The sequence below is a fragment of the Rhodanobacter soli genome (genome assembly GCF_040548735.1).
Lineage (GTDB): Bacteria > Pseudomonadota > Gammaproteobacteria > Xanthomonadales > Rhodanobacteraceae > Rhodanobacter > Rhodanobacter soli_A.
Genome location: NZ_JBEPSD010000003.1, coordinates 1 through 57,671, shown reverse-complemented (window position 1 = coordinate 57,671; position 57,671 = coordinate 1). Strand labels below are relative to the sequence as shown.

At 63.7% G+C, this 57,671-nt stretch carries 41 protein-coding genes and 1 pseudogene; 21 read left to right on the top strand and 21 right to left on the bottom strand.

All coding sequences use genetic code 11. The features are described 5' to 3' along the window. Window positions 1-586 precede the first annotated feature (586 nt). The 5 genes from gcvH to ABIE04_RS14345 form a co-directional block, all read right to left on the bottom strand. Window positions 587-982 (bottom strand): glycine cleavage system protein GcvH, encoded by a 396-nt coding sequence (gene gcvH, locus ABIE04_RS14365; protein WP_214557795.1) that lies wholly within the window; start codon window positions 980-982, stop codon window positions 587-589. Window positions 983-1,082: 100 nt separating this feature from the next. Further along, a complete protein-coding gene (gcvT, locus tag ABIE04_RS14360; RefSeq protein ID WP_354551606.1) occupies window positions 1,083-2,183 on the bottom strand; it encodes a glycine cleavage system aminomethyltransferase GcvT in 1,101 nt (366 codons plus the stop codon). A gap of 88 nt (window positions 2,184-2,271) precedes the next feature. Further along, the gene (gene cysC / locus ABIE04_RS14355) at window positions 2,272-4,140 is read right to left on the bottom strand and encodes an adenylyl-sulfate kinase (RefSeq protein ID WP_354551604.1); all 1,869 of its coding nucleotides are present in this window, start codon (window positions 4,138-4,140) and stop codon (window positions 2,272-2,274) included. Next, a complete protein-coding gene (gene cysD, locus ABIE04_RS14350) occupies window positions 4,140-5,057 on the bottom strand; it encodes a sulfate adenylyltransferase subunit CysD (RefSeq protein ID WP_354551601.1) in 918 nt (305 codons plus the stop codon). Before cysD ends, cysC begins: the two co-directional genes overlap by 1 nt. 72 nt (window positions 5,058-5,129) lie before the next feature. Next, on the bottom strand, window positions 5,130-6,527 hold the full coding sequence (locus ABIE04_RS14345; protein WP_354551599.1) for an amidase: 1,398 nt from the start codon (window positions 6,525-6,527) through the stop codon (window positions 5,130-5,132). A gap of 170 nt (window positions 6,528-6,697) precedes the next feature. Between ABIE04_RS14345 and ABIE04_RS14340 the strand changes: the two genes are divergently transcribed. From ABIE04_RS14340 to ABIE04_RS14290, 11 genes are all read left to right on the top strand, one after another. Continuing rightward, complete coding sequence (locus ABIE04_RS14340) at window positions 6,698-8,299, top strand: electron transfer flavoprotein-ubiquinone oxidoreductase (RefSeq protein WP_354551596.1); 1,602 nt, start codon at window positions 6,698-6,700, stop codon at window positions 8,297-8,299. Between the two features lie 121 nt (window positions 8,300-8,420). Then, a complete protein-coding gene (locus ABIE04_RS14335; RefSeq protein WP_354551594.1) occupies window positions 8,421-10,400 on the top strand; it encodes a glycosyltransferase in 1,980 nt (659 codons plus the stop codon). Between the two features lie 50 nt (window positions 10,401-10,450). Further along, window positions 10,451-12,511, top strand: a complete 2,061-nt coding sequence (locus ABIE04_RS14330; protein ID WP_354551592.1) for a glycoside hydrolase family 99-like domain-containing protein — start codon at window positions 10,451-10,453, stop codon at window positions 12,509-12,511. Between the two features lie 110 nt (window positions 12,512-12,621). Beyond that, entirely contained in the window at window positions 12,622-13,383 is a 762-nt protein-coding gene (locus ABIE04_RS14325; protein WP_354551590.1) for an electron transfer flavoprotein subunit beta/FixA family protein, read from the top strand. A 106-nt stretch (window positions 13,384-13,489) separates the two neighbouring features. Then, complete coding sequence (locus ABIE04_RS14320) at window positions 13,490-14,434, top strand: electron transfer flavoprotein subunit alpha/FixB family protein (RefSeq protein WP_354551587.1); 945 nt, start codon at window positions 13,490-13,492, stop codon at window positions 14,432-14,434. Between the two features lie 342 nt (window positions 14,435-14,776). Beyond that, entirely contained in the window at window positions 14,777-15,448 is a 672-nt protein-coding gene (locus ABIE04_RS14315; protein WP_354551585.1) for a class I SAM-dependent methyltransferase, read from the top strand. 227 nt (window positions 15,449-15,675) lie between these two features. Beyond that, window positions 15,676-16,797, top strand: a complete 1,122-nt coding sequence (locus ABIE04_RS14310; RefSeq protein WP_354551582.1) for a glycosyltransferase family 4 protein — start codon at window positions 15,676-15,678, stop codon at window positions 16,795-16,797. Then, window positions 16,790-17,716: an NAD-dependent epimerase/dehydratase family protein gene (locus ABIE04_RS14305; RefSeq protein WP_354551580.1), complete on the top strand. Its 927-nt coding sequence runs from the start codon at window positions 16,790-16,792 to the stop codon at window positions 17,714-17,716. Before ABIE04_RS14310 ends, ABIE04_RS14305 begins: the two co-directional genes overlap by 8 nt. Before the next feature lie 240 nt (window positions 17,717-17,956). Then, a complete protein-coding gene (locus ABIE04_RS14300; RefSeq protein ID WP_354551577.1) occupies window positions 17,957-18,910 on the top strand; it encodes a lysylphosphatidylglycerol synthase domain-containing protein in 954 nt (317 codons plus the stop codon). 203 nt (window positions 18,911-19,113) lie between these two features. After that, window positions 19,114-20,079, top strand: a complete 966-nt coding sequence (locus ABIE04_RS14295; protein ID WP_354551575.1) for a glycosyltransferase family 2 protein — start codon at window positions 19,114-19,116, stop codon at window positions 20,077-20,079. Beyond that, a complete protein-coding gene (locus ABIE04_RS14290; RefSeq protein WP_354551572.1) occupies window positions 20,021-22,090 on the top strand; it encodes a hypothetical protein in 2,070 nt (689 codons plus the stop codon). Before ABIE04_RS14295 ends, ABIE04_RS14290 begins: the two co-directional genes overlap by 59 nt. Before the next feature lie 410 nt (window positions 22,091-22,500). On the opposite strand, the gene ABIE04_RS14285 is transcribed toward ABIE04_RS14290, so the two are convergent. Further along, window positions 22,501-22,650 (bottom strand): hypothetical protein, encoded by a 150-nt coding sequence (locus ABIE04_RS14285; RefSeq protein ID WP_354551570.1) that lies wholly within the window; start codon window positions 22,648-22,650, stop codon window positions 22,501-22,503. A 691-nt stretch (window positions 22,651-23,341) separates the two neighbouring features. Here ABIE04_RS14285 and ABIE04_RS14280 point away from each other — a divergent pair. The 3 genes from ABIE04_RS14280 (at window position 23,342) to ABIE04_RS14270 (ending at window position 25,534) form a co-directional block, all read left to right on the top strand. After that, window positions 23,342-24,304, top strand: coding sequence for a glycosyltransferase family 2 protein (locus ABIE04_RS14280; protein WP_354551566.1), 963 nt, complete (start codon window positions 23,342-23,344; stop codon window positions 24,302-24,304). A 130-nt stretch (window positions 24,305-24,434) separates the two neighbouring features. Then, the gene (locus tag ABIE04_RS14275) at window positions 24,435-24,785 is read left to right on the top strand and encodes a GtrA family protein (RefSeq protein ID WP_354551562.1); all 351 of its coding nucleotides are present in this window, start codon (window positions 24,435-24,437) and stop codon (window positions 24,783-24,785) included. Window positions 24,786-24,814: 29 nt separating this feature from the next. Beyond that, a complete protein-coding gene (locus tag ABIE04_RS14270) occupies window positions 24,815-25,534 on the top strand; it encodes a class I SAM-dependent methyltransferase (protein WP_354551558.1) in 720 nt (239 codons plus the stop codon). 112 nt (window positions 25,535-25,646) lie between these two features. Here the strand turns inward: ABIE04_RS14270 and ABIE04_RS14265 are convergent, their stop codons facing one another. From ABIE04_RS14265 to ABIE04_RS14210, 12 genes are all read right to left on the bottom strand, one after another. Beyond that, window positions 25,647-26,279, bottom strand: coding sequence for a class I SAM-dependent methyltransferase (locus ABIE04_RS14265; RefSeq protein ID WP_354551556.1), 633 nt, complete (start codon window positions 26,277-26,279; stop codon window positions 25,647-25,649). An 87-nt stretch (window positions 26,280-26,366) separates the two neighbouring features. Further along, entirely contained in the window at window positions 26,367-27,938 is a 1,572-nt protein-coding gene (locus ABIE04_RS14260) for a hypothetical protein (protein WP_354551553.1), read from the bottom strand. A gap of 669 nt (window positions 27,939-28,607) precedes the next feature. Next, entirely contained in the window at window positions 28,608-29,360 is a 753-nt protein-coding gene (locus tag ABIE04_RS14255; RefSeq protein ID WP_354551551.1) for a class I SAM-dependent methyltransferase, read from the bottom strand. 18 nt (window positions 29,361-29,378) lie between these two features. Beyond that, complete coding sequence (locus ABIE04_RS14250) at window positions 29,379-29,984, bottom strand: D-glycero-alpha-D-manno-heptose-1,7-bisphosphate 7-phosphatase (protein ID WP_354551548.1); 606 nt, start codon at window positions 29,982-29,984, stop codon at window positions 29,379-29,381. Between the two features lies 1 nt (window position 29,985). Next, entirely contained in the window at window positions 29,986-30,687 is a 702-nt protein-coding gene (locus ABIE04_RS14245) for a sugar phosphate nucleotidyltransferase (protein ID WP_354551546.1), read from the bottom strand. Further along, entirely contained in the window at window positions 30,674-31,273 is a 600-nt protein-coding gene (locus ABIE04_RS14240; protein ID WP_354551543.1) for a D-sedoheptulose-7-phosphate isomerase, read from the bottom strand. Before ABIE04_RS14240 ends, ABIE04_RS14245 begins: the two co-directional genes overlap by 14 nt. After that, the gene (locus tag ABIE04_RS14235) at window positions 31,258-32,286 is read right to left on the bottom strand and encodes a GHMP family kinase ATP-binding protein (RefSeq protein WP_354551541.1); all 1,029 of its coding nucleotides are present in this window, start codon (window positions 32,284-32,286) and stop codon (window positions 31,258-31,260) included. The genes ABIE04_RS14240 and ABIE04_RS14235 overlap by 16 nt, the downstream gene beginning before the upstream one ends. Next, window positions 32,283-35,621 (bottom strand): glycosyltransferase, encoded by a 3,339-nt coding sequence (locus ABIE04_RS14230; RefSeq protein ID WP_354551538.1) that lies wholly within the window; start codon window positions 35,619-35,621, stop codon window positions 32,283-32,285. Before ABIE04_RS14230 ends, ABIE04_RS14235 begins: the two co-directional genes overlap by 4 nt. Window positions 35,622-35,624: 3 nt before the next feature. Continuing rightward, complete coding sequence (locus ABIE04_RS14225; protein WP_354551536.1) at window positions 35,625-37,034, bottom strand: ABC transporter ATP-binding protein; 1,410 nt, start codon at window positions 37,032-37,034, stop codon at window positions 35,625-35,627. After that, a complete protein-coding gene (locus ABIE04_RS14220) occupies window positions 37,024-37,848 on the bottom strand; it encodes an ABC transporter permease (protein WP_354551534.1) in 825 nt (274 codons plus the stop codon). Before ABIE04_RS14220 ends, ABIE04_RS14225 begins: the two co-directional genes overlap by 11 nt. A gap of 118 nt (window positions 37,849-37,966) precedes the next feature. After that, window positions 37,967-39,100 (bottom strand): trans-sulfuration enzyme family protein, encoded by a 1,134-nt coding sequence (locus ABIE04_RS14215; RefSeq protein ID WP_436410391.1) that lies wholly within the window; start codon window positions 39,098-39,100, stop codon window positions 37,967-37,969. Between the two features lie 7 nt (window positions 39,101-39,107). Continuing rightward, window positions 39,108-39,272: a hypothetical protein gene (locus tag ABIE04_RS14210; protein WP_354551529.1), complete on the bottom strand. Its 165-nt coding sequence runs from the start codon at window positions 39,270-39,272 to the stop codon at window positions 39,108-39,110. Between the two features lie 134 nt (window positions 39,273-39,406). Here ABIE04_RS14210 and rfbB point away from each other — a divergent pair, with 134 nt between their 5' ends. The 5 genes from rfbB to ABIE04_RS14185 are packed head-to-tail and all read left to right on the top strand — an operon-like array spanning window position 39,407 to window position 44,277. Next, window positions 39,407-40,477 (top strand): dTDP-glucose 4,6-dehydratase, encoded by a 1,071-nt coding sequence (gene rfbB / locus ABIE04_RS14205; protein WP_354551527.1) that lies wholly within the window; start codon window positions 39,407-39,409, stop codon window positions 40,475-40,477. Next, complete coding sequence (gene rfbA, locus ABIE04_RS14200; RefSeq protein WP_354551525.1) at window positions 40,474-41,364, top strand: glucose-1-phosphate thymidylyltransferase RfbA; 891 nt, start codon at window positions 40,474-40,476, stop codon at window positions 41,362-41,364. The genes rfbB and rfbA overlap by 4 nt, the downstream gene beginning before the upstream one ends. Continuing rightward, window positions 41,361-41,918: a dTDP-4-dehydrorhamnose 3,5-epimerase gene (rfbC, locus tag ABIE04_RS14195; RefSeq protein ID WP_354551522.1), complete on the top strand. Its 558-nt coding sequence runs from the start codon at window positions 41,361-41,363 to the stop codon at window positions 41,916-41,918. Before rfbA ends, rfbC begins: the two co-directional genes overlap by 4 nt. After that, window positions 41,915-42,850 carry a dTDP-4-dehydrorhamnose reductase gene (gene rfbD, locus ABIE04_RS14190; protein ID WP_354551520.1) on the top strand — a complete coding sequence of 312 codons (936 nt, stop codon included), beginning with the start codon at window positions 41,915-41,917 and terminating at the stop codon, window positions 42,848-42,850. The genes rfbC and rfbD overlap by 4 nt, the downstream gene beginning before the upstream one ends. Window positions 42,851-42,864: 14 nt before the next feature. Next, a complete protein-coding gene (locus ABIE04_RS14185; protein ID WP_354551517.1) occupies window positions 42,865-44,277 on the top strand; it encodes a mannose-1-phosphate guanylyltransferase/mannose-6-phosphate isomerase in 1,413 nt (470 codons plus the stop codon). A 117-nt stretch (window positions 44,278-44,394) separates the two neighbouring features. On the opposite strand, the gene ABIE04_RS14180 is transcribed toward ABIE04_RS14185, so the two are convergent. Then, window positions 44,395-45,450, bottom strand: coding sequence for a helix-turn-helix domain-containing protein (locus tag ABIE04_RS14180; RefSeq protein WP_354551514.1), 1,056 nt, complete (start codon window positions 45,448-45,450; stop codon window positions 44,395-44,397). A gap of 481 nt (window positions 45,451-45,931) precedes the next feature. Between ABIE04_RS14180 and ABIE04_RS14175 the strand changes: the two genes are divergently transcribed. Together ABIE04_RS14175 and ABIE04_RS14170 are read left to right on the top strand one after the other, a co-directional pair. After that, window positions 45,932-55,501 (top strand): GLUG motif-containing protein, encoded by a 9,570-nt coding sequence (locus ABIE04_RS14175; protein ID WP_354551511.1) that lies wholly within the window; start codon window positions 45,932-45,934, stop codon window positions 55,499-55,501. Window positions 55,502-55,545: 44 nt separating this feature from the next. Then, window positions 55,546-57,222, top strand: a complete 1,677-nt coding sequence (locus ABIE04_RS14170; RefSeq protein WP_354551508.1) for a ShlB/FhaC/HecB family hemolysin secretion/activation protein — start codon at window positions 55,546-55,548, stop codon at window positions 57,220-57,222. 3 nt (window positions 57,223-57,225) lie between these two features. Here the strand turns inward: ABIE04_RS14170 and ABIE04_RS14165 are convergent, their stop codons facing one another. Together ABIE04_RS14165 and ABIE04_RS14160 are read right to left on the bottom strand one after the other, a co-directional pair. Then, window positions 57,226-57,351: a hypothetical protein gene (locus ABIE04_RS14165; RefSeq protein ID WP_354551506.1), complete on the bottom strand. Its 126-nt coding sequence runs from the start codon at window positions 57,349-57,351 to the stop codon at window positions 57,226-57,228. Between the two features lie 86 nt (window positions 57,352-57,437). Further along, window positions 57,438-57,671 (bottom strand): annotated as a pseudogene (locus ABIE04_RS14160) (glutamine--fructose-6-phosphate transaminase (isomerizing)); the annotation flags it as partial.

Below are 57,671 nucleotides of genomic sequence, written 5' to 3'. Positions count from 1 at the left end.
GCGACAAGGCTTCCGGGGTGACAATGGGTATAATCAATTGGACGTCCATACGTCCAAAGTTTATTTAGATAAAAAATATGGAATATCTTGAAACCCTTGCTGTACAACGTTTTCAAGGCACTTCGACAACGATAATTCATCAAGCGGCTGTTGCAAGGCGTCGCTCGATCAAGGTGCATTCCGAGCCACCGAACGGCTCCCGGCAGATGAACAGAACACGACTGAAATGACCTGAACCCCCACCCCGGCACAAACAAAAAAATCCGGCGCCCCTGCCCCGTCGGCACCCCGGCAACGGCACGAATGGGATGCGCCGCATTCCCGGACCCTCATCGCCGATGGCGATCGCGCGACGACATTTTGCACGCCATCACCTCGACGACGGCATGCATGCGCCGCGCAAACATCGAGATGATTTCATCGGGAGGAACAGGGCGGCGCTCGCTCCGGAGCACACGGTTCCTATCAGCGACGCCTGCGGAAAATTGGACGGCTGCATGCACGACGCAGCGACACGTCCCGTCCCCGGAAACGCTGCCGGCCGCACTGGGCGGCCGGCATAAATCTGACTGTGGTCAGCCGCGACTCAGTGGTCTTCGTTCTCGACCAGCTCTTCGTAGTCGTTCGCGTCGAGCAGTTCGTCGAGCTCGGCACGGTCGCTGGGACGCACCAGGAAGATCCAGCCTTCGCCGAAGGCGTCTTCGTTGATGGTCTCGGGCTTGTCGTTGAGCAGTTCGTTGACCTCGACGATCTCGCCGGAAACCGGCGAGTAGATGTCGGAAGCCGCCTTCACCGATTCCACCACGGCCGCACCGGCGCCCGCCTTCACGGCGGAGCCGACTTCCGGCAGTTCCACATAGACCAGGTCGCCGAGCTGACCCTGCGCGTGGTCGGAGATGCCCACCCGGACCAGACCATCGTCTTCGACGCGGGCCCACTCGTGGGACTTGAGGAATTTCAGATCGCCGGGAATCTCGCTCATGATCGGGGTCCAGTCGTTTGGTTGGGTGACAGGCGGTGATTCTAGCTACATCCGCCAAAGGGAAGAATGTGCCGCGGGGGCATGGGCGCGTGACGGCGGCTCAGATCCCTTCGCAGGGCTTGCCGTCGCGCACGAACGGGTATTTCACCAGGCGTACCGGCACCTCGCGGCCGCGGATGTCGACGCGCACGTCGCCGGGCTCGCCGACCGGAATGCGCGCGAACGCCACCGCCTTGTTGAGGGTCGGCGCAAAACTGCCGGAGAGGATTTCGCCCTCGCCGTTCGCGGTCAGCACCTTCTGGCCGTGGCGCAGCACGCCCTTGTCGTCCAGCACCAGGCCGACCATCGTGCGCGGCACGCCGGCGGCCTTCTGCTGTTCCAGCGCGGCGCGACCGATGAAGTCGCGGCCCTCGTCCAGCGCGATGGTCCAGCCCAGGTTCGCCTCCCACGGCGTGACGCTTTCGTCCATGTCCTGGCCATACAGGTTCATGCCAGCTTCCAGGCGCAGCGTGTCGCGCGCGCCGAGGCCGGCAGGCGCCACGCCTGCGGCAGCCAGCGCCTCCCACAGCGCGATGGCATGTTCGGCCGGCACGATGATCTCGAAACCGTCCTCGCCGGTGTAGCCGGTGCGCGCCACGAACAACGGCATGCCGTGCGGACCCTGCGCGGCGGCGGCACTGAACTTGCCGAGCTTCTCGATGCGCGGGCGGTCGACCTCATGCAGCAGGCCGAGCACCTTGGCGCGCGCATGCGGGCCCTGCACCGCGATCATCGCGAACTCGGGGCGCTCCTTCACCTGCACCTCGAACGTCTTCGCCTGGCGCTCGATCCAGGCCAGGTCCTTGGCGCGGGTGCCGGCATTGACGACCAGCCGGAAGAACTCCTCGCCGAGGTAGTACACGATCAGGTCGTCGATCACCCCGCCGCGCTCGTCCAGCATGCACGAGTACAGCGCCTTGCCGTGCACCTTCAGCTTGTCGATGTTGTTGGCCAGAAGATGGCGCAGGAATTCCCGGGCGCGCGCGCCGTGCAGGTCGACCACGGTCATGTGCGAAACGTCGAACATGCCGGCGTCGCGACGCACCGCGTGGTGTTCCTCGATCTGCGAACCGTAGTTGATCGGCATGTCCCAGCCGCCGAAGTCGACCATGCGCGCGCCGAGCGCACGATGGGTGGCGTTGAGTACGGTCTTCTCGGTCATCGCGGCGGCGCCTTGCGGGGGAAAGACCCGCATTATCGCCGCCGGCAGCTGGCAATCCAAGCCGTGCGCGGGCGACGACGCCGCGGAGTCACCCGTGGGCGTGGCCGTCGATCCCGGCCAGCACCCGTGCCACGACCTGTTCGGCCAGCTGTTCGGCGTGCTGTCCGGTACTCAGCAGGTGGATGTCCGGCGCCACGGGCCGCTCGTACGGCGCGTCGATGCCGGTGAAGTTGCGGATCGTGCCAGCGCGCGCCTTGCGATAGAGGCCCTTGGGATCGCGCCGCTCGCATTCCTCCAGCGGCGCGTCCACGAATACCTCCATGAATTCCGCCGCCGCGAACAACTCGCGCGCCGACTGCCGCTCGCTGCGGTACGGCGAAATCGCGCTGACCAGCACGATCAGGCCCGCGTCCACCATCAGGTGCGCCACCTCGGCGATGCGGCGGATGTTCTCGACGCGATCCTCCGGGGTGAAGCCGAGATCCTTGTTGATGCCGTGGCGTATGTTGTCGCCGTCGAGCAGGTAGGTGTGGCAGCCCAGCGCGTGCAGGCGGCGCTCGACCAGGTTCGCGATGGTGGACTTGCCGGCGCCGGACAGGCCGGTGAACCACAGGCACAGCGGCTGTTGCCCCTTGCTGGCGGCGCGCACGCCCTTGTCGATGTCGACGTGCTGCCAGTGCACGTTGGCCGACCGGCCCAGCGCGAAATCCAGCATGCCGCACGCCACCGTGGCGTTGCTCAGGCGATCGATCAGGATGAAGCCGCCGAGCGTGCGGTTGTCCGCATAGGCCTCGAACGCGACCTCGTCGTCCAGGCCCAGCGTGCAATAGCCCACTTCATTCAGCGCGAGCTGCCGCGCGGCGAGCTTCGCCTGGCTGTCGACGTCCACCTTGTACTTGATCGACATCACCCGCGCGTTGACCGTGCGCGTGCCGAGCTTCAGCCAATACGTGCGGTTCGGCAGCAGCGCTGCATCGCCCACCCACAGCAGATGGCAAGCGAACTGGTCGGCCACCGGCGCCGGGCGCCGTGCGTCGGCGATCACGTCGCCACGGCTCACGTCGATCTCGCGGTCCAGGCACAGCGTCACCGCCTGGCCGTCCGCGGCATGGGGCAGGTCGCCGTCGGCACTGACGATGCGGGCGACCCGCCCATGCTGACCGCCCGGCTGCACCACGATCTCGTCGCCGCAAGCCACGCGGCCACCGCAGACCGTGCCGGCGTAGCCGCGGAACGTCTGCTCGGGGCGGTTCACCCATTGCACCGGCATGCGGAAGTCGCTGGCGCGGAACGGCGTGACGTCGGTCGACTCCAGCAGCTCGAGCAGGCTGGCGCCGGTGTACCAGGGCATCCGCGGCGAACGCGAGCCCACGTTGTCGCCGCTCAACGCCACCACCGGCAGGCATTGCACTTCGCCGATGCCGAGGCCATGGGCCAGTCCGCGGTACTCCGCGGCGATCGCCTCGAAGATCGCCTGGTCGCAGTCGACCAGGTCCATCTTGTTCACCGCCAGCACCACCTGACGGATCCCCAGCAAGGCACATATATAGGTATGCCGGCGCGTCTGCGCCAGCACGCCCTTGCGCGCGTCGACCAGCACCACGGCCAGTTCGGCGTTGGAGGCGCCGGTGGCCATGTTGCGCGTGTACTGCTCGTGCCCCGGGCAATCGGCCACGATGAAGCTGCGCCGCGCGGTATGGAAGTAGCGGTAGGCCACGTCGATGGTGATGCCCTGCTGGCGCTCCGCGTCCAGTCCGTCGGTGAGCAGGGCGAAGTCGAGCACGTCGCTGCCGGCGCCATGCTGGCGGCGGCTGTCGCGGGCCAGCGCGGCCAGCTGGTCGTCCGGCAACATGCCGGCGTCGTACAGCAGGCGCCCGAGCAGGCTGCTCTTGCCGTCGTCCACGCTGCCGCAGGTGATGAAGCGCAGCAGCCCCAGTGCGGTGGTCGGCGCGGCCATCAGAAGTAGCCCTCCTGCTTCTTGCGCTCCATCGACGCGGCCGGGTCCTGGTCGATCACCCGGCCCTGCCGCTCCGAGCTGCGCGAGAGAGCCATCTCCTCGATCACCTTCGCCAGCGTATCAGCCGAGGATTCCACCGCGCCGGTCAGCGGATAGCAGCCCAGGGTGCGGAAACGCACCTCGCGCATCTGCACGCTCTCGCCTTCGCGCAACACGAAACGCTCGTCGTCGACCATGATCAGCGCGCCGTCGCGCTCGACCACCGGACGCGGCTTCGCAAAGTACAGCGGCACCACGTCGATGCCCTCGCGCTGGATGTACAGCCACACGTCCATCTCGGTCCAGTTGGACAGCGGGAACACCCGCACGCTCTCGCCCTTGCGGATATACGTGTTGAAGGTATGCCAGAACTCCGGCCGCTGGTTGCGCGGGTCCCAGCGATGCTGCGCGTTGCGGAAGGAGAAGATGCGCTCCTTCGCACGCGACTTCTCCTCGTCGCGCCGCGCGCCGCCGATCGCCGCGTCGAAGCCGTACTGGTCCAGCGCCTGCTTCAGCGCCTGGGTCTTCATCACGTCGGTATGCACGGTGGCGCCGTGGGTCAGCGGCGAAATGCCCTGGTGCACGCCCTCCTGGTTGATGTGCACCAGTACCTGCACGTCGCCGGCTGCCGCCACCCGGTCGCGGAACGCGATCATCTCGCGGAACTTCCACGTCGTGTCGACGTGCAGCAGCGGCATCGGCGGCCGCGCCGGATAGAACGCCTTGCGCAGCAGGTGCAGCAGCACCGAGGAATCCTTGCCGATCGAATACAGCATCACCGGGCGCTGGAAGCCGGCCAGCACCTCGCGAAAGATGTGGATGCTTTCGGCCTCGAGTTCGTCGAGATGCGTTTGCGATTGCGCGAATGCGACCGTCATGCCATCGGAGACTTGAAAGAAATTTGTGGCGACAAGCCAGCGTCGCGTTCAACCCGGCATGTTACGCGATCCTCAGGCGATCACCGGATACGTCGGCTCGACATCTAGCGTCGCCGCACACACCGAGGCCAGCTCCAGCAGGCGCAGGTCCGAGCCGCGCGCACCCACCAGTTGCAGGCCCACCGGCAGGCCGTTCGGCAGCGTGCCCATCGGCAGGCTCACCGCGGGGCAACCGGCCAGGCTGGCGAAGCTGGTGAGGTCGGCCTGCGAGTCCGGCACCGGACCATCCAGCGGGAACGCGCCCTGCGGCGTGGTCGGCAGCACCAGCACGTCGACCTGGGAGAACAGCCGGCGCATCTTCAGCGTGGCCGCGTCGAGCACGCGGTCAGCCACCGCGTAGTCGGCCGCGCCCTTGCCTGCGGCGTAGCCGAGCAGGCGGCGGAAGCGCTCCGATACCGGATGCTCGGTATTCGCCAGGTCCGCGGCGAAGGTGCCGAGCATTTCCGCTTCCATCAAGAGCAGGCCGGCGCGGCGGGTGCGCGCGAAATCCCAGTCGGCGAAGTCGACCGTGCGGCGGTCGCCCAGCGCATGCGGCAACTTCGCCATGGCCGCCTCGAACACCTCGATCACTTGCGGCTGCACGCCGACCGCGGCCAAGTCCGGCAGCAGGCCCGCGCGCAGGTTGCCCGGTTCCCAGTCCGGCAGCGCGAACGCGACCCGGCGCCGGCGCGAGCGCGCATCGTCGGCGTCGTAGCCGGCCAGCACCTGCAGCAGCACGGTGAGGTCGTCCGCGCTGCGCGCCAGCAGGCCGACCGCGTCGAGCCGGCGCGCCGCCGGCACCAGGCCGCGCGCGGAGATCTCGCCGTGCGTGGGCTTCAGCGCATACACGCCGCAATAGCTGGCCGGGATGCGGATCGATCCGAGGCTGTCCGAACCCACCGCGGCCACCGCCAGGCCCGCGGCCACCGCGGCCGCCGCGCCGCCGGAGGAACCGCCGGCGGTGTAGCCATGCCGGTGCGGATTGTGGGTGGCGCCGAAGTGCGGGTTGTCGGTGACGGCGCCCAGCGCACCTTCGTCCATATTGGTCTTGCCAAGCAGGATCGCGCCTGACGCACGCAGCCGCGCCACCACGTGCGCGTCCTCCTGCACCGGCTTGCCGCGCCCCGGCAAACCGGCCCGGGTCGGCCAGCCGGCGATGTCGAAGTTATCCTTCAGGGCCAGCGGGATGCCGTCCAGCCGCCCGATCACGCCGTCGCGGCGGCGCCGGTCGGCCAGTTGCGCCTGGTCCTGCAGCAGGCCGGAGCGCTGGTCGACATAGGCATGCAGCGCGGGATCGATCCGCTCGATCGCCTGCTGGTAGGCGTCGGCCAGCGCCTGCGGCTGTACGCGGCCCACCGCCAGCCAGTGCAGCAACTGGCACAGCGAGGCGCGGCGCAGGTCGAGGTCGGTGATCGGCGGCATCGAATTCATGAACACTCCTTCCTGTATGCCCCGATTATCGCCGTGTCCGGTAAAGCGATTGCAAGCGGTGGCGCAGCACGCGTTGCTGCACGACGCCCGAAAACGGACAATGGCGGTCTGACCCATACCCTTACGCACGGCAGCCGCCTGCGCCTCCACCCAGCATCAGGGAGTCCGCCATGAGCGAACGCGAAACCATGGAATACGACGTTGTCGTCGTCGGCGCCGGTCCCGCCGGCCTGTCGTTCGCGATCCGCCTGAAGCAGCTGAAGCCGGAAGTGAGCGTGTGCGTGATCGAGAAGGCCTCGACCATCGGCGCGCAGATCCTGTCCGGCGCGGTGATCGAGCCGCAGCCGCTGGACGCCCTGCTGCCGGGCTGGCGCGACAACCCTCCGCCTATCTGCGTGCCTGCCGGCGAGGACGAGTTCTGGCTGCTCAGCAAGACTGGCGGGCACAAGATGATGGTGCCGCCGGGCATGAAGAACCACGGCAACTTCATCGTCTCGCTGGGCGCGATGTGCGCGTGGCTGGCGCCGCAGGCCGAGGCGCTTGGCGTCGACGTGTTCCCCGGTTTCGCCGCCGCCGACAACATCTACAACGAAGACGGTTCGGTCGCCGGCGTGCGCATCGGCGACATGGGCGTGGCGAAGGACGGCACGCACAAGCCTGGCTATGCCGAAGGCATCGACATCAGGGCCAAGGTCACCGTGCTGGCCGAAGGCGCGCGCGGCAGCCTCACCAAGCAGCTGGTCAAGCGCTTCCAGCTGGACCAGCACAGCGACCCACAGGGCTACTCGATCGGCATCAAGGAACTGTGGCAGCTGCCGGCCGGCCGCGTCACTCCGGGCAAGATCGTGCACAGCTTCGGCTGGCCGGCCGACACACATACTTATGGCGGCAGCTTCCTCTACCACCTGGACAAGGACCGCGTGGCGCTCGGCTACGTCAGCGGGCTCGACTACAGCGACCCGAACTACCAGCCGTGGGAAGCGTTCCAGCAGTGGAAGAACCACCCGATGATGAAGCCGCTGCTGGAAGGCGGCACGATCCTCTCGGCCGGCGCGCGCGCGATCGTCACCGGCGGCTACCAGTCGTTGCCCCAATGCGAGATGCCCGGCGCGCTGCTGATCGGCGACACCGCCGGTCTGCTCAACGTGCCGAAGGTGAAAGGCACCCACCAGGCGATCAAGAGCGGCATGCTCGCCGCCGAACACCTGATTGCGAACGCGCTGAACCCGACCGGCTTCGACGCGAAACTGCGCGGCTCGGACGTGATGGCCGAGCTGAAGAAGGTGCGCAACATCAAACCCGCGTTCAAGAAGGGCCTGTGGTTCGGCATGCTGAATGCCGCCTGGGAAACCGTCACCGCCGGACTGTCGCCGTGGACGCTGAAGAACAAGGCCGACTGGTCCAGCCTGCACAAGCTGGGCGCGCAGGAAGAGCCGAAGCGCGACTATGTACAGCGCACGCTGCCGCCGCGCGACCGCCTGGCCGGCGTCTACTTCGCCGCCACCGAGCACGACGAGGACCAGCCGATCCACCTGCACGTGGCCGACACGAACATCTGCATCGACCAGTGCACCACCGAATACGGCAACCCGTGCACCCGCTTCTGCCCGGCCAGCGTCTACGAGATGGTGGAGGATGCAGGAGGTCGCCGCCTACAGATCAACGCGGCCAACTGCGTGCACTGCAAGACCTGCGACATCAAGGACCCGTACGAGATCATCACCTGGGTCACGCCGGAAGGCGGCTCCGGGCCGAATTATCAGAACCTCTGATGCGGCCGAGGGCAGTCCGCTGATCGGCAACCTGCACTGGCGACTCAAGCGCCTGGGCTACCTGTGGCAGCGCACGCGCGGCAGCATCGCGCTGCGCGGCTGGCGCGGCACGCTGGCGCGCATGCGGCAGGAGTTCCAGTCACGTCCTGAACTCGATGAGGCACTGGCGCTGCTGCCGCTGGACGAACCGTTCGCGCCGTTCGCGCTGCCGGTCAGCGATCAGCCGCAGGTGTCGGTGATCATTCCGGTTCACGGCGAGCTCGCCTACACCCTCGCCTGTCTGCGCTCGCTGGCGCGGCACGGTGCGCAGGCGCCGTTCGAGGTGATCGTGGTGGACGACGCGTCGCCGGACGCCAGCGCCGCCACGCTGGCGCAGGTCGGCGGCCTGCATCTGCTGCGCAACACGGCCAATCTCGGCTTCATCGGCAGCTGCAACGCCGGCGCCGAGGCGGCACGCGGCGAATTCCTGCTGTTCCTCAACAACGACACCCAGGTCACGTCCGGCTGGCTGGACGCGCTGCTGCGCTGCTTCGCCGAGCGCGCCGATTGCGGCATCGCCGGCAGCCGGCTGGTCTACCCGGACGGGCGCCTGCAGGAAGCGGGCGGACTGGTGTTTGCCGACGGCAGCTGCTGGACCACCGGCCGCTTCGAACCGCGCGACCTGCCGCTGTTTCGCTGCCGCCGCGAGGTCGACTACGTCTCCGGCGCCTCGCTACTGATCCGCCGCGACGTGTTCGTCCGCGCCGGCGGCTTCGACGCACGCTACGCGCCGGCCTACTACGAGGACGCCGACCTGGCCTTCGCGGTGCGCCGGTTCGGCCTGCGCGTGTACTACGAGCCGACCAGCACGGTGATCCACTGCGAGGGCATCAGCGCCGGCACCGACCTCGATCGCGGCATGAAGCGCCACCAGCGGCCCAACCGGGCGAAGTTCATCGGCAAATGGACGGCTGCACTCGCCGCCCAGCCGCCCGCCGGCACGCCGCTCGAACGCGCGATCCACTGGCGCCGGCGCGGCCGCGTGCTGGTGGTGGATGCCATGACGCCGGAACCTTCGCGCGACTCCGGCTCGCTGCGCCTGTGCGCGATCCTGCGCCTGCTCGACGAGCAGGGCTGGAGCACCGCCTTCCTGCCCGACGACGGCCGCGCCAGCCCGGCGGAGATCGACGCGCTCGGCGCACTGGGCTGCGAAGTGCTGAGCAAGCCATGGGTGGCGGACCTGCCGCGCTGGCTGCGCGAGCACGGCAACGAACTGCACGCGGTGATCCTGTGCCGGCACACCGTCGCCGGCCAGTACGCGGGGCTGGTGCGCCGCCATGCGCCACAGGCGAAGCTGATCTTCGACACGGTGGACCTGCACTTCCTGCGCGAACGGCGCGCGGCCGAACTCGGCGGCAGCGCCATCATGGCCCGCCAGGCCGAAGCCGCACGCCGCAGCGAGCTGGCCCTGATCGAACAGGCCGACGTCAGCCTCGTGGTCAGTCCGCACGAACAATCGCTGCTGGCGCGGCTGTTACCGCAGGCGCGGGTGGAACTGCTGTCCAACATCCACGAGGTGCACGGTTGCCGGCAGCCGTATGCGGGGCGCGGCGGCCTGGTCTTCATCGGCGGCTACGGCCACCCGCCGAACAGCAACGCGGTCCGCTGGATCGCCGAGGAGATCCTGCCGAAGCTGCGCGAGGCGCTGCCCGACATCCGCGTGCACGTGCTCGGCGACATGCCGGACACGGCGCGACACGAACTGGCCACGCCGGGCCTCGAATTCCACGGCCGCGTGGCCGAGCTGGCGCCGTGGCTGGACCACTGCCTCGCCACCTTGGCGCCGCTGCGTTTCGGTGCCGGCGTGAAGGGCAAGATCAACATGTCGATGAGCCACGGCGTGCCGGTGATCGCCACCACCATCGCGGTGGAGGGCATGCAGCTCGCCGATGGCGTGAACGTGCTGGTGGCCGACGACGCAGCCGCCTTCGTCGAGGCGGTGCGGCGGCTGCAGTGCGACGAAACGCTCTGGCAGCAGCTCTCCGTGCGCGGCCTCGACAACGTGCAGCAGCATTTCTCCGCCGCCGCCGCTGCGGCCGCCCTGCATCGCGTGCTGGATTGACCACGCGCACGCCAGCGCCGATGCTTCGGCATCGCCACCGATAGGCCGCCATGTCCGCTCGCGACTTCGCCAAACGCTGTCTGTTCACCGTGCTGCGCACCGGCTTCCGGCTGACCCCGATGCCGGGCACCACGCGGGACCGGCTGCGCCAGCGTTTCCTGGACCGGCACGCGGACCTGCTGCCGCAGGGGCCGCGCGGCCAGTCGGCCGCGGCATCGCAAGCCGAGCACCGGCCACGCAGCCAGGCCGCCGGACGCGCCATCGGTTTCGTGCCCCGGCGCAGCGGCACGCTGCCGACGCCGCTGCCCGCCACCGTGGTGGCGTTCTACCTGCCGCAGTTCCACCCGATTCCGGAGAACGACGCGTGGTGGGGCGAGGGTTTCACCGAGTGGCACAACGTGACGCGCGCGCTGCCGCAGTTCGAAGGACACCTGCAGCCGCGCCTGCCCGGCGAGCTGGGCTTCTACGACCTGCGCCTGGCGGATGCGATGCGCAAGCAGATGCAACTGGCCCGCGACTACGGCGTCGGCGCCTTCTGCAGCTACTTCTATTGGTTCGCCGGCAAGACCCTGCTGGAAACGCCGCTGCAGCAATGGCTGGCCGATCCCTCGCTGGACCTGCCGCTGTGCCTGTGCTGGGCCAACGAGAACTGGTCGCGGCGCTGGGACGGCCGCGCGGACGACATCCTGATCGGCCAGCAGCACAGCCCCGCCGACGACCTCGCCTTCATCGAACACGTCGCGCGCTATCTCGCCGACCCGCGCTACCTGCGCGTCGGCGGCAAGCCGCTGCTGCTGGTCTACCGCCCCGGCCTGCTGCCGGACCCGAAGGCGACCGCCGTGCGCTGGCGCGAGTGGTGCCGCGCCAACGGCATCGGCGAGATCCAGCTTGCCTACGTGCAGAGTTTCGACCGGGTCGATCCGCGCACGATCGGCTTTGACGCCGCGGTGGAATTCCCGCCGAACAACACCACGCCCGCGCCGATCACCGCGCGGCAGCACCTGCTCAACCCGGACTACCGCGGCGACGTGCACGACTGGCGCGAGCTGGCGCGGCAGTCGATGGCGCAGCCCGAGTCCGCCTATCCGCGCTATCCCGGCGTCAATCCGGGCTGGGACAACGAACCCCGGCGCAGTGGTGCTGGCCGCGTGTTCGCGCACGCCTCGCCGCGCGGCTATCGCGACTGGTTGCGGCATGCCATCAGCGTCGCGCGACAACGCTTTCCGGCGCAGCCGCTGGTCTTCGTCAACGCGTGGAACGAATGGGCCGAAGGCGCCGTGCTGGAGCCGGACAGCCGGCTCGGCCACGCCTGGCTGGAAGCCACCCGCACCGCACTGCAGCCGGCGCCGATAGCCGATGCGCGCCCCTGCGCGGTGATCCATGTCTGGTATCCCGAGCTGCTGGACGAACTGGTGGTGGCGCTGCGCACCAGCGGCATCGACTGGCGCATCGTGATCACCACCTCCCGCGAGCGCGAACAGGCCGTGCGCGAACGGATGGCGCAGCTCGGCCTCGACGCCGAGATCGACGTATTCGAGAACCGCGGCCGCGACATCCTGCCGTTCCTGCACGTGGCCAACCGCCTGCTCGACGAAGGCGTGACGACCGTGCTGAAACTGCACGGCAAGCGCTCCACCCATCGCCAGGACGGCGAGACCTGGCGCCGCGAATTGCTCGACAAGCTGCTCGCGCCCGAACGCGCCTGCCGTATCGCGGCAGCCTTCCGCGACGACGCCACGCTGGGCCTCGTGCACGCCGAAGGCCATTTGCAGCCACTGGACTATTACTGGGGTGCCAATCAGGCCAACGTCGACTACCTCACCCGCCGCCTCGGCATCGCCGCGCCGCAGGTGGAACACGACAGCTTCATCGCCGGCAGCATGTTCTGGCTGCGCCCGGCGGCCCTACGCCTGCTGCTGGACGCCCATCTGGAAGTGACGGAGTTCGAGGCCGAAGCGGGCCAGCTCGACGGTACCCTGGCCCACGCCGTCGAACGCGTGTTCAGCCTGGCCGCCAGCGGCGGCGGCTTCGGCACGGTCAGCGCGGCCGGCCTGCTCGGCCTCGCCGAAGCCGCCCCCGGGACGTATCCATACGCGCGGCGCAGCGGCTGATCCCCCTCGCGGCGTCGCCGAACCGCTCATTTCGTACGATTGTTCGATGCCGGGTAGAATGGCGGTTTCGCACCCCCGTACGGGGCGGCCAACGAGGTAGGAATTCGCAGATGAAGATTCTGGTCGGCTACAAGCGCGTCGTGGACTACAACGTGCGCATCCAGGTCAAGCCCGACGGCACCGGCGTGGTCACCGACGGCGTCAAGCTGTCCGCCAATCCTTTCGACGACATCGCGCTGGAAGAGGCATTGCGCCTGCGCGAGAAAGGCGTCGCCGAGGAAGTGATCGTGGTCGGCATCGGTCCGGCCGACCTCACCGCGCACCTGCGCAACGGCCTGGCGATGGGCGCGAACCGCGCCATCCATGTGGTCACCAGCGACGCCGTGCAGCCGCTGACCGCCGCCCGCGTGTTCCTCAAGCTGATCGAGAAGGAACAGCCGGGGCTGGTCATCCTGGGCAAGCAGGCGATCGACGACGACGCCAACCAGACCGGCCAGATGCTCGCCGCGCTGTGGGACCGCCCGCAAGCCACCTTCGCCAGCAAGGTCGACATCACGCTGGATAACGGCGGCGCCGGCAAGGCCACGGTGACCCGCGAGGTCGACGCCGGCCTGGAAGTGATCGAAGCGGAACTGCCGGCCGTGATCACCACCGACCTGCGCCTCAACGAGCCGCGCTTCATCAAGCTGCCCGACATCATGAAGGCGAAGTCCAAGCCGATCGACACGATCGAGTTCGGCTCGCTCGGCGTCGAGGCGCACGACCACCTGAAGACCACGCATTACGCCGCGCCGGCCAAGCGCAGCAAGGGCGTGATGGTGAAGGACGCGGCCGAGCTGGTCGCCGCATTGAGGCAGAAGGGCCTGCTGTAACCACCACATTCCTGCAGGAGCCCACCCGGTGGGCAACGCTTTTCGACACGCCACCCAAGAGCATCGCCCACAGGGTGGGCTCCTACGCAAAGCTTCGGAGACACACATGAGCAAGATCCTGGTCATCGCCGAACACCTCGGTGGCAAACTCAACTCCTCCACCGCGCGCGCCGTAAGCGCTGCCGCTGCGGTGAAGGGCGAAGCGATCGACGTACTGGTACTGGCTGACAATGTCGACGCGATCGCCGCCGAGGCGGCAAAGATCGACGGCGTAAGTCGCGTACTCACCGTCACCCGTCCCGAGAATGCACATCCGCTGGCCGCCGTGCTCGCCCCGCAGATCGCCAAGGCCGCCGCCGGCTACAGCCACGTGTTCGTGCCGTCCACCACGTTCGGCAAGGACGTCGCCCCGCGCGTCGCCGCCCTGCTCGGCGTAGCCCAGGTCAGCGACGTGATGAGCGTCGAGGCCACGCACACCTTCAAGCGCCCGATCTACGCCGGCAACGCGATCATCACGGTCGAAGCCGATGCCGCCCACACCGTCGTCGCCACGATCCGCTCGGCCTCCTGGCCGGCCGCCGCCACCGGCGCCAACAGCGCGCCGGTGGAAGCGCTGGCCGTCGACGCAGCCCTGCCCGCGCATACCCGCTTCGTCGAGCTGAAGCAGGGCAGCAGCGATCGCCCCGACCTGCAGAGCGCCAGCAAGGTCGTCTCCGGCGGCCGTGGCGTCGGCTCGAAGGAGAACTTCGATATCATCTTCAAGTTCGCGGACAAGATCGGCGCCGCCGTCGGCGCCTCGCGCGCCGCCGTGGACGCCGGCTACGTGCCCAGCGACCTGCAGGTCGGCCAGACCGGCAAGATCATCGCCCCCGAGCTGTACATGGCCATCGGCATCTCCGGCGCCATCCAGCACCTCACCGGCATCAAGGACGCCGGTACCATCGTGGCGATCAACAAGGACGGCGAGGCGCCGATCTTCGAGATTGCGGACCTTGGCCTGGTGGGAGATCTGTTCAAGATCATTCCGGAGCTTGAGACGGCACTGAGCTGAGCGGTGTCATGAGCCCCTTCCCAGGCGTTGGGGACCGAAACTCACGGCCAGCAGCCTGGGCCTCCTGCATTACGCCATCTGCATTGCAGGTCTTATCCGAACCGGCGAGGAAATCCCTCGATCCGGGCGGTTCGTTTACCATGGATGACCAGTTCGCATAGGGATAGGAAATTCAGTGAAACCAGAAGGCCTCATATTGCGGAAATCGGGGTTGACGCAAATTGCGTCGGATCTGCGCGGAGCAGATGTCAAGCAAATCTGCCCAGAGGCAATACGGCAATGGGCGTGATACGCGATTGTGCCCGACTGCTCCGACGCACACCCATACATCCGCAGTGGCTATTGGGTCGACGCCAAATCCCCGAAGGTCTCAAAAACGCAACAGGGGTTATTCTCGACGTCGGTGCGGCCGACCGATGGATCGCCGCCCATCTGCCCGAAACAGCGAGTTATGTCGCGCTGGATTACCCGGCAACCGGCAATGAGTTTTACAGCGCAAGACCGGATATTTTCGCCGATGCCTGCCATCTCCCTGTCGCCGATGCTTGCGTCGATGGCGTCGTCTGTCTCGAGGTGATTGAGCACGTTCCGGATCCTGCCCTGGCGGTCAAGGAGATAGCACGCGTACTGAAGCCTGGCGGTCGTGCCTGGATTTCCATGCCATTCCTCTACCCCCTGCACAACGAACCCTTCGACTTCCAGCGCTATACCGAATTCGGTCTGCGCAGGGACATGGCGCGCGCCAAACTGGAAGTCACGGATCTGCATCGATCCGGCCATGCGGTACGTGCAGCCGGCCTGGTTATGTGCCTGGCAATCGCCGGTGGGGTCGATACGAGGCGCGGAGCTCTGAAGATGCTTCTGCTACCGGTGGCCTTGGTCGCGATTTTTACCACCAACGTGACCACCTGGCTCCTGTCATTGGCCTGGCCTAACTGGGACAACATTTCCACCGGGCACCATCTGGAGGTGCGCAAGCCATGTGAACCGGCCGTAACCCCGGACCGCGCATAGTCCAACTGCGGCGGCTTGCAGCCGCAGCCAAATTGCCCTTCGAAAAACCATGCAGTGGCCGGCACAATGCCGCCCTGTCTGCCTGTCAGACACGAAGGCCGTTTCATACCTCACACCACACGTAACTCGAGCCATATGGATTCCGCGTTGGACACAAATCAGATGTCGCTCATGCTCAATCGATTTCCTCGCTCCGCTGATGCTCGAACCGGCAGCGGGCCGAAGTAATGCGCGTATTCCTGGTCAGCACCATGTACCCACGCGATGCTGCCGGTTGGCGTGGCGTGTTCATCAGAAACATGGTTTACGCGCTGGCGCGCGCACCTTCCATCGAACTGGCCGTGTGGGCACCACCCGGCGAACTTCCCGAGGGAGTCATCAAGGCCTCCACTCCAGCAGAAGCGCAGTGGCTCGGGAAGCTCGTCGACCTCGGCGGCATCTCGCACATGATGCGGAGCGGCGGCATCCGGGCACTGCTTGCACCGATCAAGCTGCTGCTCCTGCTCGCAGCAGCCTATCGGAGGCATCCGGACACGGACATCTACCACGTCAACTGGCTGCAGTCTGCTCTGCCCCTGCCACGCGACGGCAAACCTGCCCTCATAACCGTGCTGGGCAATGACCTGAGGCTGCTAAGGTTGCCATTCATGCGTTTCCTGCTTCGCAGGATGACGCAAGGGCGCAAGGTGGCCATCTGTCCGAACGCCGAGTGGATGCGCGATCCCCTGCAACATGCATTCGGCGACGTCGCCGAGATCTGTCCTGTTTCATTCGGCATCGATCCGGTCTGGTACGCCATAGGCCGCACACAAGTGGCCAATCATCCGAAGCGCTGGATCGTGGTTGCGCGTCTTACCACGGACAAGCTCGGGCCGCTGTTCGACTGGTCATACCCGCTCTTCAGGGACGGTTCGCGTGAATTGCACTTGTTCGGACCCATGGAGCAGGACATCGATGTACCCGATTGGGTGCACTACCATGGCCCCGCCGCGCCGGCGCAATTGGCCGAAGAGTGGTTTCCTCACGCCTGCGGACTGGTAACGTTGAGCCGCCACGCCGAGGGACGGCCACAGGTGATGCTGGAAGCTATGGCTGCCGGCCTACCGATCATTGCCTCCCGCATGCCGGCGCACGCCACCGTCGTTGTCGACGGCGAGACAGGCCTGCTGTGCGACTCCGAGGAAACCTATGGCAAAGCACTGGGTATGCTGGAGGACGAAGCCACCAATCGTCGTTTCGGGGAAGCTGCGCGCCATCGTGTGACCGAGGAGCTCGGTACGTGGGACGACTGCGCAAATCGTTATCGGCGTATCTACACGCGGCTACTTGAGGGAAGGAAAGATGACTGAGGCGATACTCATTCTAGGCGGAGGCGGTTTTGTCGGGCGCAGCCTGACACGAACCTTGGCCTTGAAGGGCACGCCGGTCATCACCGTCAACCGCAGCACGCCGGGATTCGAGCATCCCCTGGTTGAATCGGTAGTCGGCGAATTCCGGGAACCGGAAGCCTTCGCCCCTTTGCTCACGCGTAGCCATACTGTCGTGCACCTCGCTTCCACATCAACGCCGGGCACGTCGGCAGCGCGACCGTTGCAGGAGGTGAACACCAATCTTTACATCACCGCATCCTTGCTTCAGGCGCTCCAGGATCACCCTGACGTGGAGCTTTTGTACATGTCCTCCGGAGGTTCGTTATACGCAGACGCCTCCGGCTTGCCATCCGACGAAAGCGCGCGTGTCCACCCCCGCTCGTATCACGGCGCAGCCAAGCTCGCTTCGGAACACCTCATCTCAGCCTGGTGCGACCAGTTCGACGGCAGGGCCACCATCCTGCGCCCCTCGAACATCTATGGCCCGGGCCAGCCCGAACGCCCCGGCTTCGGCGTTATTCCGGCCGCCTTTGGCAAAATTCTGCGCAACGAGACACTCCATGTATGGGGTGATGGATCTGTCCGCCGCGACTATGTCTACATCGACGACCTGATCCGACTCTGCACCATGATTCTCGGTACCCCCATGCCCAAAGGCACGAGGATATTCAATGCCTGCAGCGGCACCAGCATCAGCCTCAACGAGCTCTTCGATGTCATGGAAGCGGCTACGGGCAGGCCATTGCATCGCAGCTACGATGCCAGCAGGGCTGTAGACGCATCGTGCATCGCCATGGACGCTACACACGCGGCAAAAGTCTACAGCTGGCGCCATCAGACGTCCCTGAAAGAAGGCCTAATACAGACATGGGACTGGATCAGCTGTGCCATGTCCTGACATGGAACACACCGGAAGCGAATACTTCCTCGTGAACGCCCCGCACGGGAACAACCTTCCGTGTCATCCGTGCCGTCGCTCGGGTGAGCAGCCGCCACCCTTGCCAAGCTCACACCGGAAATGGGGCAAGCGGCCGCACGCTGCCGGTCGCAATCCTGCCACACCAGCAGCGATTTTCATTAGCGCAAGTTCATCCTCATCGGCGCGATACAAGGAATCTGCAAGGAGCACATGCCAGGCATGAAGCGAATACTGAAAGGCCTCGGCCTGGTGCTGGCACTCGTGGCCGGCGGCTATTTCGTGATCTATGCGCATCGCGCCTTGGCTGGCAAGGATTTATCCGCGCTGCTCGACAATAGGGTACTTGTTGCCACGGCTAGCCTTACTCTGCTCTACACCCTGTCCATTCTGACAACGGCTGTCGCCTGGGCCAGGCTGTTGCGAGCCATGCGCCAGCCTGCCGGACTCGCACGCCTGCTGCCTATCCTGGCCACCACTCAGTTCGGCAAATACCTCCCGGGCAATGTAGCCCAGCACATCGGACGCATCGCATTGGCGCGTGGCATGGGCGTGCAGATGTCGCCAGCACTACTTTCCGTAGCCTACGAACTCCTGCTGGCGCTGGTCGCCAGCGCGCACATTGGCGCACTCACCTTACTGTGGGCGCCTCCAGCTGAATTGCTGCAGTTGCAAATAACCCAATACCGGGTGCCGCTACTGATTGTGGTAACCGTAGGTGCACTGAGCGCATTGCTGCTGGCGCCCCGCATTGCCATTTGGCTGACCCGTTTGCGAAACCCCGTCCGTGAAGGAGTCATAGCCGCGCCGGCAAGACTGCACCTCGATCCGGCAACGGTCGGTAGCTGCTACGCACTGTATGCGAGCAGCTTCGTCATGATCGGCTACGGCCTCTGGCTAGTTGCGGGCTCATTGACGCCCGCAGGCGTATTGATGCCTGGCCCGGTATTCTTCATTGGCGCATTCGCCAGCAGCTGGATCCTGGGCTTTGTCGCCCCCGGCGCGCCGGCCGGCCTGGGTATCCGAGAAGCCATGTTGAGCGCCTGGCTCAGCGGAGTGCTTCCCCCCGTGGAAGTGGTCCTGCTTGTTGTCGCATTGCGCATAGCCACCACCTTGGGTGATCTGATCAACTTTATCTGGGGGAGCGTGTTCATGTTTCGGCAGCGGGATGGCTGATCCGGAAAGGCTCGCTCGTTTGGCGCTTACAAGTAGAAATGGCGCCCGAGCAACCCCGAAGAGCCGATGCCTTCGATCACGCGGCACACAGTCTGGAGGCCTCCGGAGTCAAACGGCCCGAATGTTATCGTGCCGCACGGCTCCAACAATCCGAGATGTGACCGAGCTCCGACACGTATGCGAACCTTGCTCCAAGGACGACTATGAAACTCATCATCCAGATTCCATGCCTCAACGAATCCGAAACCCTGGCCATCGCCCTGGCAGAGCTGCCACGCGAGGTCGCAGGTTTCGACTCCGTCGAATGGCTGATCATCGACGATGGCTCAACCGACAACACGGCAGAAGTCGCCCGCCAGAACGGTGTCCATCACGTGGTGCGCCACCCGGTGAACCGCGGCCTCGCGGTGGGTTTCATGTCCGGCCTCGACGCCTGCCTGAGGCTCGGCGCAGATGTCATCGTCAATACCGATGCGGACAACCAGTACTGCGGTGCGGACATTCCCAAACTGACGGCACCGATCCTGGCCCTGCAGGCCGACATCGTCATTGGCGCCCGTCCGATCGACCAGACCGAGCACTTCTCCTGGATCAAGAAGAAGCTTCAACGCCTTGGCAGCTGGGCGGTGCGCATGGCCAGCAAGACTGACGTTGCGGATGCCCCGAGCGGCTTCCGTGCCATGTCGCGCGAAGCAGCCATGCGCCTGAACGTGTTCAACGCCTATACCTACACACTGGAGACCATCATCCAGGCCGGCCAGAGCAACCTGAGCATCCTCTCGGTGCCAATCCGTACCAATGGTGACCTGCGGCCGTCACGCCTCGTGAAAAGCATAGGCAGCTACGTCAAGCGCTCGCTCATCACGATCCTGCGCGTCTTCGTGATATATCGCCCACTGGCGCTTTTCTTCTACTCGGGATTGGTCTTTCTTCTCGCCGGGACAATCGCTGGCGGCCGGTTTCTCTACTTTTATCTCGAGGATGGCGGAGAGGGCCACATTCAGTCGGTCATTTTTGCATCCCTGTGCATCACGCTCGGCATGCTCTTCAACATGATGGGGCTGATCGGCGACCTGATAGCGACCAACCGCAAACTGCTGGAACGAATCGATGTCCGTCTCCAGCATCTGGAATTCGGAAGCCGCCGCCGGAACCACGACGATGATTGAAATGGTTGATGGCATGAACATGCGCCCCGACCCCGCGCGCTCATCGAAAGCACTCTCTCTCGTTCCTTCCGTTTTTTTCGGGTTGTTGCTATCCCTGCTTTTCCTCGGCACGGTTCAGGTAGCGGTTCACTCGGCGCCTTCTTTCGATGGCGCCATGAATCTGGAAGTCGCCAGTTCCATCGCCCAGGGCGAAGGCTATCGCCGCCTGTACGCGCAGCGCGATGTTTTCCCCCACGAGATACAAACGGGCGCGCCATACATCCTGCCTGCCGCCGCGGTCTTCAAGATCTGGGGGGTGGCAATTCCGCAGGCGCAGGTAGTGAACGTCGCCTACTTCGCCCTGCTGCTGGCAACCACCTTTCTTCTGGTAAGGCAGAGAGGAAGCCGCACACTTGCACTCTTCGCGGCCTGCACCGCTGCCATCGTTCCGGGAATACTGAGATTCGGTTTCGGTGGCTACGGCGAAATACCGGCAATTGCCCTGGTTTTTGCCGCTACTGCCACCTTCTACAGCGAACGAGGCAGGCACCCCCTGGCCACCGCGTTCATGGCGGGAATACTTCTCGCGCTGGCGGTGATCACCAAGACAGTCATGCTCATCGGGGCGGGTGCCCTCTGCCTTTGCATCATCCTGGAGCTGGCCTTTCCTGCAGATGGCCGGCGCATGCCACATATCAAGAGGATGGGCTCATTTGTGGCCGGCGGTATGCTCGCCATGATTGCAATGGAGTCGTGGCGAGCAGTCGCGCTGGGTGGCGCCGACGCCTGGGCAAACTGGTGGGCAGAGGAGACGTCGGGGATCTTCAAGCAGGCTGGCGTTCGTACTGGGCTCGCTGATACAACGACGGGTCTGCTCGCAAAGCTTGGCTTGCATCTGCAGTATCTGAGCCAGAATTACCAGCTTGCCGTATGGGCCACCGCCCTCTGGCTTGTACTGCTCTGCTTCGCCGGAGTCGCAATGCTTTTGCGCTCACCCGAGCGAGAAGGCAAATGGAGCACGCTGACCATCCTGATTACCGCCATCGTCTACACGGCGTGGTGGCTGCTCGTTACGCCCACGGCCAAAGCATGGCACCGACGCATCATTGACGGCATGATCTGCGCCGACGTCGGAATGATCATGTTCATCGCAGCCTGGCTTGGCGACTTGCGCAATCGCACATGCAGCAGCGTGACCAGGATTTCGATGACCTTCATCACATGCATGGTTCTCGCCCTGCCGCTGACATGGCTGGTGAAGGGATCCCGGGCACTCATCCACGCCCGCTCAAACCCCGACAACAATCACGCGCTACTGCGCGTGGCCGAAGAGGTGCGAGCGCTGCCGAAGAACGCCTACATCTTCGGCGTCGGCTGGTATTCCGCCCCGGTCATCTCCCTCCTCGCGGAACGGCCCATCCAGGATTTCAATGACATTCCCGTGTCGCGCATGGAAACCGGACGGCCGGTCTATTTCGTGCAGGCTCCGAGTGATTCTTCGGACTATCTTGAGCGTGTCCGATCGAGCTATCAGCTATCCGGCGCACCATGGGGTAGCTATGCCCTGCTGAAGGCCACCTCGTTGACACCTTCGCCGCTCGTACCTCAGCACGATATCGTTCGTCGCCACATCAATGCCGCCGACAACTACAGCTATATGCGTGGATTCAATGAATCCGAGGGCAGCAATGGTCGCTGGCTCAGCGACGACAACCTCATTCTCCTGACACCCGAGGCCGGCGATCACTTCGAACTGATTGTCTATACGCTCTCGCAAACCTCCTACATGCACAACAGTGCCCCGAAAATCACAGTCAGCTTCAATGGCTGCGCTGCACCGGCCCAGGACAGCAAACCCGGCGACGTCTCGAAACTGAACTTTCCGATTCCGGAGAGCTGCGGCCTCGCGCCAGGCCAACCCGTCAATATTCGTATCGAAGTCGACAATCTTGTCGACGCGGCCACGACGCGCGACCAGCGCGCACTCGCTGTCCTTGGAAAAGAGCTTGGATTCGTGGGGCCACAGCCTTGAGGCCGAAGCCATCGTTGCCAAAAAACGGCCAGACGTCCAAGCAGCCGGGTAGCGCCCAATTCTTCATTCCGCGACTCTCGCCAGCAAGCAACGTCAGATGCCGGTACCCTGTTGCTTTTTGCAGTCAAGCTCCCGCTGGAGATTCAACGCCCACTCCGTCCGCGCCATGAATTCCGAATAGTAGAAATACGCCCGGGCAGACTCGAAGGCAGCTTGGCACATGAGCTCGGACTCGCATAGCAGGGCATCGTTGTGCGGCGACGGGGATAGATGCGGTGCTCGCGAAGCTCTTGCCCAGCAATGCCGTTACGCGAAATCCGCGCGGCTCGAAAACATGTGCGGCATCGCGCCAGGAATACGAGACAATGTGCCACGGTGCAACGGATCGAGATACACGTGATCCTCATTGATCACATAGTCCGGCATGCCGTGTTGAACAGCCACAAACTGTCGGGCAGGCTGACCTTGGCCAGCCCATCCACCAGCTTGCCCAACATTCGCGGCGTGAGGTGCTCAATGACTTCAATGCACACGCCCGCATCGTAGGCTTCTTCCAGCATGCCTACATCGCCCTCCACGTAGTTCGGATGGGGTGTTCGCTCCGCCGGGGAAGCAGTGCGACGCCGTAAAACAAGTCCGGTCGCCCTGGATATTGCTTCGCCAGTTCGTCAAGCAGATAGCCGGGGCCGGTACCCACATCGAGAAAGCGTTTCACTGGTCGCTGGCAATAAAGCAACGCCTCGCCGACTCGGGTCAGCGATTCACCCTTGGCACACATACGCGCCGAGCACAGCTCTTCGTTCCAATAGGCTTCATCGTACAGGCGCGTACTTAAATGACGTTGTCGATATCAACCAGCACATTGGTGGCTATGTGCAATGACCTGCAAGAACCACACTGCGCATAGTCATAACCGTCAATACCGTTTCCTGCCCTGTAAACGCGATACGAGCAGTCCCGGGAAAAACCTCAGCGCGCCCACGGAAGCAGCACCCGCCGCTGGTGCCGCACTCGATTTCACCGACGGCATGATCATCCAATGCTCTCGAGTGGCGAGAGACAGCCCTTCCGACTGTCGTTGCCACGCTCACTGATACCACCGTAGTCAAAAGTTCAAGCGGTCGAATGGACATCAATCTTGGCGACGACTACATCGAGTACATCACAGACAAGTATTATGGCGTCGACCGGTGCAGCGGCATCAAATGATTCCTCACCTACCTGGGCAAACAGCACATGAACGGCTCCACGATGAGCGACAATCTCGCAAACCCAACCAGCGATGTACCCGTGCCGGACGTCTCCATCGTGGTACCCGTATATGGTGGCAGCGCAGCATTACCGGAATTGTGCCGCCGACTCGATCAGGCCCTGCAATCGGCCGGGCTCAATCATGAGGTAATCCTGGTCGACGACCGTGGGCAACCTGATACCTGGGGCGTGATCTGTGCGATCGCTGCACGGTACCCGCGAGTGCGCGGATTGCGCCTTGGCCGGAATTTTGGCCAGCACGCCGCCACCATTTGTGGCATCGCTCATGCCCACGGGGAGTGGATCGTCACGATGGATGATGATCTCGAACATCCACCCGAATCTGTCCCCACCCTGCTTGCGGCCGGTGACGAGGACCACCCGCTAGTTTACGGCACCTTCGAGAAACGCACCCATGCCGCCTATCGAAACCTGAGCTCGGAACTGATGCGACGCATGCTCAAGCGCGCATTTCCCGACCTCAACGAGGACTATTGTTCGTTCCGCGCCATCCACGCACCACTGGCCAAGCAGCTTGACCGTTTCGGGTTCGACCGCCCTTACATCGACGGCATGCTGTCCTGGTTGACCTCGTCGACGCGCAGCGTCAGCGTGCCACACCAGCAGCGGCAGCACGGCGAAAGCACTTACACTATGCGTAAGCTGCTCTCACACGCAGCCAACATTTTCGTCACTTTCTCCTACCTTCCATTGCGGATCGCCACGTTTGGTGGGGCAGCGTTGGCCGCCATCAGCTTTCTCTATCTGCTTTACGTGGTCTACGGCCGATTGAGCGGCAGCATCACCAATCCAGGCTACGCGTCGCTCATGTCCGTGGTGCTGTTTGCTTGCGGCATCCAGTTGCTGATACTCGGCGTGGTCGGCGAATACGTAGGCCGACTGATGGGTGCCACGTTCCGGCGTCCGGTCTACGTGGTGGACTGTGACACAGGCAGTCAATAGTCGAAGACTCTGAACCCCATTACCTCCAATCCTTCATCCAACGCCATCCGCTGAAATGCTCCACGACTCTTTGAAGGTAACCTTGTCCAATCTCCGTCGCCTTTCCTCAAATCGTGCATGGGCAGGCGAGATGCTGCGCTTCCTAGTCGGAGGGATATTGAATGTCGCCGTTGGCTATGGCAGCTATCTGATACTGCTGCACTGGTTCAGCTACGAGGTGGCATACGCCATCGCGTATTTACTGGGCATCATCGTGTCGTATGTATTCGGCGCGCTCTACGTGTTCCGCCAGCCCATGCGTTGGCGCTCAGCACTGCGTTACCCACTGGTATATCTTTTACAGTTCCTGCTGGGCTTGATCCTGCTCAGGATTCTGGTCGAGCTGGTACACATGCCCCAGCAGTTTGCGCCACTGGCCGTCGCCGTGCTCACCATACCGGCAACATTCCTAGCGTCGCGAACCATCATTCGTATGAATTAAGCATTACTCGATATCTCGACGGAATCACGATGAACAAGTCAGTCAAACCCGAGTTCGACCAGTATGCCGAGGGATACACTGATCTTCATCGTGCCAGCATACGAGTCAGCGGCGAGGATCCCACTTTTTTTGCGGCGTACAAAACTACGTACATGGCCGCATGGCTCGGGGATGGCGTCGACGCCGGATCGTTTTCAATTCTCGATTTCGGCTGTGGCGTCGGCAATACCATTGATCACCTGCGCCGGGCGTTTCCTGCAGCGTCGCTGCACGGTGCCGATCTATCGGGCGAAAGTATCCGACTTGCCACCGAATCCCATGCCCATCAGGCAACATTCCGCACCATCGAAAACGCTCGCCTCCCGTACGAGGACAAGAGCTTCGACACCGTCATGGCGGCTTGTGTTTTTCACCACATACCACCTGCCGAGCGTACACACTGGATGAGCGAAATCAGGCGGGTATTGAAACCAGGCGGTCACGTTTTCGTCTTCGAGCACAACATGCTCAATCCACTGACCCTGAAAACGGTTCGGGATTGTCCCTTCGATGAAGACGCGATACTGCTACCGCGTTCGGAATTGCTCGATCTAGCCCGGCATGCGGAATTCGATAGCATCTGTTGCCGGTACATCGTGTTCTTCCCGCGCCCACTCTCCTTCCTGCGTCCACTCGAACCGGCCATGGGCTGGATACCGTTTGGCGCACAATATGTCGTTCACGGCACCGCCAGCCGGATTTGCGCCTGATAAGTGCGTGCATGCGCTCGATAAACGCGACAACCTCGACGGCGACGAACGCCGACGGATTTACCCGGTGTTCGTGTATTGACGAGCCGCCCATCGTGCAATATGCGGCCAGTTAGAGCTTCGCCTCGATGACAATCAACGTGTAGGGAATCCGCAGCAGTCCTGTCAAAATATAGCTTTCTGATTTCTCGAACACTTTTGCAACCAGGGCTTTCCATTCCGGCTCGGTACGGACGTTCTTCCCGCGATCCTGCTTGAGCATCCAGTGAGCCAGCGGAGCTTGGCTGATCAAAAAGCAGGCTTCCAGACAGACCAACCTGCCACTGGGCGCCATTGACGCACGCGCAAGTTTCAGCGCAATCAAGGCCTCGTTGTCATCGAGATGATGCAGCAATCCGTTGATGAGGACCAAATCAGCCCCCTGCATCTGCGCGGGGAGATGGTCAACATAGTCTTCGGCTACTCCTACCAGGAACATCTTGTCTGGATCGCCCGCGAATTTAACACGCGCACTCGAAATGTACTCGTCGCTGATGTCGAAGCCTACATACTTCACGCCGGCCGGAAGTAGATGCACGATGCTGCCCGGACCGCAGCCGATATCCACAACTTTTTGACCTACCCGGGCTTGCCAGAAACGCTCGCTGACCCATCTTCGCGCCTTCGTGGCGCCGACAAGGCCCTGAAAAACGTTGTAGGCCCAGGGAAACGTGAAAATGTGCTTGATGCCACGATCGTCTTGCACGGAAGTTCCTCCTGCATCTGGGTCGTTGCCTCGGACACTCTCCTTCAACTGGTGCCCATGCGTTCGATCTGGATGCGGGCCACGCATTCAATCGCTTTTCTTTTTACCATCATCACCGGCCTTGTACCCCGATAATGCCGGCTCAGCAGCCACAGGCATCAACGCCGGCAGATACCGATGCCGCCACTGCACCTTCGGCGAGAACACGTTGAGCTGGTTTTGACTCAGTAGCTGAGTGAGTTCCCGGCGCTTCACGAGTGGCCAGTGACACACGGGCAATTCCGCTGCACAGGCTCGCGGGTGTCCGGGGTCTTTGGTGAGATCGTCGATCTGGTGCGCCATGTTGGCGTAGTAGGCCACCAGATACGGTCGCGCGCGCCATTCGTTCCTCGATATGAGAACTTGTCCGACAAGCAGCACTGCACATCCGGCTGCTGGCAACCACATGCCGATAAACTGCCGTTGGGCAGAGGGTCGAGACATCACACTGATCGAACCCGCCCACATGAGCAGTAACGCGATCAGATGTCCGCCATACAGCAAAACGTAACGCGGCTGAGTCAGATAACCGTTACCGGCAGTTGTCACACGACCCAGAATGATACCGGCCACCCAACCGTATGAAACCAACATCAGGCATACCGCGACGAAAACTGCACGATTGTATTTGCCGCGAAAAGCCGTCCGCCAGAACCACAGATGCGCCGCGAACAGCAGCACGCCGATCGCCACCTGCATCGCCGGCCAGGTCTCGACATGGATGAATCGAGTCGGGCTTCGATAGAACACCGGTAGCGTCAGCGGCATGATCACCCACATCCACCATCCCTTGTCGCGGAAATGTCCGACCAGCAGCCCCAACCGGGATGACAACGGCGTTTCAGCCATTCCGCCGACAATCGGCACGTAGGCGTAGCCGATCCTCACCAGCACCGTGCATGCGGCAATCACCGCCAAAACCTTCCATGCCGACGGGTGCCGCTGTGCCGGATCGCGGAGTTGCATCAGCGACATGGCTGCGACAACCGCGATGGCGGCGATCAATGCGCTGTCGTCACTGGTGATACCCAGCAACAACGTGACAAGCACCAGTGCCGTGTAACGCCGCGTACGATGAGCGTGCCATACGGTGAGTACGAACAGCAGGATAATCAGGTTGGTGACGTTTTCGAGCGCCACCAGCGGCCATGTCCAGATAGCCGCGTCCGCATTCAATGTAAACAGCACCGCGCAAATCGCAGCCCATGCGAGATAGCGAAAAACATCACTGTGATCATTGCATCGCTCTGCCGCAATGACCATGTGGAAAATCAGCGCGCAGGCGGCAGCAGCGCACACGCCGACCACAGCTCCGAACGCTAGATCCAGATCCAGGTAGCGCCATTCGAAAAGCAGCACCAGCTTGAACAGCGGCTGGGAATGATCTGCCCCCATTCGCCGAACAAAAAAGTCGCCTAAGCCAAGGTCGCCGTTGATCGCCTTGCGCAGAAATACATCCAAGAAGTACCACGAGTCGTCGCGAATAACCGGAGAGGAGGCGCGCAGTACAAAATAGAGTGCGTTAAGCAGAAGCAGGGCCACCACCAGCCACGCCAGGGCACGAGCGACATTCTGGGTTGATGGCAACACTGTCAAACGACTTTTCTGCGTCAAGATCACTAGACATGCCGCCTATTGTTGCCAATGCGTTAACTACTAAGTGATAAATTGACGAATACCAAAGGGCTCTCAGGAAACCCTCGAACCATTCCGGAAACCTCGCACCGCCCTGACCGATTCGGGATGATGCTCTAGCCCGCATGCTGCAGATACAGTGCAATCGCGCACAAACCAACAGGAGCAGCCTGGAACCATATGCCGGGACACTTATTCGGAGTAGTCACCCCCTACACCGAACCACCTGTTGGCAGTCATCGTGAGCGGTTCAGACGAGGCACCGACATTATGCCATACCACGATACGGACAAATGCCGGGAGCCAGCCAGACCTATGCGGTCATCTAACGACAAATTTGACGTCACCAGCTCTGCAACAAGATTTTCTCGTCACGTTTGGCACCGGCATCGCCGCTACAGTGCCCAGATGATTTACCTGAAGCTGCGTCAGGCTAATCTGGTGGTCAACCATAAGCGGGGAACCGGCTCTATGTCTTGGCCAAGCCGCACCTTCGGGCTGGATTGTCAAGGAAGCCGGTCATATGGGTGCACCACGGGCTCAAATATCGTCGATGCTGACAAGGACGAATGCATGTTCGTGTCCTGCGAGCGAGTGCTGAACTGGCGCAACCTCTGGCTGTACCAAGACCTCCAAGATTATTCCGCTCGTCGATTACTTCTCCGGAAGAGCCGCCTCTGGTGCATGAGCAGTCACAAACTGGCACCACCCGGTTCGCAGCCAGTAGGCAAACTGTAGTGACACCACATCTCCGGTTTCGCGATAGTGCGCAAGCAAGTCATTTTCGAAGACAGGCATGCGAATGATGGCTTGCGCATCCACGATCAGCCCTGCGCTTTCGAGATGGTGAAGCATGTCCGCCCTGCTTGGCAGATCCTTGTGCGTTCGATCATCACGGAAATTCGCGGTGATGGACGCGAAGCCCACTTTCGAAAGCTCCTGGATAGTTGGGCAGAACTGCGAATCGTGCGCCGGCCATTCAATATAGACTTGCCCACCCGGCTCGAGGCGTGAAGCACACCAGTTTACGTATGCACCTCGATCTTTTATATGTTCAATGAAGTGAGATGAATAGATCGCATCGAACTTCTTTCCGCCCAATTCCGGTAAGCGTTGATCCCAGTCCCCCAGCTCGTACCCATCATATTTGTCGAAACTCGCCCCTTTTTCGAGCGAGTATGCGAACAGCTTTATATCCAGTCGCTTCGGAGCCGGCCAATGCCTGAACACTTCAAGCCCACCATCACCGGCGCCTACATCGAGCATGGTCGCATCTGCAGGAAGGGTTTTAAGGAAAATTGCGCGCGGGTGTTGCGCATGATAACGCTCTAGTACCTCCCCGACGGGATGAACCGGTTCTATCTTCTGAGCAAACCACTGCGTTATGGACTCGTATTCGTTGCTCACTGATACAGTCTCCATGGCTCAAGTGCCGCGTTCCATCGTTGAATTTGCTGCCCGACCTAGGTGCTCGATGACTCGGGCGAGCGGCTCAGGCTTGCTGGAATCGACCAAGAACCCTCTCAGGACTCCCGCTCCCGATGCAGCGAGCAAATCACTTTCCTTGTCACCCACCATCATAGAATCCCCCAATGCCAGATTAAAAAGATCGCTGGCGACCGTGAACATCCCGGAGGCCGGTTTACGACAACCACACTCTATACGTAAAGCCCCCAGTCCAGCTTCGGGGTGGTGCGGACAATAAATCGTGGCGAGAATCACCGCGCCACGCACTGCAAATTCTTCATGCATCCAGCGCGTGTAATCGAGAAACTCTGACTCGCTGTAGTAGCCACGGGCTATGCCTGCCTGATTGGTGACCACGACCAGCGCGTACCCTGCGTCGCGTGCAGTCGCGCAGAGTTCAAAAATGCCCGGCACCCATTCGGTTTGTTCGATCGTGTGCACGTATCCGTGATTGACATTGATGACGCCATCGCGATCCAGAAACAAGGCGCGGCGTCTAGCCTCGCTCATCGCAGATTGCAATCCGCCCGGAACATAGATACCTGGTTTCGGCTGGGTGCTCATGTCATCGTCCGAACAGTTGCTGCGCGCGGGCATAGTCGTCAGGCACACCAATATCTATAAAGTCACGGGTGTCGTCCATGGCGGCCACCTCTCCCGCCAAAGCACTGGGCAATAGAACTCGGCTCTCGAAAGAATAGGCGCTCTCATCGCCGGGCAGACCATCAACAGCCGCCGCGGTCAGGAAATAGCTTCCAGCATTGATAAGACCCGGGCCATGACCGCCTTTTTCGCGGAAAGCAATGACTCGGCCATCGGCAACCTCAACGGCCCCATAGCGGCCCACATCATGGACTCTGGCCAGTGCGATGCCCAGCATGGCCCCAGTCGCAAAAACTACGCGTTCAAGCGCGCTTGGGTCATAACGAAGAAATGTGTCGCCATTGGCCAGATGCACGCCGTTCCCTTGAAGCAGCGCGGCGGCAAGGCGGATCGCCCCACCCGTGCCCAACGGTTCCGGCTCTTTTGAATAGGCGATGTCCATGTCGGCCCAGCGCGCACCGATCGTTTGCTCGATCTTCTCGGCCATGTAGCCGGTGGCGAGAATCACCCGGCGCAGACCACTCGCTGCCAGTTGATCGAGCAGATGGGCGAGAAAGGGACGCCCGGCTACGGATGCCAGCGGTTTGGGTACGTCGGCAACCACACTGCGCAGGCGCGTCCCCAGGCCACCAACGAGGACTATGGCCTCTTCAGCCCTTGGCATCTGTAAACATCTCGTACTCGATCAGGCCGCAGATCAAGTGCCCCAGAAATTCATGGCCCTCCTGGATTTTCGGAGTCTCGCCCGAGGGCATGCGGAAACAGACATCACACAGCTCGGCCATTGCGCCGCCACCCTGCCCTGTAAAGCCGATCACACCGATGCCGGCGTCGCGTGCAGCCTTGATGGCACGCACGATATTCTTCGAATTGCCGGAGGTGGAAATGGCGAACAGCAGGTCACCACTACGCCCCAGTGCCTCGACCTGGCGCGCGAACACATAGTCATAACCGTAGTCATTGCCGATCGCAGTGAGGATGCTGGTATCCGTGGTCAGTGCGATCGCCGCCAGGCCGGGGCGATCGAAATTGAAGCGGCTGACCAATTCCCCGGCCCAATGCTGGGCATCGGCCGCGCTGCCGCCGTTACCGGCAAACAGCAGTTTGTTGCCACGCTTGAGCGCTTCCACTGACAAGGTCACTACACGCGCAAGCAGCTCGCGCAATGCCACATCCGCGGACATGGCGTTGAGTAGCTTGATGGATTTGTCGAACTCACTGTCGATGTATCCGTTCAGGTGATTCGCCACGAAGTTGCTCCTTGTTGCGTGAAATGGAAATCCAGAACGCTGCCGCCTTGTTCGAGCAAGGCGCGAGTCAGACCGATGCGTTGCTCGGGACTGCACAGGAACATCATGAAGCCGCCGCCACCAGCCCCTGACACCTTGGCAGCGCGGGCACCGTTGGCGAAAGCAACTTTCTCGACCTGCTCGATCAACGGATTGCTGATGCTGGTGGCGGTTTTCTTCTTTGCCACCCAGCCCGCTTGCAGAGTGGACTCCAGCCGGCGTAGATCGCCCTTGAGGATGCATTCCTTCATTTGTATGGCTTCATCCTTCAACTGATGCATGGCATCGATGGAAGCCTGGTTCTTGTCGCCCACATTGCGCGACTGCTGATCGATGATGTCGGCCGAGGCGCGCGAAACACCGGTGAAGTACAACACCAGCGAGCTCTCGAGTTCAGCCCAGACCCAATCTTTTATGCGCAACGGATTCACGATGACCCGATCGTCCGCGTAGAACTCCATGAAGTTGAAACCACCAAAGGTGGCAGCGTATTGATCCTGCTTGCCGCCAGCGAGCTTCAAATCCTTGCGCTCGATATCGTAGGCGAGCTGGGCCACTTCGTATTCGCCCAGAGGCAGCGAGAAATACTCGACGAATGCCTGCAGCAGGGCCACCACCATGGTCGAAGATGAGCCCAGCCCGGAACCTGGAGGAGCATCCGAAAACGTCTTCACACTCAGCGACGGCTGTTCGCCGCGAAGAAAATCACGCGACACGCGCGCGTACACACCCTTGAGCAATTGCAGGGGGCCGCCGCCTGCAACATTATTGTCGCAGGAATGCGTCTCCTCATGGCGTACATCGAGTGCATGAAAGCAGGTCTCCCGCCCGTTGCCTGCCGCCACGATCGCATACGCATAACGATCAATGGTGACATTCATCACCCGGCCGCTGTAGACGTCACAATAAGGTGATACATCGGTTCCACCGCCGGCGAGCCCCAGCCGCAACGGTGCGCGTGCACGTACGATCATGGCGCTCGCTCCCCGGCAGCCACCTCCCACGGAAGCTCCTGCGCGAACTCGCACCACTGCGCCTCTTCCGTGAAATTGGCACGCACGAAAGCCTGCCCTGCAGCGGAGTTTCGGCGCCAGGCAGCATCGTCATCGAGCAAGTGCAGGACCCGCTCTGCAAAATCCTCAGCCGTATCCGCGGCAGCAAGAAACCCGCCTGTCTGTTCGAGACCCTGGACTCCGGCCGACGTAGTCACGCAGGGCACGCCGAAGCGCATGGCTTCGATCACCTTGCCTTTCATGCCTCCTCCGAAGCGCAATGGCGCAACGACAACGCGCGCGTTCGCATAGCGTGCTGCAAGCTCCTCATCCGTGACGAAACCCGTGACCGTAACGCCATCGCCATGTAATGCCTTGACCTCATCGGATGGATTGGAGCCGACCAGATCGAGATGAATCTGCGGACGGCGCCTCCGGACAAGAGGCAATACCTCACGGACAAACCACTCCGCGGCATCCACATTCGGTGGGTGGGCAAAACCCGCAACGAAGACAAGGTCGTGCCGATTAGCCAGATTCGCATCGGGATGCTCGGGAAAGTCATCGAACGCATATGCGGCGATCGTGTGGGAATGAACCTTTGGTGCATGCTCATCCAACCATGCGCGTACGTGCTGCGTCTCGCTGACAGAAGGATAGTAGACGGCATCCACCAGCTTCCAGACCTCGTGTTCTAGCTTTCTCGCCCTGTCACACTCCGCTCGCAACAGCTTGTCTGCCGGCTGCATCCGCAACTGATCCTCGATGCGGAGGTAATGCACATCGTGGCCGTAATAAAGCAGGGGGGCGCTGCTGAACTTACGCACCACACCGATGAAATTGACCGCAATATGTGGGCGACTCAGCAGTACGGCGTCGATTTCCGCTACATGCTGCTGCATCCACTGCTCGAAACCTTGGTGATATTCAGCACCGTAAACGACTTCGACACCATTCTGCTGCAACAACGGCGCGTAGGCCGGATCGTTGTGCAAATTCTCCGGCCAAAACTTCACCGAAAAGCCCCTGCGTATGAACATGCGGATGAATTGCCATATCGTGCGCGAACCCGCATCACGATCCGGCTGGGGAATATAGTGGTCCACGATAAGAATCGTGTGCGTCGTACGCGTGCGGCCACGCGCGCGGAAGACGTTTTCACCATTGGGGAAATGCTCTCGCTTGAGCACCTCATGCCAACGTTCGTAGAAACGCCGCTGGTTCTCGACCTGATAGGCCTTGATGCCGGAGTTGACATCGGTGCCGTGCGATACGCCCTCATGATGCACAACCACCGAGCGCGGCTGATAATAGAGCTTCAATCCAGCCTCGCGCACCTTGAAGGCGAGATCCGAATCCTCACAATACGCGGGCACATAGCGCTCATCGAAGCGGCCCAGCCGCTCGAACAGTTCAGCAGGGATAAGCAGCGACGCGCCCGAGCAGTAATCCGTCTCACGTACATAGTTGTAGATACTGCGCCCGGGGTCGTCCAAGCGCCCGTAGTTCCAGGCACTGGCATCCTTCCACATGATACCGCCTGCTTCCTGGAGGCGGCCGTCGGGATAGACCAGCTTGGAGCCGACCATGCCACAGTCCGGAAAGCGCCCGAACACATCCAGCATGCTGTCCAGCCACCCCTCGGTGACCTCGGTATCGTTGTTGAGGAAATAGAGATAGCGGCCGCGCGCCAACCCGGCGGCACGGTTGCATGAACGCAGGAAACCAAGATTCTCCGGATTGGACTCGAAACGCAGACCGGGTACGCCGGCCAGCGCATGGATGTCGGGATCACCCGAAGCATCCTCGGCGATCAGCACCTCGTAAGGCACCTGCGGCGGGTGCGCTGCGATCGAACGCAGACATGCGATCGTGATGGCCAGATTGCCGTAGGTTGGAATGATGATGGTGACATGCGGTTCGTTGTAGAACGGGAAGGCTAGCTCAGCCACACTTTGCAGCAGCGATGCGAGCGATTCTGCCGGCTCGCCCAAAGCCACGGCTGGCAGTTTAGCCGCCGAACCCGCCAACGATTGCACCGACTGGCCGGCAGTGTGCGCATACCTCTCCCGGATCGCACCTCGCAGTGCGCGCCAATCTCCACGCAGCAATCGGCCTGCCGCACGCAACGGTCGCGTCAGCTTCCACGAACGTGAGCTCAGTATCAATTCATGGTCCCGGTGCAACGCCGCAAGCTCTCCGGTCAGCAGCTCCGCACGCGCTTTCAGCCGCGACTGCTCCTCCTGCAACGAAGCGACGAAAGTGTTGCGATCAGCCAGTTCGCTATTCAGCGAATGCACCAACCGATTCGCCTCTTCATGTTTGTCAGCCAATGCGGCATGTTGCGATTGCAAGGTGGCCAGCTCCGCATCCAGCGATTTCGCCCAAGTCGCCGCGCCATCGTGCTCCGCGACCAGTTTGCCGTATCGCTCGCGTTCCTGTGCCAGTTCCGCGTCCAGCGATTTCGCCCATGCCGCGACCGCCTCATGCTCTTTCACCAGCCGTCCGTGCACACCCTGCAACTCGTTCATCTCGGCATCGAGCCCACTGGCCCACCTCGCCACTTCACGATGATGGGTGTAAAGATCCTCGGCTTCGGAAAACAGGACAGATGGACGTAGCTTTATCTGTAGTTCGGCATTCAGCGCGCCGGCGACGGCGATGAAATAGACGGGATCGGCCAGCGACGCCGCACGCTCGACAACTTCGGATCCGGTATCCGTCAGTGCATCGACTGTCTGCGCTGTGCCCGCGCCTTGCAGCGTGAAGATGGACGAGCCGACGGCAAGCCGTTGGCCGAAGTAGCAGATATCGTCGAACTGCTCTTGCAGCACCGCGTCGAACTCTGCAAAGTCCAGCTCCTTGACGTGGAATTCGTTGTGATGCCCGGCAAGTTCCGAATAGACGACGCGATTCGGCGAGGAAATGACCAACAGCCCGTCCGGACGCAGGACGCGGCGGATCTCGCTGAGCATTTCCCGATGGCGGTCGTGATGCTCGATGGTTTCGAACGAGACAACTACATCGACGCTATTGTCGTCCAGCGGAATTTCCGCAGCATTACCCTGCATGAATTCCAGGCCGTGGATACCCTGGTAAGTCGCACTGGCATGCGCGACAGCGTCGCCGGCGATGTCCACTCCCTTCACCGAGCGGGCACGGTGCGCAAGCATCGCACTGCCATAACCCTCGCCACAGGCAATATCGAGAACATCCTTGCCTTCGACCAGGCGCGCGCACCACGCATAACGGTGCAGGTGTTCGTGCCGAATCTCTCCCGCTTCGGTGGGCACGTAGCGCTCGCCGGTAAATTCCATTGGTTACACTCCCACTTGCTCAATCTCGATGACATGCATCGGGATACCAACCAACCCATGCCGCATGGTGCTCTCGCTGGCCTTGAAGGTAAGCGCGTCATGGATCCAGTGCTGCTGGGTGTGGTTCTCCTGGGTTCCATTGGCAAGTGCCACGTCCACCGAATAATCGCCACTGGGCAACACCGGCATACGGAACCGGAAATGTGCACGCAGGCGGGTGCCTGCCCGTGCTTGAACTGGCTGTTCCCGATAGCTGAGGTAGGTGTTGTCGCCGAACAGCCGCTGCCCCAGCCGGTCCTTGACGTAGAACCCGAAGATCGGTGCATCCAGGGATTCGGACACCTCGGCCTCGATCATCAGGTCGGCAAGTTCGCCACCAGCCGTCAGCCGATGTACCTCGCCGTTGCAGTTCAACAACTGCACATCGCTGATGCGTGCGGCACCCGTACCGAATTCGTTGTCGATCCGCGTCGGATCGAACTCGAATATCTCGACAAGATTCCGCGTGGCCTCGCCATTCAATATGCCCTTGCGCGGGTCAACCACGTCCAACGGTATGGTGGCGCCCCCCGTGTTCGCTTCGCCGACAACCGCCTTCGCTGCCGAAATGGATGCCCGCACTATCACCGATTCGCCAAGCGAGGCACGGTCGGCCGCATGCTGCTCGGCCAGGTATCGCTCCACGACATCGCGTGCGGAGCCGTCCATCACCATTCGTCCCGAATCCAGCCAGATGGCCCGACTGCACAAACTGGTGACCGCCCCGGTGTCATGGCTGACGAACAGCAGCGTGCCGCGCTTCTGGAACTCACGCAGGTAGCGCATGCACTTTTGCGTGAAACGGACATCGCCGACGCTCAACGCCTCGTCGATCACCAGGGTATCGGCATCGACATGGGCCGCAATCGCGAACGCCAACCGCACGTACATGCCGCTCGAATACGTCTTGACCGGTTGGTTGATGAAGTCTCCGATATCGGCGAACTCCACGATCGACGGGTAGCGCTTGCGCAACTCGCCTTCCGGGATGCCGTAAAGCAGACCGCTCAGGTAGACGTTTTCCCTACCGGTGAATTCCGGATTGAAGCCGGCCCCCAACTCGAGCAAGGCGGCAATTCGCCCGGGCACATCCACCGCACCCTCGGTCGGATGAAGTGTCCCGCATACCATCTGCAGCAGGGTCGACTTACCCGAACCGTTGCGCCCGATGATGCCCATGGTTTCGCCGCGCCGGACATTGAACGATACGCCACGCAGTGCCCAGAACTCCTTGAAGTAGGCAAGCCCATCCTTTCCGATCGCGCGCCCAAAGCGCGGCAGAACCATTTGCTTGAGGCGATCCGCCGGTTGCGCATAGATCTCGTAGCGTTTCCCGAGTCCTTCGACGCGAATGCTGAAATCGTCAGAGGACATCGGCGAACCCTTTCCTGCTCCGCTCGAACCATGCAAAGGCAAGCCACGCAAACAGGCACGACAACACGGTATAGAGGCCCAGATGGGTCCACGACGGCGGTTTTCCCCAGATGAGGACATTCTGGGAGGCTTCCACGATGACCGTCAGCGGGTTCAAGTACATCCAGTCGCGATATGACTCTGGAATGAAATCCTTGGGATACAGGATTGGCGCAAGAAACATGAGCGCCGTGGTGATGATGCCGGTGGCTTGCTTGAGGTCACGCAGAAAAACGCCGAGGGAGGCCAGCAGCCAGATGGTACCGGCCACGAATGGCAAAAAGCATGCGACCACTACCGGAAAAAGGACAATTGTCCATGGCAGGGAGCCCTTCACGAACAATGAGATGATCAGCAGGACAACCGTCGAAACCAGCAGGTGAAACAAAGCCGAACCCAGCGCACTCCACGACAGTATTTCCAGCGGGAACACGACTTTCTTGACGAAATTCGTGTTTTCCACAATCAACGTCGGTGCCCGGTTGGCACATTCCGCGAACATGGAGTTGATATTCAATCCGGCGAACAGGATGATCGCGAATTCGAAGTGGCCCGTTACCTGGGCGTTCCAGCGCGAATTGAAGATGACCCCGAACACGAACGTGTAGATCATCAACATCAGCAATGGATTGAAGAACGACCAGAGCAGTCCGATAAACGACCCGCGATAACGGCCTACGACATCGCGTCGAGCCATTTGTACGACCAGCGCGAAGTGACGACGCAACGCCCGATATGGAGAGAAGGGGTCTATGAGGCGATATGCTGAAATCATGACTTCGGATAAGCCTTGCTTGTGACTGTGCGATCGACAATCCAGGAGATAAGTGGCACACCGCTGCGTGTATCACTTCGCATGCGAAGTGATGAGGATCCAGCGACGGCTCGAGCGTTCAACTCAACGCATGTTCCAGTTCGTCGCGCAGGTCCCTTATGTCCTCCACCCCAACAGACAGCCGCACCAGCCCATCACTGATACCTAGCCGCTTGCGGTTGGCCGCGGGCACGGATGCATGGGTCATGATCGCCGGGTGCTCGATCAGGCTTTCGACGCCGCCGAGCGACTCGGCCAGCGCGAACAGCTCGCAGCGTTCCAACATGCGCCGGGCCTTCTTCAGGCCACCCTTCACCTCGATCGTGACGATGCCGCCGAAGCCGTCCATCTGGCGCCTAGCCAGCGCATGTTGCGGGTGGCTCTTCAGTCCCGGGTAGATCACGCGCTCGATCGCCGGATGCTTTTCCAGCCACTTGGCCAGCTCCAGCGCGCCGGCGCAATGCGCCTGCATGCGCAGGTGCAGGGTCTTCAGGCCGCGCATGGCGAGGAAGGCGTCGAACGGACCGGCCACCGCACCTACCGAGTTCTGCAGGAAGCCCATCGGGCCGGCCAGGTCCTGGTCGCCGGCGACCACGATGCCGCCGACCATGTCGGAATGGCCGTTGATGTACTTGGTGGCCGAATGCAGCACCAGGTCGGCACCGAATTCCAGCGGCCGCTGCACCATCGGCGAGCAGAACGTGTTGTCGACCACCAGGATCAGGCCATGCTTCTTCGCGAACGCGGCGACCTTGGCCAGGTCGACCAGCTTCAGCATCGGGTTGGTCGGCGTTTCGGCCCAGATCATCCGCGTGTTCGGCTTCAGCGCTGCCTTCAACGCGGCACCATCGTTCAGGTCGATGAAGCTGAAGTCCAGCCCGGCCGAGCGCCGGCGCACCTTCTCGAACAAGCGGTAGGTGCCGCCGTAGAGATCGTCCATCGCGATCACGTGGCTGCCCGAATCCAGCAGGTCCAGCACAGTCGCCGCCGCGGCCAGGCCAGAGGCGAACGCGAAGCCGGCCACGCCACCTTCCAGGTCCGCCACGCAGCGCTCGTAGGCCATGCGCGTCGGGTTCTGCGTACGCGAGTACTCGTAACCCTTGTGCTTGCCCGGGCTCTCCTGCACGTAGGTCGAGGTGGCGTAGATCGGCGTCATGATCGCGCCGGTGCTGGGGTCGGGATGCTGGCCGGCATGGATGGCGCGGGTGCCCATTCCCTGTTCACTGCGTTGCTTGCCGCTTTTCATCGCTCTGTTTCTCCCAGCCCGCCGGACGGGCCACCTGGATGAGGATCAAGCCGGTAATTCTAGCTGCTAAGGGGTGACTGCCGGGCAAGCGGATGAAGATCACGTTCATCTGGAAGTGAGCAAACTGCTGGTTTTTCAATACTTCAATTCACCTCGACACCCTTGCAAGCCTGCCCGGTGCTTGGTCATCGCGGCCAGAAGCGGCATCATTTGCTGCCCGCCGGGCTTCGAACTGTCCGGCAGACCCGCTTAGTTGAACTAGGGACGTTATTGATGAACGAATCATCCACATGGAACAAAACCCTGCTGGTCACCGGCGGAGTTGGCTTCATCGGCGCCAATTTCGTGCTGCAGGCGGTGGCTGACGGCCTGCGCGTGGTCAACCTGGACAAGCTCACCTACGCCGGCAACCCCGACACGCTAGCCTCGCTGCAGGGCAACAAGGGGCATGTATTCGTGCACGGCGACATCGGCGACCGCGCGCTGGTGGCCAGGCTGCTGGCCGAGCACCGGCCCGATGCCGTCGTCAATTTCGCGGCCGAATCGCACGTGGATCGCTCGATCGACGGCCCGGCCGAGTTCGTGCAAACCAACGTGGTCGGCACGCTGGGCCTGCTGGAATGTGCCCGCGATTACTGGCGCAGCCTTGAAGGCACCGCCCGCGAGGCGTTCCGCTTCCTGCATGTGTCCACCGACGAGGTATACGGTTCGCTCGGCACCGACGGCAAGTTCACCGAGTCCACACCGTACGCGCCGAACTCGCCGTACTCCGCCTCGAAGGCCGCCTCCGACCACCTGGTGCGCGCGTTCCACCACACCTACGGCCTGCCGGTACTGACCACCAATTGCTCGAACAACTACGGGCCGTACCAGTTCCCGGAAAAACTCATCCCGCTGGTGATCCAGAAAGCGCTGGCCGGCGAAGCGCTGCCGGTCTATGGCGACGGCAGGAACATCCGCGACTGGCTGTTCGTGGGCGACCACTGCAGCGCGATCCGCCGCGTGCTGGACGCCGGCCGGGTGGGCGAAACCTACAACGTGGGCGGCAATGCCGAGCGTGAGAACATCGCCGTGGTGAAGACGATCTGCGCCCTGCTCGACGTACGCCGGCCTCTGGCCGACGGTCGTGCGCGCGAGTCGCTGATCACCTACGTCAAGGACCGTCCCGGCCACGACCGCCGCTACGCGATCGACTCCAGCAAGCTGCAGGCCGAACTGGGCTGGAAGCCGTCGCAGACCTTCGAAACCGGCATCGCGCGGACGGTGGACTGGTACCTGGCGCAGCAGCCGTGGGTGCAGCGCGTGCTCGACGGCAGCTACCGCATGGAGCGACTCGGCTCATGAGCAACACGCAGAAAGGCATCATCCTCGCCGGCGGCTCCGGCACCCGGCTGCACCCGATCACCCGCGCGGTCAGCAAGCAGCTGCTGCCGGTGTACGACAAGCCGATGATCTACTACCCGCTGGCCACGCTGATGCTGGCCGGCATCCGCGAGGTGCTGGTGATCAACACCCCGCACGAACAGGCGATGTTCCAGCGCCTGCTCGGCGACGGCTCGCAATGGGGCATCGACATCCGCTACGCGGTGCAGCCCTCGCCGGACGGGCTGGCGCAGGCGTTCACCATCGGCCGCGATTTCATCGACGGCAAGCCGAGCTGCCTGGTGCTGGGCGACAACATCTTCTACGGCGTGGGGCTGACCGAACGGCTCAAGCGCGCCGCTTCGCGCGAACGCGGCGCCACCGTGTTCGGTTACTGGGTGAAGGATCCGGAGCGCTACGGCGTGGCCGAGTTCGATGCCGCCGGCAAGGTGATCGGGCTGGAAGAAAAGCCGGCCCAGCCGAAATCGCATTACGCGGTCACCGGCCTGTACTTCTACGACGGCCGCGTGTGCGACTACGCCGCCTCGCTGAAGCCCTCGGCCCGCGGCGAGCTGGAGATCACCGACCTCAATCGCTGCTACCTCGACGATGGCTCGCTGCACCTGGAGCAGCTTGGCCGCGGTTTCGCCTGGCTCGACACCGGTACCCACGAGTCGCTGATGGAGGCAGGCAACTACATCGAGACGATCGAGAACCGGCAAGGCCTCAAGGTGTGCTGCCCGGAAGAGATCGCCTACGTCAACGGCTGGATCGACACCGAGCAGTTGCTGGCGCTGGCCGCCCCGCTGGCCAAGACCGGCTACGGCCAGTACCTGCAGCAGCTGACCCGGCAAGGCCACGTGCGATGAAAGTGATCGAAACCGCGTTGCCGGGTGCGCTGGTCATCGAGCCGCAGGTGTTCGGCGATGCCCGCGGCTTCTTCTACGAGAGCTACAACAAGGCCAAGTGGGTCGAGGCCGGCATCGACGTCAACTTCGTGCAATCCAACGTCTCGCGCTCGGCCCGCGGCGTGCTGCGCGGCCTGCACTACCAGTGGCCGAACCCGCAGGGCAAGCTGGTCAGCGTGCTCGAAGGCGAGGTCTACGACGTGGCGGTGGACATCCGTCGCGGCTCGCCCACGTTCGGGCAATCGGTCGGCGTGATGCTGACCGCCGACAATCACCGCCACTTCTGGGTGCCGGAAGGTTTCGCGCACGGCTTTTGCGTGTTGTCGGAGTTCGCCACCTTCACCTACCAGTGCACCGCGCTGTACGACCCGAAAGCCGACGCCGGCATCCGCTGGAACGACGCCGCGCTGGGCATCGACTGGCCGCTGAGCGAACCGCTGCTGTCGGACAAGGACGGCAAGACACCGCTGCTCGAGGACGTTCTGCCCGAGCGGCTGCCGGTCTACGCGCCGTGAGGATCCTGCTGCTCGGCGCCAACGGCCAGCTCGGCTGCACGTTTCTTGACCACGGTGGCCTGGCCGCCCGCGGCGAACTGACCATCGCCACCCGGGACGGCGCACTGGCGCACGGCGGCCATGGCGAGACCGCCGACCTGTCGATCCCCGAATCACTGCCCGCCCTGCTCGACCGCGTGCGACCGGAGGTGATCGTCAATGCCGCCGCGTACACCGCAGTCGACCGCGCCGAGCAGGAAGAGGCGCTGGCCACCCGCGTCAACGGCGAGGCGGTCGGCGCGCTCGGCCGCTGGGCGGCAGTGCACGGCGCGCTGGTGATCCACTACTCCACCGACTACGTGTTCGACGGCAGTCAATCGCAGCCGTATGCCGTCGACGCGCCGACCGGCCCGCTAGGCGCCTACGGTCGCAGCAAGCTGGCCGGCGAGCAGGCGCTGCGCGGCAGCGGCGCCGATCACCTCACCTTCCGCACTGCGTGGGTCTATGCCGCGCACGGCCACAACTTCCTGCGCACCATGCTGCGCCTGGGCGCCGAACGCGACGAGTTGCGCGTGGTATCCGACCAGCACGGCGCACCCACCGATACCGGGCTGATCGTGGACGGCACCCTCGCCGCCCTCGATCGCTGGCTTCAGTCCGACAGCGCGCAGCGTCGCGCACTGGCCGGCACCCATCACCTGGTCGCCGGCGGCGCCACCAGTTGGCATGGCTTCGCCAGTGCGATCTTCGAACAGGCCGTGGCGCTGGGCGTGCTTGCCCGCCTACCGCGGGTGGTCCCGATCAGCAGTGCCGAGTTCCCCACGCCGGCCGTGCGCCCGGCCTGGTCGTTGCTGGATAATGGCGGTTTCCGGCAGCATTTCGATTTCCCGCTGCCCGACTGGCAGCACGGCCTGCACGACGTGATGCGCCGGCTTGCCGCATCCGGGCACTGAACAAGGACCCAGCCATGTTGATCCCTCTCATCCTCAGCGGCGGCAGTGGCACCCGGCTGTGGCCGGTATCGCGCAAGAACCTGCCCAAGCAGTTCCTGGAACTGGCCGGCAAGGGCACGCTGTTCCAGCAAACCGTCGCGCGCACCCAACAGCTGCCGCACGTCGCCGCGCCCATCGTGGTGGCCAGCGAGGACCACCGTTTCCTCGCTGCCGACCAGTTGCTGGAAGCGGGCATCGAAGACGCCGCCATCGTGCTGGAACCGCTGGCGCGCAATACCGCGCCGGCGATCGCGCTGGGTGCGCTGCAGGCGCTGCAGCGCGATGCCGAGGCCGTGCTGCTGGTGCTGCCGGCCGATCATCTGATCGGCGACACCGCTGCCTTCGTCGAGGCGGTGCAGCAGGCGCTGCCGCTGGCGGCGCAGGGTTGGCTGGTGACGTTCGGCATCCGCCCGGATCGCCCGGAGACCGGCTTCGGCTACATCCGCCGCGCCGAGGCGATCGACGGTCACGGTTTTCGCGTGGAGCAGTTCGTCGAGAAGCCCGACCTGGCCACCGCCGAGTCGTACCTCGCCGACGGCGGCTACGACTGGAACTCCGGCATGTTCCTGTTCAAGGCTTCGCGCTACCTGGAAGAGCTGGCCGCACACGCGCCGGCGATGCTTGCCGCCGTGCGCGAGGCGCACGCGAAAGCCTCGATCGACCTCGACTTCGTGCGCATCGACCATGACGCGTTCGCGTTGGTGCCGGACAAGTCGATCGACTATGCGGTGATGGAGAAGACCCAGCGCGCCGCGGTGATCCCGGTCAGCTGCGCCTGGAGCGACATCGGCTCGTGGTCCGCGTTGTGGCTGACCGGCGACAAGGACGCCGACGGCAACCTGCGCGAAGGCGATACCATGCCGGTGGACACGCGCAACTCACTGCTGCGCTCGCACGAGCGCCACCTGCTCGCTACCGTCGGCGTCGACGACCTGATCGTGGTGACCACGCCGGACGCCACCCTGGTGGCGCACCGCGATGCCGCGCAGGACGTGAAGAAGATCGTCGAGCAGCTGAAGGCCGCCGGCCGCAGCGAGCACTCGCTGCACCGCGTGGTGTACCGGCCGTGGGGCAGCTACGACTCGCTGGAGGAAGGCCAACGCTTCCAGGTCAAGCGCATCGTGGTCAAGCCCGGCGCCAGCCTGAGCCTGCAGAAACATCACCATCGCGCCGAGCACTGGATCGTGGTCTCCGGCACCGCCGAGGTCACCTGCGACGACAAGGTGTTCCTGCTCAGCGAGAACCAGAGCACCTACATCCCGCTCGGCAGCAGGCACCGCCTGCGCAACCCGGGCAAGCTGCCGCTGGAACTGATCGAGGTGCAGTCCGGCAGCTACCTGGGCGAAGACGACATCGTGCGCTACGACGACGTCTACGGCCGCGCGTGATTCCGGAAACCTTGGTGCACCGAAACGCGTGATGCTTTTCGCCACGTGACGAAGAGCACCGCACCTGAAGTCGCACCCACAAAAGCCTGGGCGGCCAGGCATCCGGGCCTTTGCCACTCACGGTGTGATGGCGGCGAGGGCCGGCCGGCCTGGCGCCCGGTTTTCGGGCAAGCCAGCCAGACCGCGGAAGTCCCGGGGTGGCATGTCATAGGCGCGACGGAACGCATGATTGAAGTCCGCCGCACTCTTGAACCCGAGCCCGTAGGCGATCTCCACGACCGGTGCCTGCGGGAATTTGATGAGTTCGTGCGCGGCCTCGCGCAGCCTGCGATTGCGGATGTAGGCGGCCAGTCCGCCCTCATGCTCGAACAAGCGGTACAGTGTGGCGCGGGACAGCTGTGACGCGCCGACGATGCTTTCCAGCGACAGCCCCGGCTCGTGCAGGTGCTGCTCGACATGGCGTCGTACGCTGCCGAACACCGCCGCGCGGACCGCCGCGCGCGCGTCGCCACTCAGGCCACTCTGTTTGGCGAAGGCCCCGACGATCAGGCGCGCGCATGTGGTCATCATCACGCGGACCTCGGCCTCGCTCATCGCGCCGACGTTCCTGGAAAGCACCTCCAGTTCGCCGAGAAACAGGCGTGCGAGTGGTGATGTGTAGTCGATCACGCGGCCATGCAGCGACTCCGCATCGGGCAGCACCGACTCCACCACGGCGCGCGGCAGGAACAAGGCCATGACCCGGCTCCTGCACTCACGCTCCATGCGCATCGGCTGGTTCATGTCCAGCGCCAGGATGCCCGGCCGGGATTGCAGTGCCTTGCGCCGCGGATACAGGCCCGTGGTGGTTTCGACGCCGCCTCCCACCAGCACGTGGAAAACATAATCGCGCATGACGTCCGTGGAAATGCGCGCCACTGTGCGGGTCTGCGTGGTCGGGTCGGTGCAGGCGTCGAGAAACGTCATGCCACCGACCCGGTAATGGTCGAGCGTGGCGCGGAACCCGTCGGCCACCTGTGCGTGCGAAACCGCTATGTCGAGAAAGGAGGAGGTCTGATCGCGCCACGCCACCAGCTGCTGCGTTCGTGCGATGTCGCACGTGCTGAAGTGGTGGTGGATCGGCGCGGAAGCGTTTGCCTCGACTTCGGCATGGCTTGTGCTGTTGCTGGTCATCCCGGGCCCCCGTCCGCGCACGCCCATGCTACAGGACGCGCGCCCGCGCACCCGCTTTTACCCCCGCATGTCGCCGCCTGCCGTGGCGTGCCGTAACACCCTCCCGCGCTGGCGCTTAGGCTTGCTGGTGCCTCGAACCAGCGCCAGACCCGGCGTGCCGACTCGCTACCGCCTGTCGTCTTACCCACGAAAAACCTCGTTCCCCCATGTCGTCATTCCCGCGAAGGCGGGCATCGCTCCACCAGCGAGCCGCTCATCCACTTTGGCCTTGCGGTCGCAAAGCGATTCCCGCCTTCGCGGGAATGACGAACAAAAAGGCGGTTATTCGAGATTTCCCCAACCTTCCCTTCCCAAGTGAGACAGCCGATCAAGTCGCCTGTGCTTTCGCGCGCAAAATTCGCCGCTAACCAACCCGGTCATTCGAGCCTGCTCAAGAAGATCTTGCACCGGGGATATCTGCGTTGCACCACGGGGGAATCGCGTGAATCACATCTACCGGCTGGTCTGGAGCCAGGTCCATCGCACCTGGCTGGTCGTCTCCGAACTTGCCCGCGGTCGCGGCAAGGCCGGGCGTACCTCGACGCCGAGCCGCGCACGCTCGGTCTGGTGGGCCGCGCTACCCCTGAGCCTGCCCATGCTGGCTCTCGCTGCCGCGCCAGCCGGCATCACGGCGATCGATGCCGCCCGTCCGGCGGCGGCCATCGTCACCGCGCGTGCGGCGCTCGCGCCGACGGTCATCGCGCCGGTGGTGTCTTCAGCCCATCCCACCGGCGGCCAGGTCACCGCCGGCAGCGGCCGTATCGACTACGGCGATCACCTCACCACCATCCAGCAGAACAGCCAGAGCCTGTCGCTCAACTGGCTGAGCTTCAACATCGGCGCGCAAGATACGGTCAACTTCCTGCAACCGAATGCGCAGGCGATCGCCGTCAATCGCATCGCCGACCCCAACGGCAGCGTGATCCTCGGCCATCTCAACGCGAACGGCCAGGTGTTCCTGATCAACCCCAACGGTGTGCTGTTCGGCAAGAGCGCGCAGGTCAACGTGGGCGGCCTGGTCGCCAGCACGCTCGACGTCAGCGATAGCGAACTGGGTCGCGGCGCGCTGCATTTTGCCGGCGCGGGCCGCGGCAGCGTAACCAACCGCGGCACGCTCACCGCCGCACCCGGCGGCTACGTGGCCCTGCTCGGCCACAGCGTGTCCAACCAGGGTGCGATCCACGCACCTGCCGGCAGCGTGGCGCTGGCCGGCGGCAGTGCGGTCACTTTGAGTTTCGACGGCAACCATCTGCTCGACATGCAGATCGACGCCAGCACGTTGAATGCCTTGGCCGAGAACAGGCAGCTGATCGTCGCCGACGGCGGCCAGGTGCTGATGAGCGCCGGCGCGAAGGATTCCCTGCTGGCCAGCGTGGTCAACAACACCGGCACGATCCAGGCGCGGACAGTCGAAAACCGCGCCGGCAAGATCGTGCTGCTCGGCGGCATGGCCGCGGGCACCACGCGCGTAGACGGCACGCTGGACGCCAGCGCGCCGGACGGCGGCAATGGTGGCTTCATCGAAACCTCGGCCGCACAGGTGCAGGTGGCCGACGCCACGAAGATCACCACTCTGGCTGCCGCGGGCAATGCCGGCACCTGGCTGATCGATCCCACCGACTTCACCATCGCCGTCAGCGGCGGGGACATGACCGGTGCCACGCTCAGCAGCCAGCTGGGCGGCGGCAACGTCACCATCCAATCCACCGACGGCAGCGCGGGTACGCAAGGCAATATCAACGTCAACGACACGGTGAGCTGGAACGCCAACACGCTCACCCTCAATGCCCTGAACAACATCAACGTCAACGCCGCCATGAACGCCAGCGGCACCGCAGGGCTGGCACTGGCATACGGGCAGGCCAACCCTGCCGCGGGCAACACATCGACCTACAACGTCAACGCGCCGATCAATCTGGCTGACACCGGCAGCTTCAGCACCACGCTCGGCAACGATGGGGCCGCCATCGACTACACCATCATCACCGGGCTGGGCGATTCCAGTAACCTCGGCGCGGCCGATCTGCTGATGATGGGCAACAGCGGTTACTACGTGCTGGGGGCCGACATCGACGCCAGCGCCACGGCCGGCTGGAGCGGCGGGTTCGCGCCGGTACTCGGCTTCACCGGCACCTTCGACGGCCTGGGCCACACCATCACCGGCCTCACCATCAATCGACCTGGCCAGAGCCAGGTGGGTCTGTTTGGCCTGACGCAAGCCGGCAGCATCGTGCGCAACGTGGGCATGGTGGGTGGCGCGATAACGGGCAATGGCTTGGTCGGCAATCTGGTGGGCGATAACCACGCCACGATCAGTCATGTCTACGCCACGGGCACGGTGACGGACGTCAGCGCCCCCAATTCGCTAGGTGCAGCCGGCGGCCTGGTCGGCAGCAACAGCGGCACGATCACCGACGCCTACGCCACCGGCGCGGTGACGTCCGGCGGTTACGCTGTTGGCGGCCTGGTGGGGTTCAACCTCGGCACGATCACCAACGCCTACGCCACGGGCGCGACGAGCAGCGGTACCTCTGGCGCTAGTGGTGGTGGCCTGGTCGGCGTCAGCGCCGGCACGATCACCCACGGCTACTGGGACACCGACACCGCCAGCCAGGCCGCCACGGCCGGCGTCACGGGGCTGACCACGCAGCAACTGATCGCCTCCCTGCCGGCCGGTTTCGATCCGGCCATCTGGGGCAACGGCGACAACCAGACCACGCCGTACATGCTGGGCTGGGCGGGCAACCAGGTGTTCACCCGCAACGACCTGCCGGACGCCACCGGTGCCCGCCTGTACACCGTGGTCCTGGGTCTGGACCATCTGCAGGCCATGCAGGCCAACCTGGGCGGCCGCTATGTGCTTGGCAACGCCATCGACGCCAGCGACACCAGCGGTTTGAACGGAGGCACCGGCTTCGTGCCGCTGGGTACGGATGGCGCGGGAAATGTACTGAACGGTGGCGACGGCTTCACCGGCACTTTCGACGGCCTGGGCTACGCCATCAGCGGCCTCAGTATCGATCGCACAAACCGTGTGGGCCTGTTTGGCTATGCGGGCAACGGCAGCATCCTGCGCAACGTGCGCCTGCTGGGCGGAGCGATGACGGGCAGCGACTATGTCGGCGGTCTGGTGGGACAGGAGGTCGGCGGCACGATCACCAGCTCTTACGCGACAAACGTGGTGACGGGCAACGACTTCGTCGGTGGCCTGGTGGGCAGCAGCAGCGGCACGATCACCGATGCCTACGCCACGGGCGCGGTAACCGGAAAAATTCATGTCGGCGGTCTGGTGGGCGAGAACGACGGCGGCACGATCGACAACGCCTACGCGACGAACGTGGTAACGGGCAGCTCTATCGTCGGCGGCCTGGTGGGCAGCAGCAGCAACGGCACGATCACCGATGCCTACGCCACGGGCGCGGTAACCGGCAATGAGTCTTTCCACGGTGGCTATGTCGGCGGCCTGGTGGGTCAGGGTGACGGCGACACGATCACCAACGTCCACGCCACCGGCGTGGTGATTGGTTACGACAACTATGTCGGCGGCCTGATCGGCGGTAACACGGGCACGATCACCAACGCCTATGCCACGGGCTCGGTGACTGGTTCCGTCGGCGATGTCGGCGGTCTGATCGGCAATAACGCCGGCACCATCACCAACACCCATGCCACGGGCACGGTGAAGGGGTACGGCTATGTCGGCGGCCTGATCGGCAATAACACCGGTGCAATCACCAACGCCCATGCCATAGGTGCGGCGACGGGTTACGGCAGCTATGTCGGCGGTCTGATCGGCGATAACACGGGCGCGATTACCAGCGCCTATGCCACGGGCGCGGCGACGGCGGGTTACTACTATGTCGGCGGCTTGATCGGCAGTAACACGGGGGCGGTCGCCAGCGTCTATGCCACCGGCGCGGCGACAGGGGGCACCAACCCGACCAGCAGCTTCGCGGGTGCCACCGACTATGTCGGCGGCCTGATCGGCAGTAATGCTGGCATGGTCAACAACGCCTACGCCACGGGCGCGGCGACGGCGGCCGACGACTATGTCGGCGGCCTGATGGGCAGTAACGACGGCGTGGTCACCAACGTCTATGCCACGGGCGCGGTGACGGGTAAAAGCCATGTCGGTGGCCTGGTGGGTTTCAACGACGGTGGCACCGGCGGCACGGTCGGCAACAGCTACTGGGACACGACAACCACCGTCCAAACCGAAGGCTGCGGTGGCACCAGTTGTGGCAGCGGTGCTTCCGGCTATACCACGACGCAGATGATGCAGCTTGCCTCCTTTGCAAGCTGGGGCGCGAACATTGACGCCCAAGGCGGCACCGGCAGCGTTTGGCGCATCTACGAAGGCCACACCGCGCCGCTACTGCGTTCCTTCCTCACACCCCATACGGCAAGCGCGCAGCCGGACTTCGACGGCAGCGGCGCGGCGCTGGCGAATATCGCCAGCAGCAACATCACCGTGCCCACGGATGCGCAGATTCTTGGCAGCGTCTTCGGCGGCGATACCCTCACGCTCGCCGGCCTGACCGCTGGCGGCGGCTACACCGCCACCTCGAACGCCGATCTCTCCGGCCTGTATTCCACGCAGCAGGGTTACGACCTGATCGGCAACGCGAGCCGCATCATCAGCACGCCGGGCAGCGCCGCGGGCGAAGTGCGCCTGGACAACGGCGCCAGCTGGAGCAGCGGCACGCTGGCCATTGCCACCGCCGGCAATATCAACATCATGGGTGCGCTCAGCGGCGACACCCTGCGTCTGAACAGCGGCGGCGCGATTACCGACACCCATGCGCTCAACGTGGCCAGCTTCGTGCTCGGCGGCGGCAACTGGCAGCAGCTGGGCGCGACGTTGCCTGCCTTCAACGCCACCGACTTCAGCCTGGCTGGCGGCAGCTTTGTGCGCGCCCTCGGCGGTGACGGCAGCAGCGGCAATCCTTGGCAGCTCACCGATCTCTATGGCCTGCAAGGCATGGGCACACGGCTGAGCGACAGCTTCACCTTGAGCAACAACATCGACGCCAGCGCCACAGCGAGCTGGAACGGTGGCGCGGGCTTCGCGCCCATCGGCAACAGCACCACACAGTTCACCGGCATTTTCGATGGCCTGGGTCACACCATCAGCGGCCTCACCATCAACCGGCCAACGCAAAACAACGTGGGGTTGTTCGGTTCTGTCGGCGGCACCGTGCTGCGCAATATCGGTTTGGTGGGCGGCAGTGTCAGTGGTGCCGATTATGTCGGCGGGCTGGTGGGACAAGTCAGTTCCGGCAATATCAGCAATGCTTACGCCACCGGCACGGTCAGTGGTAATAACTATATTGGCGGGCTGGTGGGCTATTTCGGCGGCACCGGTAGCCTCAGCCAGTCTTATGCCACCGGAAATGTCAGCGGCGTTGTCGCTGGCAGTTCTTACATTGGCGGGCTGGTGGGCTACAACGGCAGCACTCTCAAGAATGTCCACGCCACCGGCAATATCAACCTCTCGTACTTCGGCCAATACGTTGGTGGGCTGGCGGGTAGCAATGGGAGCCTGTATGGCTATGGCCTTATCTCGAATACCTATGCGACCGGTAACATCAGTGCAGGCGTCGGTTCTGGCGGCGGTGCCAATTACGTTGGTGGGCTGGTGGGGCAGAACTCATCCTATATTGAGACCTCCTACGCCACCGGCAATCTCGCGACTGATCCCGATGGCGGTTCTATGTGGGCAGGCGGGCTCGTGGGTAGGAACGGGGAAAGCGGCAAGTCAGGTGTGATCGCCAATGCCTACGCCACCGGTAATGTTGACGGCGGTCTACTCGGTATGTACTTGGGTGGACTGGTAGGGCAGAACTACGGCCTTCCCCGCCCCGGTGCCATTAGCAATGCCTACTCCACCGGTCACGTTTCCGGCACCCTTGGTGATTATTCGGGCGGGTCGGTGGGGGAAAATAATGGTTTTACACTCCAAGGCGTCTACTGGAATACGGAAACCTCAGGCCAGAGCAGTGCCGGCGCCTACACAGCCGGCGCCATCGGACTGACCAGCGCGCAAATGCTGCAGATCGGCAGCTTTGGCGGCTTCAACAGCATCCCCTTCACCTGTAGCGGCGGCTGCCACGCTGGCATCTCCGCCATCGGTGGCACCGGTGCCGTCTGGCGTATCTATGAAGGCCACACCACGCCGCTGTTGAGCGTCTTCTTGACGCCCTACACGGTAAACGCGCAGCCGGACTTCGACGGCAGCGGCGCGGCACTGGCAAATATCGCCAGCGTGACTGTGCCTACGGACCCAAAGATTTTCGGTAGCGTCACCGGCGGCGACACCCTCACGCTTGCCGGCCTGACCGCTGGCGGCGGCTACACCGCCTCTTCGAATGCCGATCTCTCCGGCCTGTATTCCACGCAGCAGGGCTATGACCTGATCGGCAGCGCGAGCCGCACCATCAGCACGCCGGGCAGCGCCGCGGGCGAGGTGCGCCTGGACAACGGCGCCAGCTGGAACAGCGGCACGCTGGCGATTGCCACCGCCGGCAACATCAACATCATGGGTGCGCTCAGCGGCGACGCCCTGCGTCTGAACAGCGGCGGCGCGATTACCGATACCCATGCGCTCAACGTGGCCAGCTTCGTGCTCGGCGGCGGCAACTGGAATCAGATCGGCGCGACCTTGCCCACTTTCAGTGCCACCGATTTCACCCTGGCCGGCGGCAGCTTTGTGCGCGCTTTGGGTGGTGATGGCAGCAGTGCTACTCCGTATCAGTTGGCCGACGTTTACGGCCTGCAAGGCGTGGGTACCTTGCTGGGTGACAGCTTCACCTTGAGCAACAACATCGATGCCAGCGCCGCGACGGGCTGGAACGCCGGCGCGGCTTTTGCGCCCATCGGCGACAGCACCACACAGTTCACCGGCACCTTCGATGGCCTGGGTCACACCATCAGCGACTTGACCATCAACCGGCCAACGCAAGACAACGTCGGCCTGTTCGGTTATACCAGCACCGGCAGCACGATCAGCAACGTCGGCCTGCTGAGCGGTAGCACGACAGGCCGGAGTGAAGTCGGCAGTCTGGCCGGGTACAACGACGGCACCATCAACCAAGCCTATGCCACCGGCGCGGTCAGCAGCAGCTCCTACTCAGGCGGCCTGGTCGGATACAACACTGGCACCATCAACCTGGCCTATGCCACCGGCGCGGTCAACAGCAGCTCCTATTCAGGCGGCCTGGTCGGGTACAACAAAGGCACGATCAGCCAAGCCTACGCCACCGGTACGGTCAGCGGTGCCGCGGGCAGCGGCAACAGCCCTCTTGGCGGCTTGGTCGGGGCCAATGTACTTGGCGCGATCAGCCAGGCTTATGCCACCGGCGCGGTCAATGGCGGCACCGCCAACAGGGTTGGTGGCCTGGTCGGGTGGAACGACCGTGGCATGATCGACCAGGCCTATGCCACTGGCGCAGTCAACGGCGGCAACTACGTCGGCGGACTGGTCGGATTCGGCTCCGGCAGCATTAGCCGGACCTATGCCACTGGCGCGGTCAGCGGTGTCGACTACGTCGGCGGGTTGGTCGGGCTCGGTCAAACTGGCTCGATCAGTCAAGCCTATGCCACCGGCGCAGTCAGCGGCAGAAACTATCTCGGCGGGCTAGTCGGGAGCGGTGGCAGCAGCATCATCGGCAGCTACTGGGACATGGAAACCACCGGCCAGACGTATGGCTGCTCTTGCTACGGTGATGTCACCGGCCTGACCACCGCGCAGATGATGGACCCTGCCAGATTCACCTATTGGGGCATCGCCACCGCCGGCGGCAGCACGTCAGCGTGGCGCACCTACGCAGGGCATACCGCACCGCTGCTGCGCGCGTTCATGACGCCGCTGGCACTGGGCAGCGACAATGTCAGCCTGGTCTACAACGGCAGCGACCAGACCAGTTCGAACTACACCTACGGCACGTTGACGCCGGGCTTCTGGCTGCCCTCGGCCAGTGTCGATGCGTCACTGATCCTGGGTAGCGCTGGTGCCAGCCTTGGCGCGCGCAACGTCGGCAACCATGCGCTCGACCTCAGCCCGTATTCGGGCCAGATGGGCTACGACATCGACTATACGGCTGGAACGCTGACGATCACCCCGGCCACCTTGACCCTGTCGGCCGCCGGCGACAGCAAGGCCTACGACGGCACGACGGACTCCGCCGGCATGGTGACGTTCGGCGGCCTGCTGGCCGGCGACAGCCTCGCCGGCCTGACCCAGAGCTTCGCCTCGAAGAACGTGCTCGGCACGAACGCCAGCACGCTCGGCGTCGATGCCGGCTACGTCCTCGACGACGGCAACGGCGGCGGCAACTACATCATTGCCACCCATACCGCCGCGGGCACGATTGCGCCCTACGTGGTCGACCTCGGTGGCTCGCGCGTCTATGACGGCAGTGCCGCCGTCGACGCCGGCGATCTCGTGCTCGGCGCCCTGGTCGGCAACGAGACACTGACCCTGTCCGGTACCGGCAGCATGGCCGACAAGAACGTCGGCAACGGGAAGAGCTTCACCCTCGGCACCCTGACCCTGAGCGACGGCACCGGCGACGCCGCAAACTACATCCTCGCCGGCGGCAACGACACCGTCGATATTTCCAAACGGGCGATCGTGGTCGACGCGACCGGCGCGGACAAGGTCTATGACGGCACCACGGCCGATGCGGTGAAACTGGCCAGCACCAGCCTCCTCGTCGGTGACACGGTGAACTTCAGCGGCACCGGTGCCTTCGCCGACAAGAACGTCGGTGTCGCCAAGGCGGTCGGCGTGAGCGGCATCGCCGCCACGGGCGCGGACGCGAACAACTACAGCTACAACACCACCGCGAACACCGCCGCCGACATCACCGCGCTCGGCGTCACGGTCGATGCGACCGGCATCAATCGCGTCTACGACGGCACCACCGCCGATGCGGTCGCGCTGGCGAGTGCCGGCGTGCTGTCCAGTGACACGGTGAACTTCATCGGCACCGGCAGCTTCGCCGACAAGAATGTCGGCACCGGCAAAACCGTCAGCGTCTCCGGCATCGCCGCCGGCGGCAGCGACGCGAACAACTACAGCTACAACACCACGGCCGCCACCACCGCCGACATCACCGCCAAGACGATCACGATCAATGCGACCGGCGTGGACAAGGTTTACGACGGCAGCACCGCCGCGACGATTGCGGCGCTGGGCGCGACTGGCCTGGTGGCGGGCGACGTAGTCACCTTCGACAACGCCTCGGCGGCCTTTGACGACAAGAACGCCGGCACCGGCAAGACGGTCACTGTCAGTGGCATCGGCGCCAGCGGCACCGACGCCGGCAACTACAGCTTCAACACCACGGCGAACACCACCGCCGACATCAGCCAGCTCGGCATCACCGTTGCCGCAACCGGCAGCAACAAGGTCTATGACGGCACCACCGCCGATGCGGTCGCGCTGGCGAGTGCCGGTGTACTGTCCGGTGACACGGTGAACTTCACCGGTACCGGCAGCTTCGCCGATAAGAATGCCGGCACCGGCAAGACCGTCACGGTCAACGGCATCACTGCCAGCGGCAGCGACGCGAACAACTACGGCTTCAACGCCACCGCGACCACGACCGCCGATGTCACGCCCGCGACGCTGACGTACCGCGCGGATACCGCCCACTTCCAGACCGGACAGATGCCGGGCGGTTTGAGCGGTGCCGTGGCCGGTCTGGTCGGTGGCGACACGCTCGCCGATGCCACCGAGGGCGCGCTGACATGGCAGACCCCGGCCACCGCGGCCAGCCCGGCCGGGCTGTACGCCATCGACGGCAGCGGGTTGTCCGCGCTCAACTATCTGTTTGAGCAGGCGCCGGAGAATGCCACGGCACTGCAGGTCATCAATGGCAGCGCGTCCCGCGTCGTCACCACCATCGTGGCGGGGCTGCAACAGGACGAGACATCGCCGGACGATGACGCGAATGCCCCGCATGCCCCGGACGTGCGCGTCGTCGGTGGCGGGGTGCGCCTGCCGTGAGCCTTCTCCCTCGTTCGTTATCCGCCCACCGCAAGGACTGCTGCATGTCTGTGTCTTCCCGCTTCCGTCTCTCGCCGCTGGCGCTGGCCTTGTTCGCCCTGCCGCTGGCCACGCCGGCGCAGACGATCCCCAACAGCGGCCAGATCCTGCAGCAGGTGCCGCCGAAGCCCACGGAGAAGCCGGCCACCGAACCCGGCCTGGTGATCGAATCGCCGGCCAACCACACCATCGACGACGCCACCCCGTTTGCGGTGACGCATGTGCAGCTCGAAGGCAACACCGTTTTCGACAGCACCACGCTGCGCGCGCTAGTCGCCGACGGCGAAGGGAAAACGCAGACCCTGACCCAACTCAATACGCTGGCGCAGCGGATCACCGATTACTACCACGCGCATGGCTACCCGCTGGCACGCGCGCTGGTACCCGCGCAGACGTTGAGCGGCGGCACGGTGCGCCTGCAGGTGGTCGAGGCGCGCTACGACCAGATCCAGCTGGACAACCGCAGCCGCGTCAGCGACGGCCTGCTGCGCGCCACGCTGGCACCGTTGCGCCCCGGCGAGGTAGTCACCCAATCCTCGCTGGATACCAGCCTGCTGCTGCTCGGCGACTTGCCCGGCGCGGAACCTCACGCCACGCTTCGTCCCGGCGCGCAAACCGGCACCTCGACTCTCGACGTGCATGCCGACGCCGGGCCCACCCTGCAAGGCCAAGTGGTCGCCGACACCGCCGGCAGCCGCTACACCGGCCGCCTGCGCGTGGGCACCTATCTCGACCTCAACAACCCGCTGCGCCACGGCGACCAGCTCAGCGTGGGCGCACTTTCTTCCGGTCACGGCATGCGCTACGGCCGGCTGGGCTACCAGTTCACCCTGAACGGCCACGGCACCCGGCTCGGCGCGGCGTATTCGATGCTGACCTATGCGCTGGGCGGTCCGCTCGATGCGCTGGATGCGCACGGCACCGCCAAGGTTTCCAGTGCATCGCTGGTGCAGCCGCTTGTGCGCACACGCAATAGCCGTCTGGACGTCCGTTTGCAGTTCGACCGCAAACAACTTCGCGATCGCATCGACACCACCGCCCTGCGCAACGACCGCCACAGCGACCACTGGACCGCCAGCGTCGTCAGCCAGCACGGCGACCTGTGGGCCGGCGGCGGCATGACCAGTGCCAACCTCAGCGTCGGCCACGGCCGGCTCGGTTTCGACGAGGTCGCCGCGCAGGCGGCCGATGCCGCCACCGCACGCACGCAGGGCAGCTACACCCACTGGAACGCCAGCCTCACCCGCCTGCAAAACCTCAGCGCCACCACCCGTCTCTACGTCAGCCTCAGTGGTCAGCACAGCAACCGCAACCTCGACTCCTCCGAGCAGTTCCTGCTGGGCGGGTCGAACAGCGTGCGCGGCTACGACGTCTCCAGCATCGCCGGTGCCAGCGGCTGGCTCGGCACGGTGGAGCTGCGCCACGACCTGCCGTTCGACTGTGCCGGCCACTGCGAAGGCAGTCTGTTCGTCGACCACGGCAGCCTGCGCGTCAATGCCGAGCCGTGGACTCGCGACCCCAATCGCGCCAACCTCAGCAGCGCCGGCGTGGGCTTCAACTGGATCGGCACCAGCCCCTGGCAACTGCAGGTGCAACTGGCCACGCCGATCGGCGCCGTCCCGGCGTTGCTGGGCAAGCGCGGCAGTGCACGTGCGTGGCTGCAGGTGGCCAGGGGGTTCTGAGTGTCAAATGAATACGGCGAGCGCGATGAAACGGCCGCCGTATTCGACACGCAGCCTCATGCCGAAGCTGGCCATGTCGAGAGCAATCCAGCAGCTATCCGGGCGATAGGCGACATCATGCGTTTCCATGATGTTTACGGCCGCGCCTGAGGCACCGCCGCTCCTGGAAGGGGTTATCGCGAAGAACAGTCGCGCACAGGGTGCTCTCCTTCGCGCTATTCCACCGTCACCGACTTGGCCAGGTTACGCGGCTGGTCGACGTCGGTGCCGCGCAGCACGGCGACGTGGTAGGCGAGCAGTTGCAGCGGCACGGTGAACACGGCGGGGGCGATGAAGGCGCCGCCGGAGGCCACACGCAACATGACGCCATGGTCGGCCATGTCGCCCATGCCGGCGGCGCCGTCGGCGAACACGATCAGGCGGCCGCCGCGGGCGCGCACTTCCTGCAG

Bases quoted from the DNA above. Each gene is read 5' to 3' on its own strand.
- gcvH (WP_214557795.1), bottom strand. From the start codon at position 982: ATGAGCGAGATTCCCGGCGATCTGAAATTCCTCAAGTCCCACGAGTGG.
- gcvT (WP_354551606.1), bottom strand. From the start codon at position 2,183: ATGACCGAGAAGACCGTACTCAACGCCACCCATCGTGCGCTCGGCGCG.
- cysC (WP_354551604.1), bottom strand. From the start codon at position 4,140: ATGGCCGCGCCGACCACCGCACTGGGGCTGCTGCGCTTCATCACCTGC.
- cysD (WP_354551601.1), bottom strand. From the start codon at position 5,057: ATGACGGTCGCATTCGCGCAATCGCAAACGCATCTCGACGAACTCGAG.
- ABIE04_RS14345 (WP_354551599.1), bottom strand. From the start codon at position 6,527: ATGAATTCGATGCCGCCGATCACCGACCTCGACCTGCGCCGCGCCTCG.
- ABIE04_RS14340 (WP_354551596.1), top strand. From the start codon at position 6,698: ATGAGCGAACGCGAAACCATGGAATACGACGTTGTCGTCGTCGGCGCC.
- ABIE04_RS14335 (WP_354551594.1), top strand. From the start codon at position 8,421: ATGCGGCAGGAGTTCCAGTCACGTCCTGAACTCGATGAGGCACTGGCG.
- ABIE04_RS14330 (WP_354551592.1), top strand. From the start codon at position 10,451: ATGTCCGCTCGCGACTTCGCCAAACGCTGTCTGTTCACCGTGCTGCGC.
- ABIE04_RS14325 (WP_354551590.1), top strand. From the start codon at position 12,622: ATGAAGATTCTGGTCGGCTACAAGCGCGTCGTGGACTACAACGTGCGC.
- ABIE04_RS14320 (WP_354551587.1), top strand. From the start codon at position 13,490: ATGAGCAAGATCCTGGTCATCGCCGAACACCTCGGTGGCAAACTCAAC.
- ABIE04_RS14310 (WP_354551582.1), top strand. From the start codon at position 15,676: ATGCGCGTATTCCTGGTCAGCACCATGTACCCACGCGATGCTGCCGGT.
- ABIE04_RS14305 (WP_354551580.1), top strand. From the start codon at position 16,790: ATGACTGAGGCGATACTCATTCTAGGCGGAGGCGGTTTTGTCGGGCGC.
- ABIE04_RS14300 (WP_354551577.1), top strand. From the start codon at position 17,957: ATGAAGCGAATACTGAAAGGCCTCGGCCTGGTGCTGGCACTCGTGGCC.
- ABIE04_RS14295 (WP_354551575.1), top strand. From the start codon at position 19,114: ATGAAACTCATCATCCAGATTCCATGCCTCAACGAATCCGAAACCCTG.
- ABIE04_RS14290 (WP_354551572.1), top strand. From the start codon at position 20,021: ATGTCCGTCTCCAGCATCTGGAATTCGGAAGCCGCCGCCGGAACCACG.
- ABIE04_RS14285 (WP_354551570.1), bottom strand. From the start codon at position 22,650: ATGCTGGAAGAAGCCTACGATGCGGGCGTGTGCATTGAAGTCATTGAG.
- ABIE04_RS14280 (WP_354551566.1), top strand. From the start codon at position 23,342: ATGAGCGACAATCTCGCAAACCCAACCAGCGATGTACCCGTGCCGGAC.
- ABIE04_RS14275 (WP_354551562.1), top strand. From the start codon at position 24,435: ATGCTGCGCTTCCTAGTCGGAGGGATATTGAATGTCGCCGTTGGCTAT.
- ABIE04_RS14270 (WP_354551558.1), top strand. From the start codon at position 24,815: ATGAACAAGTCAGTCAAACCCGAGTTCGACCAGTATGCCGAGGGATAC.
- ABIE04_RS14250 (WP_354551548.1), bottom strand. From the start codon at position 29,984: ATGAGCACCCAGCCGAAACCAGGTATCTATGTTCCGGGCGGATTGCAA.
- ABIE04_RS14245 (WP_354551546.1), bottom strand. From the start codon at position 30,687: ATGCCAAGGGCTGAAGAGGCCATAGTCCTCGTTGGTGGCCTGGGGACG.
- ABIE04_RS14235 (WP_354551541.1), bottom strand. From the start codon at position 32,286: ATGATCGTACGTGCACGCGCACCGTTGCGGCTGGGGCTCGCCGGCGGT.
- ABIE04_RS14230 (WP_354551538.1), bottom strand. From the start codon at position 35,621: ATGGAATTTACCGGCGAGCGCTACGTGCCCACCGAAGCGGGAGAGATT.
- ABIE04_RS14225 (WP_354551536.1), bottom strand. From the start codon at position 37,034: ATGTCCTCTGACGATTTCAGCATTCGCGTCGAAGGACTCGGGAAACGC.
- ABIE04_RS14220 (WP_354551534.1), bottom strand. From the start codon at position 37,848: ATGATTTCAGCATATCGCCTCATAGACCCCTTCTCTCCATATCGGGCG.
- ABIE04_RS14215 (WP_436410391.1), bottom strand. From the start codon at position 39,100: ATGGGCACCCGCGCCATCCATGCCGGCCAGCATCCCGACCCCAGCACC.
- rfbB (WP_354551527.1), top strand. From the start codon at position 39,407: ATGAACGAATCATCCACATGGAACAAAACCCTGCTGGTCACCGGCGGA.
- rfbA (WP_354551525.1), top strand. From the start codon at position 40,474: ATGAGCAACACGCAGAAAGGCATCATCCTCGCCGGCGGCTCCGGCACC.
- rfbC (WP_354551522.1), top strand. From the start codon at position 41,361: ATGAAAGTGATCGAAACCGCGTTGCCGGGTGCGCTGGTCATCGAGCCG.
- ABIE04_RS14185 (WP_354551517.1), top strand. From the start codon at position 42,865: ATGTTGATCCCTCTCATCCTCAGCGGCGGCAGTGGCACCCGGCTGTGG.
- ABIE04_RS14180 (WP_354551514.1), bottom strand. From the start codon at position 45,450: ATGACCAGCAACAGCACAAGCCATGCCGAAGTCGAGGCAAACGCTTCC.
- ABIE04_RS14170 (WP_354551508.1), top strand. From the start codon at position 55,546: ATGTCTGTGTCTTCCCGCTTCCGTCTCTCGCCGCTGGCGCTGGCCTTG.
- ABIE04_RS14165 (WP_354551506.1), bottom strand. From the start codon at position 57,351: ATGGAAACGCATGATGTCGCCTATCGCCCGGATAGCTGCTGGATTGCT.